The sequence below is a fragment of the Candidatus Villigracilis proximus genome, assembly GCF_016717045.1.
Classification (GTDB): domain Bacteria; phylum Chloroflexota; class Anaerolineae; order Anaerolineales; family Villigracilaceae; genus Villigracilis; species Villigracilis proximus.
In genome coordinates this window covers 228,037-283,570 of sequence record NZ_JADJUO010000005.1, presented here as the reverse complement: position 1 = coordinate 283,570, position 55,534 = coordinate 228,037, and the positions used below count along the sequence as shown (strand labels likewise).

General features: G+C 48.4%; 68 protein-coding genes and 1 pseudogene (2 of these 69 running past the window's edge). 25 read left to right on the top strand and 44 right to left on the bottom strand.

Features of this window, described 5'->3' with window-relative positions:
- Both IPL71_RS07975 and IPL71_RS07970 read left to right on the top strand, forming a co-directional pair.
- On the top strand, positions 1-349 hold the 3' portion of the coding sequence (locus IPL71_RS07975) for a CoA-transferase subunit beta (RefSeq protein WP_345320496.1). 233 nt of this gene lie to the left of the window's left edge; the window shows 349 of its 582 coding nt (coding positions 234-582); its start codon lies beyond the left edge, outside the window; its stop codon occupies positions 347-349.
- Complete coding sequence (locus tag IPL71_RS07970) at positions 333-536, top strand: hypothetical protein (protein WP_345320494.1); 204 nt, start codon at positions 333-335, stop codon at positions 534-536. The genes IPL71_RS07975 and IPL71_RS07970 overlap by 17 nt, the downstream gene beginning before the upstream one ends.
- A gap of 37 nt (positions 537-573) precedes the next feature.
- Here IPL71_RS07970 and IPL71_RS07965 read toward each other — a convergent pair whose 3' ends face one another.
- From IPL71_RS07965 to IPL71_RS07945, 6 genes are all read right to left on the bottom strand, one after another.
- Positions 574-1,623 (bottom strand): formylglycine-generating enzyme family protein, encoded by a 1,050-nt coding sequence (locus tag IPL71_RS07965; RefSeq protein ID WP_345320492.1) that lies wholly within the window; start codon positions 1,621-1,623, stop codon positions 574-576.
- A complete protein-coding gene (locus tag IPL71_RS07960) occupies positions 1,581-1,850 on the bottom strand; it encodes a hypothetical protein (RefSeq protein WP_345320490.1) in 270 nt (89 codons plus the stop codon). The genes IPL71_RS07965 and IPL71_RS07960 overlap by 43 nt, the downstream gene beginning before the upstream one ends.
- Positions 1,789-1,920 (bottom strand): protein kinase, encoded by a 132-nt coding sequence (locus IPL71_RS25840; protein WP_514130751.1) that lies wholly within the window; start codon positions 1,918-1,920, stop codon positions 1,789-1,791. Before IPL71_RS25840 ends, IPL71_RS07960 begins: the two co-directional genes overlap by 62 nt.
- A 4-nt stretch (positions 1,921-1,924) precedes the next feature.
- The gene (locus IPL71_RS07955) at positions 1,925-2,467 is read right to left on the bottom strand and encodes a serine/threonine-protein kinase (protein ID WP_345320488.1); all 543 of its coding nucleotides are present in this window, start codon (positions 2,465-2,467) and stop codon (positions 1,925-1,927) included.
- A 123-nt stretch (positions 2,468-2,590) separates the two neighbouring features.
- Positions 2,591-3,268 carry a formylglycine-generating enzyme family protein gene (locus tag IPL71_RS07950; protein WP_345320487.1) on the bottom strand — a complete coding sequence of 226 codons (678 nt, stop codon included), beginning with the start codon at positions 3,266-3,268 and terminating at the stop codon, positions 2,591-2,593.
- Complete coding sequence (locus tag IPL71_RS07945; RefSeq protein WP_345320486.1) at positions 3,268-4,494, bottom strand: serine/threonine protein kinase; 1,227 nt, start codon at positions 4,492-4,494, stop codon at positions 3,268-3,270. The genes IPL71_RS07950 and IPL71_RS07945 overlap by 1 nt, the downstream gene beginning before the upstream one ends.
- Positions 4,495-4,658: 164 nt before the next feature.
- Here IPL71_RS07945 and IPL71_RS07940 point away from each other — a divergent pair, with 164 nt between their 5' ends.
- From IPL71_RS07940 to IPL71_RS07910, 7 genes are all read left to right on the top strand, one after another.
- Positions 4,659-5,402 carry an HAD family hydrolase gene (locus IPL71_RS07940; protein ID WP_345320485.1) on the top strand — a complete coding sequence of 248 codons (744 nt, stop codon included), beginning with the start codon at positions 4,659-4,661 and terminating at the stop codon, positions 5,400-5,402.
- A 38-nt stretch (positions 5,403-5,440) separates the two neighbouring features.
- Positions 5,441-6,334 carry a DMT family transporter gene (locus IPL71_RS07935; protein ID WP_345320483.1) on the top strand — a complete coding sequence of 298 codons (894 nt, stop codon included), beginning with the start codon at positions 5,441-5,443 and terminating at the stop codon, positions 6,332-6,334.
- 70 nt (positions 6,335-6,404) lie between these two features.
- Entirely contained in the window at positions 6,405-7,406 is a 1,002-nt protein-coding gene (locus tag IPL71_RS07930) for a hypothetical protein (protein ID WP_345320481.1), read from the top strand.
- 23 nt (positions 7,407-7,429) lie between these two features.
- Positions 7,430-7,828, top strand: a complete 399-nt coding sequence (locus IPL71_RS07925; protein ID WP_345320479.1) for an STAS domain-containing protein — start codon at positions 7,430-7,432, stop codon at positions 7,826-7,828.
- Between the two features lie 72 nt (positions 7,829-7,900).
- On the top strand, positions 7,901-9,310 hold the full coding sequence (locus IPL71_RS07920) for an AAA family ATPase (RefSeq protein WP_345320477.1): 1,410 nt from the start codon (positions 7,901-7,903) through the stop codon (positions 9,308-9,310).
- A gap of 1 nt (position 9,311) precedes the next feature.
- Positions 9,312-9,761, top strand: a complete 450-nt coding sequence (locus IPL71_RS07915; RefSeq protein ID WP_345320476.1) for a dual specificity protein phosphatase family protein — start codon at positions 9,312-9,314, stop codon at positions 9,759-9,761.
- Between the two features lie 14 nt (positions 9,762-9,775).
- Positions 9,776-10,411, top strand: coding sequence for a histidine phosphatase family protein (locus IPL71_RS07910; protein ID WP_345320475.1), 636 nt, complete (start codon positions 9,776-9,778; stop codon positions 10,409-10,411).
- Between the two features lie 33 nt (positions 10,412-10,444).
- Here the strand turns inward: IPL71_RS07910 and IPL71_RS07905 are convergent, their stop codons facing one another.
- The 16 genes from IPL71_RS07905 to IPL71_RS07830 form a co-directional block, all read right to left on the bottom strand.
- Positions 10,445-13,267 carry a M20 family metallopeptidase gene (locus IPL71_RS07905; RefSeq protein WP_345320473.1) on the bottom strand — a complete coding sequence of 941 codons (2,823 nt, stop codon included), beginning with the start codon at positions 13,265-13,267 and terminating at the stop codon, positions 10,445-10,447.
- 98 nt (positions 13,268-13,365) lie between these two features.
- Positions 13,366-14,670, bottom strand: coding sequence for an aminotransferase class I/II-fold pyridoxal phosphate-dependent enzyme (locus IPL71_RS07900; RefSeq protein ID WP_345320471.1), 1,305 nt, complete (start codon positions 14,668-14,670; stop codon positions 13,366-13,368).
- 301 nt (positions 14,671-14,971) lie between these two features.
- Positions 14,972-15,850 (bottom strand): 5'-3' exonuclease, encoded by an 879-nt coding sequence (locus IPL71_RS07895; RefSeq protein WP_345320469.1) that lies wholly within the window; start codon positions 15,848-15,850, stop codon positions 14,972-14,974.
- Positions 15,851-15,978: 128 nt separating this feature from the next.
- The gene (locus tag IPL71_RS07890; RefSeq protein WP_345320467.1) at positions 15,979-16,533 is read right to left on the bottom strand and encodes a dihydrofolate reductase family protein; all 555 of its coding nucleotides are present in this window, start codon (positions 16,531-16,533) and stop codon (positions 15,979-15,981) included.
- 44 nt (positions 16,534-16,577) lie between these two features.
- The gene (locus tag IPL71_RS07885) at positions 16,578-17,129 is read right to left on the bottom strand and encodes a hypothetical protein (protein ID WP_345320465.1); all 552 of its coding nucleotides are present in this window, start codon (positions 17,127-17,129) and stop codon (positions 16,578-16,580) included.
- Positions 17,130-17,139: 10 nt separating this feature from the next.
- Positions 17,140-17,778 carry a DUF1801 domain-containing protein gene (locus IPL71_RS07880; protein WP_345320463.1) on the bottom strand — a complete coding sequence of 213 codons (639 nt, stop codon included), beginning with the start codon at positions 17,776-17,778 and terminating at the stop codon, positions 17,140-17,142.
- Positions 17,768-18,067 (bottom strand): putative quinol monooxygenase, encoded by a 300-nt coding sequence (locus IPL71_RS07875; RefSeq protein ID WP_345320462.1) that lies wholly within the window; start codon positions 18,065-18,067, stop codon positions 17,768-17,770. The genes IPL71_RS07880 and IPL71_RS07875 overlap by 11 nt, the downstream gene beginning before the upstream one ends.
- Positions 18,068-18,141: 74 nt before the next feature.
- Entirely contained in the window at positions 18,142-18,510 is a 369-nt protein-coding gene (locus IPL71_RS07870; protein WP_345320460.1) for a VOC family protein, read from the bottom strand.
- A 106-nt stretch (positions 18,511-18,616) separates the two neighbouring features.
- The gene (locus IPL71_RS07865) at positions 18,617-19,030 is read right to left on the bottom strand and encodes a VOC family protein (RefSeq protein WP_345320459.1); all 414 of its coding nucleotides are present in this window, start codon (positions 19,028-19,030) and stop codon (positions 18,617-18,619) included.
- Between the two features lie 165 nt (positions 19,031-19,195).
- Positions 19,196-19,537, bottom strand: a complete 342-nt coding sequence (locus tag IPL71_RS07860) for a PilZ domain-containing protein (RefSeq protein ID WP_345320457.1) — start codon at positions 19,535-19,537, stop codon at positions 19,196-19,198.
- Between the two features lie 273 nt (positions 19,538-19,810).
- Positions 19,811-20,956 (bottom strand): ABC transporter permease, encoded by a 1,146-nt coding sequence (locus IPL71_RS07855; RefSeq protein WP_345320455.1) that lies wholly within the window; start codon positions 20,954-20,956, stop codon positions 19,811-19,813.
- Positions 20,957-20,960: 4 nt separating this feature from the next.
- Entirely contained in the window at positions 20,961-21,149 is a 189-nt protein-coding gene (locus tag IPL71_RS07850; RefSeq protein ID WP_345320453.1) for an ABC transporter permease, read from the bottom strand.
- A 16-nt stretch (positions 21,150-21,165) separates the two neighbouring features.
- Positions 21,166-22,893 carry a COG1361 S-layer family protein gene (locus tag IPL71_RS07845; RefSeq protein WP_345320450.1) on the bottom strand — a complete coding sequence of 576 codons (1,728 nt, stop codon included), beginning with the start codon at positions 22,891-22,893 and terminating at the stop codon, positions 21,166-21,168.
- Positions 22,890-23,630: an ABC transporter ATP-binding protein gene (locus tag IPL71_RS07840; protein WP_345320448.1), complete on the bottom strand. Its 741-nt coding sequence runs from the start codon at positions 23,628-23,630 to the stop codon at positions 22,890-22,892. Before IPL71_RS07840 ends, IPL71_RS07845 begins: the two co-directional genes overlap by 4 nt.
- Positions 23,631-23,633: 3 nt before the next feature.
- Positions 23,634-24,380, bottom strand: a complete 747-nt coding sequence (locus tag IPL71_RS07835) for a YIP1 family protein (protein ID WP_345320446.1) — start codon at positions 24,378-24,380, stop codon at positions 23,634-23,636.
- A gap of 40 nt (positions 24,381-24,420) precedes the next feature.
- Positions 24,421-25,269: a PIG-L deacetylase family protein gene (locus tag IPL71_RS07830; protein WP_345320445.1), complete on the bottom strand. Its 849-nt coding sequence runs from the start codon at positions 25,267-25,269 to the stop codon at positions 24,421-24,423.
- Positions 25,270-25,466: 197 nt separating this feature from the next.
- Here IPL71_RS07830 and IPL71_RS07825 point away from each other — a divergent pair, with 197 nt between their 5' ends.
- The 4 genes from IPL71_RS07825 to IPL71_RS07810 are packed head-to-tail and all read left to right on the top strand — an operon-like array spanning position 25,467 to position 29,233.
- A complete protein-coding gene (locus tag IPL71_RS07825; RefSeq protein ID WP_345320444.1) occupies positions 25,467-26,252 on the top strand; it encodes an ATP-binding cassette domain-containing protein in 786 nt (261 codons plus the stop codon).
- Positions 26,137-27,255 (top strand): ATP-binding cassette domain-containing protein, encoded by a 1,119-nt coding sequence (locus tag IPL71_RS07820; RefSeq protein ID WP_345320443.1) that lies wholly within the window; start codon positions 26,137-26,139, stop codon positions 27,253-27,255. Before IPL71_RS07825 ends, IPL71_RS07820 begins: the two co-directional genes overlap by 116 nt.
- A 15-nt stretch (positions 27,256-27,270) precedes the next feature.
- Positions 27,271-28,068 (top strand): aminoglycoside adenylyltransferase domain-containing protein, encoded by a 798-nt coding sequence (locus IPL71_RS07815; RefSeq protein WP_345320442.1) that lies wholly within the window; start codon positions 27,271-27,273, stop codon positions 28,066-28,068.
- 1 nt (position 28,069) lies between these two features.
- Positions 28,070-29,233: a cystathionine gamma-synthase gene (locus IPL71_RS07810; RefSeq protein WP_514130756.1), complete on the top strand. Its 1,164-nt coding sequence runs from the start codon at positions 28,070-28,072 to the stop codon at positions 29,231-29,233.
- Between the two features lie 121 nt (positions 29,234-29,354).
- Here the strand turns inward: IPL71_RS07810 and IPL71_RS25835 are convergent, their stop codons facing one another.
- The 4 genes from IPL71_RS25835 to IPL71_RS25830 are packed head-to-tail and all read right to left on the bottom strand — an operon-like array spanning position 29,355 to position 30,892.
- Positions 29,355-29,465, bottom strand: coding sequence for a hypothetical protein (locus IPL71_RS25835; RefSeq protein WP_514130750.1), 111 nt, complete (start codon positions 29,463-29,465; stop codon positions 29,355-29,357).
- Complete coding sequence (locus IPL71_RS07805; RefSeq protein WP_345320564.1) at positions 29,422-30,201, bottom strand: PP2C family protein-serine/threonine phosphatase; 780 nt, start codon at positions 30,199-30,201, stop codon at positions 29,422-29,424. Before IPL71_RS07805 ends, IPL71_RS25835 begins: the two co-directional genes overlap by 44 nt.
- 46 nt (positions 30,202-30,247) lie before the next feature.
- Positions 30,248-30,748 (bottom strand): deoxynucleoside kinase, encoded by a 501-nt coding sequence (locus tag IPL71_RS07800; RefSeq protein ID WP_514130749.1) that lies wholly within the window; start codon positions 30,746-30,748, stop codon positions 30,248-30,250.
- 3 nt (positions 30,749-30,751) lie between these two features.
- Positions 30,752-30,892, bottom strand: coding sequence for a deoxynucleoside kinase (locus IPL71_RS25830; RefSeq protein WP_514130748.1), 141 nt, complete (start codon positions 30,890-30,892; stop codon positions 30,752-30,754).
- A gap of 67 nt (positions 30,893-30,959) precedes the next feature.
- On the opposite strand from IPL71_RS25830, the gene IPL71_RS07795 reads away from it, so the two are divergent.
- The 5 genes from IPL71_RS07795 to IPL71_RS07775 all read left to right on the top strand — a co-directional run bounded on the left by IPL71_RS07795 (position 30,960) and on the right by IPL71_RS07775 (position 32,749).
- Positions 30,960-31,085, top strand: coding sequence for a hypothetical protein (locus IPL71_RS07795; protein WP_345320441.1), 126 nt, complete (start codon positions 30,960-30,962; stop codon positions 31,083-31,085).
- Positions 31,086-31,447: 362 nt separating this feature from the next.
- Positions 31,448-31,747, top strand: coding sequence for a hypothetical protein (locus tag IPL71_RS07790; protein WP_345320440.1), 300 nt, complete (start codon positions 31,448-31,450; stop codon positions 31,745-31,747).
- Positions 31,748-31,853: 106 nt separating this feature from the next.
- Positions 31,854-32,090, top strand: coding sequence for a hypothetical protein (locus tag IPL71_RS07785; RefSeq protein WP_345320439.1), 237 nt, complete (start codon positions 31,854-31,856; stop codon positions 32,088-32,090).
- A gap of 31 nt (positions 32,091-32,121) precedes the next feature.
- Positions 32,122-32,478 (top strand): NBR1-Ig-like domain-containing protein, encoded by a 357-nt coding sequence (locus tag IPL71_RS07780; protein WP_345320562.1) that lies wholly within the window; start codon positions 32,122-32,124, stop codon positions 32,476-32,478.
- Between the two features lie 49 nt (positions 32,479-32,527).
- The gene (locus IPL71_RS07775; protein ID WP_345320438.1) at positions 32,528-32,749 is read left to right on the top strand and encodes a hypothetical protein; all 222 of its coding nucleotides are present in this window, start codon (positions 32,528-32,530) and stop codon (positions 32,747-32,749) included.
- Positions 32,750-32,824: 75 nt separating this feature from the next.
- On the opposite strand, the gene IPL71_RS07770 is transcribed toward IPL71_RS07775, so the two are convergent.
- From IPL71_RS07770 to IPL71_RS07755, 4 genes are all read right to left on the bottom strand, one after another.
- On the bottom strand, positions 32,825-33,163 hold the full coding sequence (locus IPL71_RS07770; RefSeq protein ID WP_345320437.1) for a hypothetical protein: 339 nt from the start codon (positions 33,161-33,163) through the stop codon (positions 32,825-32,827).
- A gap of 49 nt (positions 33,164-33,212) precedes the next feature.
- Complete coding sequence (locus IPL71_RS07765; RefSeq protein ID WP_345320436.1) at positions 33,213-34,514, bottom strand: ABC1 kinase family protein; 1,302 nt, start codon at positions 34,512-34,514, stop codon at positions 33,213-33,215.
- 99 nt (positions 34,515-34,613) lie between these two features.
- Positions 34,614-34,880 carry a DUF4404 family protein gene (locus IPL71_RS07760; protein ID WP_345320435.1) on the bottom strand — a complete coding sequence of 89 codons (267 nt, stop codon included), beginning with the start codon at positions 34,878-34,880 and terminating at the stop codon, positions 34,614-34,616.
- Positions 34,881-34,960: 80 nt separating this feature from the next.
- The gene (locus IPL71_RS07755; protein ID WP_345320434.1) at positions 34,961-35,218 is read right to left on the bottom strand and encodes a hypothetical protein; all 258 of its coding nucleotides are present in this window, start codon (positions 35,216-35,218) and stop codon (positions 34,961-34,963) included.
- Between the two features lie 261 nt (positions 35,219-35,479).
- On the opposite strand from IPL71_RS07755, the gene IPL71_RS07750 reads away from it, so the two are divergent.
- Complete coding sequence (locus tag IPL71_RS07750; RefSeq protein WP_345320432.1) at positions 35,480-35,929, top strand: hypothetical protein; 450 nt, start codon at positions 35,480-35,482, stop codon at positions 35,927-35,929.
- A gap of 250 nt (positions 35,930-36,179) precedes the next feature.
- Here the strand turns inward: IPL71_RS07750 and IPL71_RS07745 are convergent, their stop codons facing one another.
- The gene (locus IPL71_RS07745; RefSeq protein WP_345320430.1) at positions 36,180-36,710 is read right to left on the bottom strand and encodes a C39 family peptidase; all 531 of its coding nucleotides are present in this window, start codon (positions 36,708-36,710) and stop codon (positions 36,180-36,182) included.
- Positions 36,711-36,866: 156 nt separating this feature from the next.
- Positions 36,867-37,235, bottom strand: a complete 369-nt coding sequence (locus tag IPL71_RS07740) for an iron chaperone (RefSeq protein WP_345320428.1) — start codon at positions 37,233-37,235, stop codon at positions 36,867-36,869.
- A 94-nt stretch (positions 37,236-37,329) separates the two neighbouring features.
- Between IPL71_RS07740 and IPL71_RS07735 the strand changes: the two genes are divergently transcribed.
- Positions 37,330-37,554: a hypothetical protein gene (locus IPL71_RS07735; protein WP_345320427.1), complete on the top strand. Its 225-nt coding sequence runs from the start codon at positions 37,330-37,332 to the stop codon at positions 37,552-37,554.
- 82 nt (positions 37,555-37,636) lie between these two features.
- Here the strand turns inward: IPL71_RS07735 and IPL71_RS07730 are convergent, their stop codons facing one another.
- Both IPL71_RS07730 and IPL71_RS07725 read right to left on the bottom strand, forming a co-directional pair.
- Positions 37,637-38,005 (bottom strand): hypothetical protein, encoded by a 369-nt coding sequence (locus IPL71_RS07730; protein WP_345320425.1) that lies wholly within the window; start codon positions 38,003-38,005, stop codon positions 37,637-37,639.
- A gap of 622 nt (positions 38,006-38,627) precedes the next feature.
- Positions 38,628-40,319: a glycosyltransferase family 39 protein gene (locus IPL71_RS07725; RefSeq protein ID WP_345320424.1), complete on the bottom strand. Its 1,692-nt coding sequence runs from the start codon at positions 40,317-40,319 to the stop codon at positions 38,628-38,630.
- Positions 40,320-40,660: 341 nt separating this feature from the next.
- On the opposite strand from IPL71_RS07725, the gene IPL71_RS07720 reads away from it, so the two are divergent.
- Entirely contained in the window at positions 40,661-41,275 is a 615-nt protein-coding gene (locus IPL71_RS07720) for a transposase (RefSeq protein ID WP_345320422.1), read from the top strand.
- Between the two features lie 574 nt (positions 41,276-41,849).
- Here the strand turns inward: IPL71_RS07720 and IPL71_RS07715 are convergent.
- The 5 genes from IPL71_RS07715 to IPL71_RS07695 form a co-directional block, all read right to left on the bottom strand.
- Complete coding sequence (locus IPL71_RS07715) at positions 41,850-42,200, bottom strand: hypothetical protein (RefSeq protein WP_345320420.1); 351 nt, start codon at positions 42,198-42,200, stop codon at positions 41,850-41,852.
- Positions 42,197-44,416 carry an adenosylcobalamin-dependent ribonucleoside-diphosphate reductase gene (locus IPL71_RS07710; RefSeq protein WP_345320418.1) on the bottom strand — a complete coding sequence of 740 codons (2,220 nt, stop codon included), beginning with the start codon at positions 44,414-44,416 and terminating at the stop codon, positions 42,197-42,199. The genes IPL71_RS07715 and IPL71_RS07710 overlap by 4 nt, the downstream gene beginning before the upstream one ends.
- 93 nt (positions 44,417-44,509) lie before the next feature.
- Positions 44,510-44,959, bottom strand: coding sequence for a transcriptional regulator NrdR (gene nrdR / locus IPL71_RS07705; protein ID WP_345320416.1), 450 nt, complete (start codon positions 44,957-44,959; stop codon positions 44,510-44,512).
- Positions 44,960-45,533: 574 nt separating this feature from the next.
- Positions 45,534-46,166, bottom strand: a complete 633-nt coding sequence (locus IPL71_RS07700) for an alpha/beta fold hydrolase (protein WP_345320414.1) — start codon at positions 46,164-46,166, stop codon at positions 45,534-45,536.
- Positions 46,167-46,186: 20 nt separating this feature from the next.
- Entirely contained in the window at positions 46,187-48,400 is a 2,214-nt protein-coding gene (locus IPL71_RS07695; RefSeq protein ID WP_345320413.1) for an alpha/beta fold hydrolase, read from the bottom strand.
- Positions 48,401-48,529: 129 nt separating this feature from the next.
- Between IPL71_RS07695 and IPL71_RS07690 the strand changes: the two genes are divergently transcribed.
- From IPL71_RS07690 to IPL71_RS07680, 3 genes are all read left to right on the top strand, one after another.
- Positions 48,530-48,859, top strand: coding sequence for a DnaJ family domain-containing protein (locus tag IPL71_RS07690; RefSeq protein WP_345320411.1), 330 nt, complete (start codon positions 48,530-48,532; stop codon positions 48,857-48,859).
- 293 nt (positions 48,860-49,152) lie between these two features.
- A complete protein-coding gene (locus IPL71_RS07685) occupies positions 49,153-49,938 on the top strand; it encodes a ribonuclease J (RefSeq protein WP_345320409.1) in 786 nt (261 codons plus the stop codon).
- Positions 49,902-50,795, top strand: a complete 894-nt coding sequence (locus IPL71_RS07680) for a ribonuclease J (RefSeq protein ID WP_345320407.1) — start codon at positions 49,902-49,904, stop codon at positions 50,793-50,795. The genes IPL71_RS07685 and IPL71_RS07680 overlap by 37 nt, the downstream gene beginning before the upstream one ends.
- Before the next feature lie 30 nt (positions 50,796-50,825).
- Here the strand turns inward: IPL71_RS07680 and IPL71_RS25825 are convergent, their stop codons facing one another.
- The 5 genes and pseudogenes from IPL71_RS25825 to IPL71_RS07660 all read right to left on the bottom strand — a co-directional run bounded on the left by IPL71_RS25825 (position 50,826) and on the right by IPL71_RS07660 (position 55,322).
- Complete coding sequence (locus tag IPL71_RS25825) at positions 50,826-50,987, bottom strand: NUDIX domain-containing protein (RefSeq protein ID WP_514130755.1); 162 nt, start codon at positions 50,985-50,987, stop codon at positions 50,826-50,828.
- Positions 50,988-51,106: 119 nt separating this feature from the next.
- Positions 51,107-51,811, bottom strand: a pseudogene (mutY, locus tag IPL71_RS07675) (A/G-specific adenine glycosylase); the annotation flags it as partial.
- Between the two features lie 62 nt (positions 51,812-51,873).
- On the bottom strand, positions 51,874-54,339 hold the full coding sequence (locus tag IPL71_RS07670; protein WP_345320403.1) for a glycosyltransferase family 39 protein: 2,466 nt from the start codon (positions 54,337-54,339) through the stop codon (positions 51,874-51,876).
- 30 nt (positions 54,340-54,369) lie between these two features.
- Entirely contained in the window at positions 54,370-54,654 is a 285-nt protein-coding gene (locus IPL71_RS07665) for a hypothetical protein (protein ID WP_345320401.1), read from the bottom strand.
- A gap of 23 nt (positions 54,655-54,677) precedes the next feature.
- Positions 54,678-55,322, bottom strand: a complete 645-nt coding sequence (locus IPL71_RS07660) for an MBL fold metallo-hydrolase (protein WP_345320399.1) — start codon at positions 55,320-55,322, stop codon at positions 54,678-54,680.
- A 56-nt stretch (positions 55,323-55,378) separates the two neighbouring features.
- Between IPL71_RS07660 and IPL71_RS07655 the strand changes: the two genes are divergently transcribed.
- Positions 55,379-55,534: the 5' portion of a DMT family transporter gene (locus IPL71_RS07655; RefSeq protein ID WP_345320398.1), read on the top strand. 606 nt of this gene lie beyond the right edge of the window; only the first 156 of its 762 coding nucleotides appear in the window; the start codon lies at positions 55,379-55,381; the stop codon falls past the right edge of the window.

Here is a 55,534-nt window from a genome sequence, read left to right as displayed (position 1 = left end):
AAGCATGTATGATATTTTTGCAAACTATCTCCAACGCGGAAATGTGGACGTGGGCTTTATGGGCGGCGCACAAATTGACAAATACGGAAACATAAATGCGACGGTGATCGGCGGATACGAACATCCCAAAGTACGCCTGCCTGGATCTGGCGGCTCACAAGAGATCGCCGCTTGGGCAAACCGTTGTTACATCATGACTCCACATCAGAAACGCCGCTTCCCGGAAAAAGTGGAATTTATGACGTCCGCTGGATTCATTGGAGGCAAAGGTGACCGTGAAAATGCCGGTTTGCGCGGTAAAAGGCATGGCCGGCGTGGTGACCGATATTGGCATGTTGGAACCAGATGAAACCGGCGAAATGATATTGACTGCTTTACATCCCGGCAAGACTGTGGAAGAAGCCAAAACCAACACCGGTTGGAATTTAAAAATTGCCGCACAAGTGAGAGTGACAGAACTTGTAACGGAGAAAGAATTGCAAATTCTACGAGACGAACTTGACCCAACTGGAATTTATCTAAAGAGTGCTGCATAAATAAAAAAGCGGAGTTTTGAAAACTCCGCTTTTTATTTTACTTTGTCACTGCGCAGCGAATGCCAACGTAGGCCCCTGCATATGCCGGGTCCAGTTTCAGACGCGTATCTGTGCGGACATTGCCGCCGTTGCCGCCAAATGTATTCCATGAACCGCCGCGCGCAATACGCTCACCCGCAGTCTTTAGATCCTCGCGCCCATCTATGGCGCTGTATGGATAAAGATCATATAAAGTACTCGTCCACTCCCATACATTACCAGACATGCCAAATACGCCGTAAATACTTTGCCCCTTCTCGTGCTGATCCACCGGGGATGTATCACCGACACAGCCGGGAATATTGGCATAGCTGCAATCAAGTGTATTTCCGACCCAGGGATAAAGCCGTTTATCGGTGCCGCGTGCGGCTTTTTCCCACTCCGCTTCGGTAGGAAGGCGCGCACCTCTCCATTCACAATATGTTTTTGCCATCTTCCAGTCTACATATAGTACGGGATAATTTGCAAATACTGGGTTGCCATAGTAAGTAGACCTCGTGGAGGAATTAGTTCGCTGCGGCTTTCTGCACTCTACGGCATAAACACAGGCATCATACATTTCATTTGTAACTTCATATTTATCAATATAGAAGGCGCCCAGATCAACCACATTCGCAGGCCGTGACCCAACGTCACCACTATCATCGCTGCCCATTGAAAATTCTCCAGCGGGGATCAGCCGCATGAGTACATTTTTATTATCTTTTATCTCAAGCGGGATCTGTGTTTCAGTCGGCAGGACAGGTATTTCTGTGACGAGGCTTGTTGGTTCAGGTGTTTCTGTGGGGAGAGTCTCCAAAGGTGCTGGGGAAGAAGTCTCCTGCTGGGTAGCTGTTGGTTCTGCAGAAAATAGCCCGGAATTGGATTTCAGGAAAAATATCCACCAAAGATTACCAAAAGGCCAAGCACGCCGAACGCTCCCAAAACGACAGGTAATGTCTTTTCTGGCGAGCAGGTTGAAGGTCAGCAGGTGAAGCGTTATCTCGATTCGGTCTACTTTGCCGGTCATTTGTTCACGCAGACGTTCTGTCTTGACAGACGAGGCCAAACATCCTTGCCCGCCTGTAAATTTTCCAACTCAGCAATGAAGGCGCGCATATCTGCATAGCGATTGGCTGGCTCTTTAGCGAGGACTTTAAGCAAAACCGATTCTACATTTTGCGGCAAATTTGGAATATAGAATTTGGGAAGCGGCAAGGCTTCGGTGGCTTGCTTAAGCAAAACACCTGCCGGGGTATCTGGCCGTATATGGCCTGTGACCCGTGACCATTTCATACAGAACAACGCCGAGGGAGTACAGATCAGATTGTGCTGTGGCTTCGCCTGTCCATTGTTCGGGAGCCATATAATCAGGCGTACCCAACCCTGTGCCGGAGCTGGTTAAGTGTGGAGTCTTTTTCCTTATCTCCAAACAGTTTCACCAGCCCAAAATCTGTTAACATGGGCTGGCCTTTTTCTGTCATTAACACATTGGAGGGTTTTACATCCCGATTAATAATATTTCGATCATGCACATATTCCAAAGCATGTGCGATGGGAAGGATTAATTGTATTGCATCGCGCCAGGGGATTGGAGATCCAAGGCGTTCCTTAAGTGTGCCCCCCGGTAAATAGACCATCACCAAATACGGCGAGCCTTCAAACTCTCCATAGTCAATCACGCCAACGATATTGGGATGTGACAGCCTGCCGAGTGATTTGGCTTCCCGCTCAAATCGTTTGAGCAGCATTTCCATATCGTCCTGCGGAAAAGCATCACGGCGGATCACCTTTATCGCCACCTCGCGCTCAAGGCGTGTATCATACGCTTTATACACGGTGGCCATACCGCCCTCACCGAGTAATTCCAGAATTTCATATCTTCCAAAACTTTGACCGATCAGCCCTGCCATAATACATTCCTTGTGAATAAAGTAACTTTTTAGCGTGACATAAGTATATTGAACTCGCCAATTATAAGCGACATAACAAAAACCCGGAGCAAAAAATTTTCCGAGTTTTTTTATGATTAGAAATTATTTTGCGAGCGCGCACCGAAAACCAACATATAAGCCCGAATAACTTGCATCTACCTTAAATCGGGTATATGCATAAATGCTTCCATTGCCGCCAAAGAAATGCCATGAGCCGCCGCGTATTACCCGATTGCCTGCCGTATCCGGGTCTTCACGGCCGTCTGTGGCACTATATGGATACAACCTGTATAAAGTGCTCGTCCACTCCCAGACATTCCCCGACATACCATAAACACCGTATATGCTTTGTCCTTTATCATATTGATTGACTGCGGCTGTGTCACCGATACAACCGGAATGATTTGCCAGACTGCAATCAAACTCACTTCCCCATGGATAGGCGCGCCCATCTGTACCGCGTGCAGCTTTTTCCCATTCCGCTTCGGTGGGTAGACGGGCATCTCTCCACTCGCAATAGGAGTTTGCCATCTTCCAATCCACAAAAAGAACGGGGTAGTTCGCAAATTCCGGTTCACTGTAATATGATCCACGGGTATTGGACCCTTCCTGCAAGGGTCTTCTGCATTTTCCTGCAAACACGCAAGCTGCGTACAATTCATTTGTAACTTCATATTTATCAATATAGAACGTATTCACACTGACTAAATTTTCAGGGCGTGATTCGGAATTACCATCATCGCTGCCCATCGTAAACTCTCCATCTGGGATAATCCGCATTAAAACATTTTTACTGTCTCGTATCTCCACTGGGATCGAAGAGTCGCAGTGGAAAGTACCTGCACCTCAGTTGGCGTAACAGGCGTGACCGGGCTTGTTTCAGTGGAAGAAGCTATCGGCGAAGGCTGCTCCAGATCATTTGGACTTTTCACCCCCAATGATCCAAGATTGGAATATATCAGCCAGCACCCGCCGCAAAGCAAAAGAAATACAAAAGCACTTATGACACCCATCCAAACAGGAATTTTTGTTTTCTTTTTTACAGGCGGCGGCCCGGCCTGTTCCTTTTTAATTTGCTCAACCCGTCTCCGGACTTCTTCAGTTTCGTGCTTTTTTACCTTCCCGGTCATTTGCTCGCGCAATTTTTCAGTTCGAATGGTGGATGCAATCGGATCCCTGCCTTCAACCAGAGATTGCAATTCATACGCAAAGGTACGCATATCAGGGTAGCGGTCTTTTGGTTCACGCGCCAGCACTTTAAGTAAAACCGACTCGATATTCTTGGGCAGATTGGGAATATATTCATTTGGAAGCGGCAAAGGCTCATTGATTTGTTTGAGCAAAACACCAGCAGGAGTATCTGCGATATACGGCCTGTGACCTGTGATCATCTCATATAAGACAACACCCAGCGAATACATATCCGAGAGGACAGTGGTCTCACCGATCCACTGTTCTGGAGCCATGTAATCCGGCGTGCCGATCCCATCGCCGGAAGCCGTTAGGTTTTGTTCTCTTCCTTCAAACAATTTCACCAGCCCGAAATCGGTCAACATGGGCTGACCTTTTTCTGTCATTAAAATATTTGAAGGTTTTACATCTCGATTAATAATATTATGTTCATGCACATATTCCAGCGCATACGCAATGGGAAGAATCAACTGAACTGCACTGCGCCAGGGAATGGGTTTTCCAAGCCGGTCTTTGAGTGTGCCGCCCGGTAAATAAACCATCACCAAAAATGGAGAACCTTCATGCTCGCCATAATCGATCACCCCAACAATATTAGGATGCGAAAGCCTGCCCAGTGATTTTGCTTCACGCTCAAATCGCTTAAGAATTAAATCCAGTTGATTGGGCGGAAACGCATCGCGGCGGATTACTTTTATCGCCACATCACGTTCAAGATGCGTATCATACGCCTTGTAGACAGTTGCCATACCGCCTTCACCAAGCAGTTCCAGTATCTGATATCTCCCAAAATTTTTGCCGATCATCCCGGTCATAGGTATTTTCCTTTTTCAATAAAAAGATCAATTTTTATCACCTTATTATCAATCAGTCTAATTATAAGTGACATTGAAAACCCGTATCAAAACAAGCCAAAAGCCATACTCCCCGCCAACCTCCCCCTTTACGCAAAACAATTGTCGGGGTATACCAATACCCAATGGACACCTCTCCTATTCGCCACATTCTTTTTGACCTTGGCGGCACACTCATGCACGCACGCGGAGATTGGGATTCTCCCCTGAAACGCGCAGATCAGGCGCTCACAGACAAACTGCTTGAGCATGATATTAAGCTGGATAGCAGCACCTTCCGCGCAAACCTGCGGCAATATTACGCACAACGTGATCAGGATTTTCGTGAAACCACCTATCACTTTGTTTTGCGTGAACTACTCAAAGGGCAGGGATATGCCGAGGTTGACGAATCAGTTCTCAGGTCCGCGTTGGATGCGATGTATTCCATCACCCAAAGCAACTGGACCCTCGAAGAGGATGCCCTCACCGCCATCCAAAAACTAAAATCCAATAACTATCATCTTGGAATTTTTTCGAACGCAGGCGATGATAAAGATGTGCAGGAATTGATCGAAGGGTTTGGCATTCGTTCCTACTTTGATTTTGTCCTCACCTCTGCCACATGTTATTACCGCAAACCTCATGCGCGAGCATTTGAGATCGCCCTTGCCCAATGGAGTATTTCTCCCGAAGATGCAATCATGGTCGGCGACAGCCTGCAAGCGGATATTTTCGGCGCAAAAAAATTAAATATGCAAACGATCTGGATCACACGCCGCGCGCAATTTACGGCGGATGAAGAGCAGCGCATCCAACCAGACTTTAGCCTGAGCGGCCTCGATCAGCTTTATCCTACCGTTGAGAGAATCGCCCTCACCCGCCGCTGAGATATTCGCCTTCATCAAGTCGGGGTACAATTTCAGATATGAATCAAAATAGATTTTTTCCTTACATTGCGCTTGCGATAGGCATCACTGCACTCAGCCTGTCTGCCATGTTTGTACGCTGGTCAGATGCCCCCGGCCCCATGACCGGATTTTATCGTGTGTTGATCTCCACTTTTTTTCTCACCCCTTTTTTTCTTAGGCAGCAAAAAATACTTGAACCAATAGATAAAAAATATCTGGCCATTCCTTTGATCGCAGGAATTTTTACCGCCTTCGATTTTGCATTTTGGAACTCTTCTTTAAAATACACAACCGCCGCCAACGCCACCCTGCTCGGCAACACCTCACCGCTCTGGGTTGCATTATTTGCGCTTTTCTTCTTTCGAGAAAAACTACGCGGAATTTTTTGGGTAGGGCTCACCCTCGCGCTGGCTGGCGCGGCGCTCGTAATGGGCAGTGACTTCCTCACCCATCCCACGCTTGGCGTCGGCGACCTCATGGCAAGTACCGCCGCCATTTTTTATGCATCCTATCAACTCACCACCCAGCGCGGACGCAGGCACATTGACCCGTTTCGCTACATGTGGCTGGTGGGAGTCAGCGCCACACTTGGCATGTTCATCATCAATATTGTGCTGGGATATTCCTTTACAGGCTATTCCACACAAACATGGATCATTTTTTTTGTAACAGCCATCATCTCACAAATGATCGGGTATCTCGCCATCACCTATGCCCTCGGGCATTTACCCGCATCCATCGTTTCTCCCACACTGATCGGCCAACCCATTCTGACCACCATCCTGGCAATTCCTCTGCTGGGTGAAATTCCCAATGCCATTCAATGGATCGGCGGCGCAATTGCACTGGCTGGAATTTACATCGTGAATCAATCTCATTTACAAACTCCAGAAGAAACTCCCAACGCTTAATATCTTCCGGGCTTGAAATTCGCCCGATGCACTACTATACTATTATCATCACATAAAAAAAGAGGAAACCATGCAATTAGATGCCATTCTCGAAGTCGCAATAGGGCTGGTGTTCGTCTGGCTCGTCATCAGCGTTGCCACCATGGAAGTTCAAAACCGGATCAGCATTTTATTAGGCTGGCGCGCGGAACAATTGGAAAAATCCATTCTCAGCATGCTCAAGGATGAAACGCTTGTAAGGAAATTCTATGAGCATCCACTGGTAATCGAACTGGCCCAGAAAGATAAAAACGGAAACCTGATCAAAGACAAGAAAGGCGCCATTAGACGTCCCACCTATATACCAAACGCCACATTTGCGACAGTGGCCTGCGAAGTCATCATCAATGCGGGCAAAGAGGGACAAACTGTTCCGCTGGATACAATGTCAATCAGCGAAATGAAAGCGAGCATCAAATCACTGGCAGAGAAAAACCCAAATCTTGAACGGGTTAATCATTACCTTATGCCAAAAATGGAAAAAGCAGCTGACGATCTGGATGTCAAACTGGCTGAATACCGCAAAAATACAGAAGCCTGGTTCGGCGATGTCATGTCGCAAGCCAGTAACTGGTACAAAATCCGCGCACAATGGATGGCCTTCTGGATCGGGCTTGCCATCGCCGTCTCCATTAACATAGACACAATTAATATTGCTCAAAAGTTGTGGCAGGAACCTACAGCACGCGCCATAATCGCAGCACAAGCGCAGGCCGAAGCGCAAAACGAAGATGCCACATCTATTTCATTCGCCACAGCCAAAAGCCTAAACTTCCCCGCCGGCTGGACGACCACCGCCCTCGATACCAAAGCCTGCCGCCTGATCGACATCATCGATTATCAGATTGTCATCCGCTCGGCAGGCGACTGCCTTGCAGTGACCAGTCTGCCTTCTTTAAATAATGGCTGGGGTATGTTTGTCAAACTCTTTGGCTATCTATTGAGTGCCGCTGCGGCCGCGCAAGGCGCGCCATTTTGGTTTGATATTTTACGCAAACTGGTTGGCGTGAAACCGCAGCCGGAAGCAAAATAAATTCGATCTACGCCGAGGAGAACATGGAAATAAAAGTTGTGACAGAAAACGCGCGCGTCCCTGTAACCGTGATGAACATTCACGGAGATATTGATTCAATCACCTATCAGGCATTTCAAGCCAAGGCTGATGAATTGATCTCAGACGGAGCACGTTATATTTTAGTGAATATGGCCGAAGCCCCGTATATCAGCAGCGCCGGGCTGCGCAGCCTGCATAACATCTTCAACAAACTTCGTTCCCTGCACAAGGATGTGAACGATGATGAACTCCGCAAAAAAATGAGCGCTGGAAATTACAAATCTCCCTATATAAAAATTGCCAACCTCTCCAGTCATATCAAGGAAGTTTTTGAACTAAGCGGCTTTGAAACTTACATGGAAGTCCATGATGATATAGGTCAAGCTGTCGCATCGTTTTAGAGAAATGAAAAAGGCCATGCTTAAACTGCATGGTCTTTTTTTTTCGCCCCCCTTCCTGCTATAATCCCTATCATGTCCAACGATCTCTTCGACCATGCCATGCATGAACGCCTAAAAAGTGAAGCGCCGCTTGCCGCGCGGATGCGTCCGCGCACATTGGATGAATACATTGGGCAGGAACATATTGTGGGTGAAGGCAAACTCCTGCGCCGCGCCATCGAAGCCGATAAACTTTTCTCATCCATCATTTTATGGGGGCCGCCCGGCACAGGCAAGACCACGCTGGCACAAGTCATTGCGAATACGACCAAGAGTCATTTCACCACCATTTCCGCTATCCTGGCTGGCAAGGCGGACCTGCGTGTGGTGATCGATGAATCACTCGAGCGCAGACGCTTGCACAATCTCCGCACCATTCTTTTTGTAGATGAAGTCCATCGCTGGAACAAAGCACAGCAAGATGCACTTCTGCCCCATGTAGAAAACGGCACATTTACATTGATCGGTGCTACAACCGAGAATCCATATTTTGAAGTTATCAAAGCATTGATCTCCCGCTCGCGTGTTTTTCAACTGCGGAATTTAAACCAGACGGAGACGGGTGTATTAATTGACCGCGCTCTAAGCGACAAGGAACGCGGCTACGGAAACAAACGCATCTCTCTGGACCTCGATGCCCGGTCCCATTTAATTGAGATTTCCTCAGGCGACGCACGGAACGCCCTAAATGCAATTGAACTTGCAGTTGAATCTACAGCACCAGACAAGGACGGCGCGATCCATGTGACACTTGATGTGGCACAGGAATCCATTCAACGCCGCGCTGTGTTATACGACAAGGATGGCGACGCGCATTACGATACGATCAGCGCCTTCATTAAATCCGTGCGCGGAAGTGACCCTGATGCCGCGTTGTACTGGCTTGCAAAAATGATCTACGCCGGTGAAGATCCAAAATTCATCATACGCAGATTAATTATTCTGGCTGGCGAAGATATCGGACTCGCAGACCCGATGGGACTTGTTGTAGCCAATTCAGCCGCGCAGGCATTTGATTACATCGGCTTACCTGAAGGCATCTATCCCATTGCAGAAGCCACACTTTACCTTGCCACGGCTCCCAAATCGAACAGCGCTGGCGCGTATTTCAAAGCGATGAAAAAGATCGAAGAAGAGGGGCAGGTATCCGTTCCGCGCCATCTCGCCGATGGGAATCGTGATGCCGTTGCAACCGGTCAGGGCAAGGATTACGTTTATCCGCACGATGCAGAAGGTCACTTCACGCCGCAGCAATATCTTCCAAAGCGCTTGCTGGGCACCTATTTTTATGCGCCCTCAGAACAAGGCTACGAAGCACAAGTCACCGCAAGGCTTGAGATGTGGCGCGAAGCACAACGCAAGGCACTGAATATTGAGCGCAGAGAACATGTGCCCGATATGAGCGAAGAAGAAATAAAAGAAATGAAGCGGAAGATCAAATAAGATGGATGAAATCCGCCCGTGGCTTTACATCGGTAAATACCGAGATACATTAGACAAGAACTACCTCAACTTCAAAACCATTAAAGCGATGCTCCAACTCGCCGAGCCCATAGAGCAGGATGGAATCAACTCTCTTTATCTCGCAGTTGATGATATGAGACCCACCCCGCATCACTTGATAAAGCAGGGCATCGATTTTATTTTGGCAGAAAAAGAGAAAGAGCATAAGATCCTGGTATCTTGCGGAGCAGGGATTAACCGTTCAGCCGCTTTTTGCGTGGCGGCGCTCAAGGAAGTGGAAGGATTAAGTTTAGTTGATGCCTATAAGGAGATCAAAAGAAAACACCCCGAATCCCTGCCGCACGAACCTGTATGGAATTCATTTTGCAGTTACTATAATGAAACAACGCCCTATCTCGATATTATGAGATTATCAACTCAAACCTTTTAATTGGAAAAAATAAAATGCCACTCTTATTACTCATCCGGCACGGCGAAAACGATTATGTCAAAACAGGGAAAATGGCAGGACGACTGCCCGGGGTTCACTTAAATGAACGGGGACAAAAACAGGCTCAGGCGTTGGGCGAAGCGCTGACCGGCGTCCCGATCAAGGCCATTTATTCAAGTCCGCTTGATAGGGCGCAGGAAACTGCCCGGCCCATCGCAGATTCACATAAATTAAAGATCATGACCGATATTAATTTGCTGGATACCGATGTGGGTGACTGGCAGGGAAAATCTTTGAAGTCGCTGCAACAATTGAAGGCCTGGCAGATCGTGCAAAAAGCGCCTTCGCGTTTTACCTTCCCCGGCGGTGAATCATTTTTGTTTTTGCAGCAGCGCATTGTGAATATGCTTGAGGGCGTTGTGAAAAAACATAACAAGCCGCAGGATATTGTGGCGGTTGTGTTTCATGCGGACCCGATCAAGCTGGCGGTTTCACATTTTCTTGGTTTGCCGCTCGATCATTTTCAAAGACTGAGTTGTGACACAGGCTCATTGACCGCGATCCATGCCAGTGAATCAGGCGCGAATCTGGTGAAGTTAAATCAACGCCCGCCGTTTGAATTTTTATCACAGGAAAAGAAACACAAATAAAAAATGGGTCACGGAAATTCCGTGACCCATTTTTTATTTCCATAATTTTGCAAGTTCATTCAACGATCTGTAATACGGTTCAATGCTCGGAATATAATGCCGCTCATCTTTTGCATGTGGACCCACGCCGGATTGTCCCCAGACAACGGCTTGACCGCCCGGGGCGAATCTTGCACTGGTGCCGGGGAGTTTCCTGCCGATGCGCGCATCTTCCCCACCCGATGCCTGTTTGACTGCTTCGATCAGCGCTTTCAACGCTGGATTATTCGGGTCGCAAGCCACGCCGTTTTCCATGACAGAGAATTTCGCTTCGAGATCATTTTCAGCGCAATAGGCTTCCACTTCCGCCCGCAGCGCGGATGTATCATCCTGCGGAATGGGACGAATTTCCACACCGAGAATCCCCTCTGCCGCGGTGACATTATAGGCACCCACAGTTCCAACATTGATAAACGGAAATTTCGCCTGCGATTGCCAGCCATCGGCTGCTTTGAGTGTGAGATGTTTCGCAAAAATTTCATTCAACGCCGCGCGGGCATTGACCAATCTCTCGCTCAAGTCACCTGTGCCAGCCACACCTGAATGTCCTTTTGCGCCGCGTGCGATCACGTCAAAACGCATCACACCACGATTCTCAATGCAGATCTCGCCGAAGAGTTCATTGCCTTTTTCACCAGTCCGCTCGCCAGCGATGAATAGAGACGGTTCGTAAGGGCGACCTTCATAGTCGCCAATTGCTTTCAAAACAAAAGGCGTGCCCCAGGCTTCAGCTTCGCCATTTTCTTCATTGCCGATCAACATCAATGAAATGTTCGGATAGGGTGCGCCGGCTTTTATGATGTCTTTCATCCAGACCATGTAGGTTGCTACAACGGTCTTCATATCTGCCGCACCGCGGCCCCAAAGATAATCACCTTCAATGCGCGGAACGAACTGCGAGTCATCAGGCTCGGGCTCAACCACATCAAAATGTCCCGTCAAGAGAATTGGCGACTTTTGACCTTCGACCTTCGACTGAGGGAATGTTGCGTAGATCGCGGGATATTTCCCGTCAAAGAATTTCACATCCAGACCGGCATTGCGCAGATAATCATCGATCAAAGAACCTGCACGATGTACTTCGTCATAACGTTCATCCGGGCAGGCCGTGACCGATGGAATGCGGATCAACTGCTGGGCAAGATCAAGAATTTCACTGGTCTTATCAGGATAAGACACTTCCACCACGGCCTGTAATCTTGAGCGGAATTGTATGGGCGCATTTTGAATCTGACGCGCTGTATCACGTCCGCGCTGCAGGAATTCGGCAACCTTGAAAGCATCACCGCCCAGAGATTTGTAATCAGAAGCAATATGCTCCACATCACCTTTGACCTGTGCTTCGCGCTCAAAGTGGATTTCCTTCAACACATCGAACGGCACTTCATTGCCATTGCTAATTTCACTTTGCAAACGGGCGCGCATTTTCTCGGCTGTGTTTCGCGCACCTTCAGAGATCTCAACCAACGGCCTTAAGTCATCCCACATGTTTAACGCTTCAGCCAGCGGACGTACTTCACCAAGAGTCCACTTGAGGAAATCGCGCATGCCGATCGGTTTGCCGGTCAACGGATTTTCGATCTCGGCCCGCATACTGAATTTCGCGGCAAGATTTTCATTGACGCGGGCGCGGGCGATATCTTCACGGTCATAGCGGAAACCGCGCGCAAATTTCGAGTCGGAGTAAATATGCAAAAGCAAGAGATGCTTGAGCGTGAGATTTGCAACATCAACTTCGAGACTGTGCGCACCTTCATCGGTGCGGACTTCGACACGTCCCATGGGCAGGTTGATACGCGCCATCAGATTCTGCTTTTCGATCTGCACGGCCATCTCCTCGGGAGGAGTCGCCTCACCCGCAGCGAACAGGCCGCGGGTATAGAGATGCGTAAGTTCGTCGCTGGTGGTCGAGATCAAACGTTCAACCGGTTCAGAGAATGAACGCGCACGCACGGGCGTGTAATTGTTATTTCCAAAACGCACACCGCGCCGCACAAGGTCATATGAAATTTGCAAATAATCATCATAGGAGCGATACAGATCAGGAAGATCGATCTCACGCGGATTCGGGAAGGTGAGATTGCGGATCGAATCATACTCAGTGATGACAACAACCGCGCGTCCATCCTGGACCTGAGCCTGCATCGGCGTGGACGCACTGGTGGCGATAAAGAGTGACGCGAACGCGCGCAAAAGCCGCGTGGCTGTAATATAGAATTCAGACTTGAATTCATCAAGATGCTGATCGCCGCGTTCGGATGCAGAGAGATGCATAAAGTCCCAGGCGAAGAGCGGATCGGGCAGCGATAGATTGCTATGAATGCCGGCAACCGCCAGACCGCCGCCGTATAGGTCCACGCATTTTTCGAGGTAACGGCGTTTTGCGATGCTCCAATTACCGGGGATGGAATGATGCCCGATGTCGGTCAGATACAAAAGATTGCCGTGCCAATAATGCAGGCGTTCTCCAAATTTAAGACCAGCCTGATGCAGGGCATTGATCAGTGAGGCTTCCATGAGACGGGCTTCGTAGATCGCACCGCGTGGACTGTAATATGGGCGTGTGGCCCATTCAGTCATCCAGTGGAAGACTTCGAGTTGACTGAATTGCGCCTGCCAGGGCGGCACACATTCGGCGAGCAGATAATCTACAAAGGAATGCTGGCTGGGACCTGCGCCAACAGTAAGCAGCGGACGCAGTTGTTCATCAAGCAGATTCCATTCCTGTTCGAAGCCGTTAAGTCCGCCTTGCGGTCTTTCTTTTGCAGCCTGTTCAAGAGCGAGGTGATATTTTTCGGGAAATTTTTGTGAGGGCATGGGGTAATCCTAAGGCATTTTTTCATAAGCTGATATTAATAAAGAAGGAAAGAAGAAAATGGGTTGCATAAACTTTCTTCTTTCCTCTTTCTTGATCTTTATTTCTTCAAACTTTCCAAACCTTCCACCAATCGTTTGAATGCGCCTTCGGTGCGCTCGGCGGGTGTGGCGTAGGAGAAGCGGATCCAGTCGTTGCCGAAGGGCGAGAAGAATGCACCGGGGACAATGGCGATGCCGTGATTTTCGGCGAGGTATTGTCCGAGGGGTTCGCTATCAGCCCAGCCTTTGGCTTTAATGTATTCACCAACATTCATAAAGGCATAATAGCCTTTGCCGATGATGTGCTGCATTCCGCTTTCGGCAAGCAATTTCTTTAAGACCACACGGCTGGCGTTGGTCGGCTCGATGATGGTTTGAGCGGCTTTGTCGAATCCCATTTCATAAGCGGCCATGGCAACTGCCAAAGAGAAGAATGAAGGAATGACTCCGTGTGATGCGCGGGCCGTGATGAATTTAATAACAGCTTCATCTGCGATCAAATGACAATTGCGGATATTGGAGCCGCCCAGTGATTTGGTAATGCCATCCAGGAACATGATGCGCTTGCGTTCGTCGGGCGTGAAGTTCTTGAGGAAGGAGTTCAAATCCATGGGGGATTCGTCGGTGACGTAGTGATACATCCAATCGAAGAAGACAAAGGCTACACCGGCTTCGAGAGCAGCTTTGGCGAGTGAGACTTGTTTCTCAACGGCGATGGTCATGCCGGTGGGATTATCAGGATTGGTAATGAGAATGCCTGCGATCTTTCGGCCTTTGGATTCGGCAAACTTCACGCTTTCACGAATCGCATCTTCGGAATATGCCCAGCCTTGAGCAGGGTCACCGGGCGCCCATAATACATTTGCGCCCACGCCATATGGACCCCAGTTGTAGGAAATCCACGGGACGCGTGAGACCATGATCAAGTCACCCTGACGGCCGTGACCGAGAGCGAGCATGGCTTGATAGGCTTTGTTCAAGGCGTCACGTCCGCCGGCGGTGCCGAGTACGTTGGCGGGGCCCCAGCCAGAGGATGAGTCAAGCTTCCAGTATTGCTCAATGACGGCTTTGCGGTATGCGTCGGTGCCGAATGGCATATCGTAGGCCGTACCATGTTCCAGTTGAAGTTGAAGCGCGCGTTCCAAAATCGGCTTGGGGGTTCCAGGCAGAGATGCGCCGCCGTCGCCCTGTGAAGCGTCAAATATTTTTGCGCCGGCATTTTTCTCAACATACACTTTCAAAGACTTGTTGATGAGGAACATGCGTGAGGGCGGAATATCCGCCATTTGCTTGAGATGATCGCTGACGGGAATGAGATTCTTTTCGTCAACGGCGAAGACAGGCGTGGCATTTGAAATGGACATGATGATTTCTCCTTTATGTATTTTCCTCCCCAAAATCCGATAAATTTCCATCGGATTTTGGGGAGGTGTCCGAAGGACGGAGGGGTTAAGAAAAACGCCCCGAGGCTCGGGGCGTTTGGTTTTCCTATCTAGGATGAATGGACTTGCTGTTCGTGTTCACCTGATAAATACCAACGCCCCGTCACTGCATGAGTGCGAGTAGTACGATTGGTATTATTGGTGTCTACAACGAGTTGTCTGAACATTGCGCGCAAGGATACCACTGTGAGGTTTATGCGTCAAGAAAAAGATGCGCGCAAAATTAACGCCACCTTGTAACACGCTCCGGAATTTTTTCGTCGCCCAATTTATGACAAACTGTTTTCAAACGCTCCCACGCGCCCTGCCATTTTAGATCGCTGAGTGTTTCCTTGAGCGGCACATCTGTCCGCAGGGTGGATAACTGCCGATAGAGCATGGCCTCTTCCTTTCGCTGTGACAGGCTTTCGGTCAGGCTGGATGCGCGGCCCGGGCTGATGGATTTCAAGCGCCACTTCGCAGTGTCATCTGGAATCGATTCGATGTGTTTAAATTTTGAAAGCACAATCGAAGTGGATTTTGCTCCCCAGCCTGGAATGCCGGGGTATCCATCGGCGGCATCGCCAACCAACCCGAGATAATCAGGGATGGACTCGGGGCTCACGCCAAATTTTTCGATCACGCCTTTTTCATCGAGCACGATCTCGCGGCGGCGGTCCCAGCACACGATCTGTTTGCCGGTGACCAATTGCGCGAGATCTTTATCGGGGGAACAGATGACAATTTGATCAACCGATTTATTCTTTTTAAATTTTGTCGCTGCCGTTGCCAGCGCATCATCTGCTTCAAACTCGACCATCGGCCAAACCACCAGCCCCAGCGCAGACACGGCTTCTTCAGCCAGCGGAAATTGAGCCAGCAGATTCGGATCGACTCCTTCGCCGGTTTTGTATCCTGCATAAAGATCATTACGGAAGGAAGTGATGACGTGATCAAACACCACCGCTACATGCGTGACCTCGGAACTGGTCAGCATCATCAGCAGACTCTTAATCAGGCCGAGGGTGGCCCCAACCTCCTGCCCGTTGGGCGCTTTCTTCGGAGGAGCGCCAAAGTGACTTCTGAACAATTCGTATGTGCCGTCTACTAGATGAATTTTCATGTTTACCTGCTCTGCGGGTGCTGTCTATTTGATGTGACTAAGTTTTATACTTTAGTCACATCAGCAAGCTGATGGACTCCAGAATGGACTCCAGAATGGACTCCAGAATGGGATCTAGATTTTACACACTAATCGCGTTTTGGTTCGTACTTAAGGACAACGATTCCGCAATCAAACGATGTGGATTTTATCAATTTTAGATTTTGTCTGCCATCGGATTCTTTGAAGATCGTCATTCCGCTGCCAATTGCGGTTGGATTAATAAATAAATGCAGCTCGTCGATCAGTCCATGCTTGATCAGCGCGGATACAAATGCAGCGCCGCCGTATGCGATCATATCCTGACCGTCCTGTTTCTTTAGTTGTGTGATTTCCTCAACGAGATCGCCTTTTGCCAGCACGGTATCAGTCCACTCGGATGTATCAAGTGTTTTGGTGAAAACAATTTTTTTTGTACCATTAAATATATCTGCGCCTTCCTGCTCCGGGTGTAACGCCCAATAAGGAATAAAGCCTTGTGCAAGTTTTCGCCCGAGGATGATACAGTCTACAGATTCTGTGAGTCCGCCTACATATTTCTTAAGCTCATTATCCCATTCAGCAGATGTCCAATCCATCTCACCGTTTGGTCCGGCAATAAAGCCGTCAACGGTCATTTGTACTTGAAGTTTTAATTTTCTCATTTCACTCTCCGGTTTACGCTTGAATGCATTGCTATTGTCAACATCTAATACTTCTTCCAGACGCCTGCACATTTCTTTTGATTCTTCGTATCTGTTTCCGAAGCGATCAACGCGAGCGCCTTCTCTTTGACAGATTCATCCCTGACAGCGTCATAAAGATTTCGCAGCACCAAAACAATGTCATAGCGGATCAACATTCCATTCTTCTCGGTGACACATTCCTTGAAGCGCAATTCCAGTCCATTCAACACCAATTCAATTTGCTTCTTTCCAGCCAGACCCCCTCTCCACAGTGATTGCATACAATGCCGGGCTGTGACAAATCTTTCGTCTCTGGTTACATTTAATAACGCATCAAAATCCTTGAACATCCTGCCTTTGGGATCGCTGATCGCGAGATGCGAGAATATTTGTGAAGTGATCGCGCGGACGTGGTTATCCTTATGCGTCAGCCCTGCCACGATTTCGTCCCAGGCTTCATAGGCCCAGTCCACGGATTGTTCGGTCTCTTTCATTAAGTAGTCATACGCCTTGAATTGCACCTCGCCATCTCCAGTGCGTATATTATCCAGATGAGTACGGATGATCTTATCCATTAAAAAATCCTTACGCTTCCTGTAACTTAATGAGATCTTTCAATATCTTTTCAAAAGCAGACTTTTTCGCCTGTATATCTTTTCTGTCTGTAAAATACGCCATCCGCCTATCCTTGTAATCGCCTTCGAGCAATTTGCTTTTAACACTGGCGATCATCGGGTTATGAAACACAAGATGAATACGTTTTGTTTCCCAGAGATTAAAGGTTACTAAATATTCTCCGCGATAACTAAAAGACGGCGCTTTCCACTTTACTTCTTCAACAATGTTTTTGTTGACACCCAGGATGATCTGCCGCAGAGTTTGCACTTCCGCCTTGAATGGATGCACCAGCGTTTCCATAAACTCATCCACTTTATCGGTTCGACTTACAGGGGAGGCTGATTTCTTTTTCGTTGGTTTTTCTGCGCCGTTAGATCCGGCAAAAGAAAGTCCCTTCAAGGCCAACGCCTCTCGCAGCCGCCCCAATGCGTTGGGACCCATGCCGTGCAGCCGGCTCAAGTCCGCTTCGGTGATTTTTGTTAATTGTATAAGTTTCACATAACCGGCATGAGCAAGAGCCCGTTCGGCTGGCGCTCCCAGTTTTGGGAAATCACTTTCCTGCTTTGAGGTTTCTTTTTCATATTCACTCCTCGTTTTATATCCCATACCCGCCAACGACTCTTAATTCCGCGCCGCTGGGGGCTCCGCTTATTATAGGCATTGCCTCTGCGATCAAAGCCCTGACCTCCCCATTTTGCAGAGAGGCGTCGTGTGATTCTTTATCGTCCCAGATCTCAAAGACCCAGACACAGGCTTCATCCGCCACCTCTTCGTTGACAATATAGGCGCGGCATCCGGGCAGTTGCGCCACCACCGCGGAGGCCCGCACCAGAATAGCGGATAATTTGTCACGCATACCGGGCTGGGCTGCGAGTTTTCCCGTCATTGCATACATTTTATTTTTAGCCTTTCGTTTGGTTAAATACAACATCCCGCAAGCGCGTGCGTTACGGGATGTTGTGTATGATTCTAATTTGCAGAGTTCTGGCCTGTATACAAAGCGAGAACATTTCCCGTGGGGTCTTTGAAAATTCCACACCAGCCCATGCCCGGGATTTCCGTCTTTGACTTGACGATCTGTCCGCCGAGTTTCTCCACCATCTTCAAATCGGCGTCGATATCATCACTGTCAATATACACCAGCACTTGCCCAGCCGGGTATTCGGCTGAGGCCTCAGGAAAACCGCCGCCCGTCCCATCGCCGGCTTCCCACATGGTGTAATTCATTTCGGGCATATGTTGGAGCTTCCAGCCAAACAGACTCTCGTAAAATTTTCCAGCACCTTCAACATTCACAGCAGGGATCTCAACATGGACTATATTTCGCTTGGACATCATATTCTCCTTTTGATAAAGTGGATAAGGGTGACAGACTGTGGTTCTAAGCGGACTCAATAATTTTATTTATAAAGAATATACGGAGTATTACCTGCATTCCAATCTACTACTTTGCGATCTCCCAGATATGACCGCCCGGATCCATGAAGCTCGCTGTTCGTATACCCCAGGGACGATCCATTGGACCGTTTAACAGTGTCACTCCGCGTGCGGTTAACTCCGCACACATTGCATCTACGTCATCGACCGCAATGGTGAAGACAAAACGCGATCCGGTTTCACGGTTTGCCACTTTTGCAGGTGTAACGAGCTCTCCGGCGGATGTGATTTTAAGCAGGTTAATAAGTGTTTTATCGAATTTAAACACTGCAGAGTTTTTGTCTTCAAAGATCACTGGCAGACCAAAGACCTCTTGATAGAATTGCTTTGTAATTTGCAAATCTTCAACGAATAGTGTGATAGCCGCGATCCCTTTCGGCCAGGCGCTTAACTCTGTATTTTTTCCTGTACTTTGATCCATGAGTAGCTTCCTTCTGGTTTAATGTGTATTTGCTGTAGTTTTACGGGGAAGTACAAACACTATTGGGTTACAAATAATACAGACATTTTAGAACTTGTGTTCTAAAATGTCAAGCGCCAGATATGGGAGTTTCCTGTTCATATCCCCCATATATTGTTGAAGTATTTATGTTCCGTATTTCGCAAGAATGCGCAGGAAGATTTCCCTGTCATCAGGCATGATCTCGGCGATCTCAAAACCAACATGATATAAGTTTGGCTGGATCACATCTATCTTGCACCATTTTGTGCGGCCAATAAAGACAATATATGGCCTGTCGCCCAGGTCGGATGTAAGCTCCACACGCAGATAATAATCTTTGTTAATGGGGAAAGGATTAGTTGTTTCCAGCTGCAGACCAATTGCGCTAACTTCCACCATGTGCCCAAGGATTTCCTGTGTGTCATCATCGATCACGCGCATGTAGAAAAAGAATTTTTTTCTTGGAGTTGTTCGTCGTTCTGGCATGAAAATTCTCCTTTTGCAAGATGAACTTAAGTCCATTAATCGTACCACCATACGCCGTATTGAAAATATAAAGTTTATATTAATTTTTTCTCTACCGTACATTTAAAAATTCGGGCGTTGACCGCGAATCGCACAGAAAAGGTGTTGCACGGTAGAGAATATGAATTTCATTCTCTCAAAGGGAGAAAAATATAAATCGAAAGCCGGACCAAACTTTCCGTTAAGAATGAAGCGGACTGTGTCGGTTTGAGTTGTTAAGAAATAAAGTCCAACTTATTCGTATTTGAGCGCCTGGACTGGAATCATCGTTGCAGCGCGCAAGGCGGGATATAAACCTGAGAGCATTCCGATAAAAGTTGAAAAGATCAAGGCAAAGATCGGGAGCCAGATGGGTGTGTACACGGCGACACTGGGCGGAGCGCCGCCCTGTTGACTGGCCTGCCCCGCAAGATAGATGATCGCAATTACATTGATGGCCTGCGCCGCCAGCCAGCCGACAATAATACCGCCCAACCCGCCGATGAATCCGATGCCGGCCGCTTCGCCGAGAAAGATGGACAGTACATCGCGATTGGTTGCGCCAACCGCTTTCATTAGTCCGATCTCGCGTGTGCGTTCAAGGATCGACATTGCCATGGTATTGGCGATGCCGATGGCCGCGACCAAAAGAGCAATGGCACCCACGCCGCCAAAGACAAGCTGCAAGATCAGAAAAGTATTGTTGATACCTTGTAAAAAGGATTGGGGAGAAATCGCTTGAAATCCCAAGGCGGTGATCTGGTCTGCGATGTCTAATGCTTGATTGGGATCTTCCACTTTTACAATGACCTGGTTGTAGCCGGTCTTGTTATAGTTGATGCGTGTTCCATAAGCCCACTCATTCATCGACTTGACCAGATCGAGCGGTAAATAGATCGAGTAATCTGCCTCGCCGCCTGTTTCGTTAAGGATGCCCGTCACGCGCAGGCTGAGGGTTTTGCGAATTTCATTGCCGTCCTGATCCCATTTAATAACGATCAGTTGGATTTGTTCGTTTAATAATTCAGGCGGAGGGGGCGTTTCCTGACCGGGACGCTGATATGGGTCATAAAAATTATATGGGGTCATCACACCGATCACAACTGTGCCTTTGGCAAGATCGGTCGTACCCTGACCGGCTTCCATGCCGAGCGTTGATAAATCATTGGTGCCGATGCCAATAATATTTACTCCGCCTTCCATGCGCTGATAGCGGATGACCGTTTGCGTGCCCAGGTAATCACGGGGTATGACGGCTTTCACGCCGGGAATTAAGCGAAGCTGCTCAAGGGCTGAATTTGTAAGCAAGGCGGGTTCCTGCAATTCGCTTGAGAGGGAGATCGCCGGCCCTCCCCCGCCGCTGCCAACGTAATATCCGCCTTCTCCGCCGTAGGTCGGCATAACATCAATTAAAGGTTAGGTCGCCGATGCCATACAATTGATCTGTGGCGCTCTTTTGCAATCCTATTCCCAGCGAGACGAGAATCACAACAGCAGCGGTGCCAATCACCACGCCAATGGCGGTCAAAGCGACGCGCGCTTTGCGCCGGCTAAGGTTGCCCAGAACGAGACGAAGCAGGTCAAAAAATTTCATGGCATATCAAAGCAGCCTAGCCGCCTTTACCGCCGCCTGCCGGAATCGGATTCGGTACTTCCTGAAAAGATGGATCAACAACCGGGGTCACATTTGCGGGTGGAGCAGAATCCAAACCGAACAATCCGAGGGCAAAGCGCCATACTTTACGCAGAAAACTCTCATTCTCTGTCACGGGTATTTCTGAACCTTCGAGTGCTGGATCGGGCATTGACTCAATGAATGCTTCTTCCACGGTTACGGTTAAGATGCGCGTGATTGTGCGCGGCTGGTTAAAGTCATCTGTGTATTCTATAGTGACATTCAACTCAAGCGAGCCGGCCGTATCTGGAAATAAAATCGAATCAAAGGTGAAGTATCCGCCCGGGTCGAGCGATCCAACCAAAGTCGAGGAAGGATCGAGGGTTCCATCCGCTGTTTCAATTTTCATATTCCCCAATACCGCCGAACGCTTGCCCAAATTCACAACCTGAATTGGCAAGGCTCCGGGTTGTCCTGTAAAAAATGTTTCAGGCGGACTGTAAAAACTAACATCCAAATTCGGCAGGCTGTAAACCAGAAGCGTGATCACTTGATCGTCATTGACCACTTCTCCATTTTTATTAACATACGAAAAAGTGATCTTCATCGGATACGCGCCCGGATTTGTAGAAACATTAACAACCAGATTCTGCAAAACCTGCAACGCACCGCCGGCCGGGATATCGCCGAGAGATTGAATATTTGAGGAACCCACAGGCGCAAAATTTGTAAACTCGCCGCTGCTGCCAGAGACGCCGCCCGGCTGCGGAGTGCCGCCGCTCGTGCCAGATGAACCGCCGCCCACGATCATGGTGACATTCTTGGCCGCAGTGTTTCCCATATTTTGGACAGTGACACCCAATTGAAATTGTTCTCCCGGTTGAAGCGGATCCACCGTGGACGCATAACTGGTAATGACCAATTGGGCATTATTCACCCCAGTGGGCGTGGACGTGGGGTATGCAGAACTGCCGGTTTCATAATTCGTGGGGACATTTAACGTGAATTTATCAGAATATGCAGTACCTTTATCATCGTAATAAGTCAACGTAGCATCAATAACCAGCACGCTCTTCCCATAAATGGAATTTACGGCAATAAATGTCTGCCGAGCCTCCACAACAGACCCGCTTGTAATGACGGGGTTGAGAACCACTACACCTCCATTATTTGTAGGAAGCACGTCAGCCGATGTAAATACAGCCTGCGCGTTGACCGCATTGGCTGTCCCTTTATTTTTAAAATCAATATCAAGTCTAAACTCTTTCCCCAACTGCACAACCGAAACGTTGGGCTTGTAGGAATCAATAACAAGTTGCGGACGGCCGAAAACCTGCGGAACAGCGGTTGCCGTAGGCGAAGGAATGATGGCAGTCGGTGTGGGCGTAAGTGGCGCAAGTACAGTCAAAATATCCGACCCGGTAACAACGGCGCTCGTCATAGTAACCGTCACTGTATATATATTGGGAGCAAATCCAACCGGCACCACTGCCGTAAGAGTCTGGTCATTAAGAAAAGTCGTTGTAAGAGCATATCCATTTAACAATACAACCGCCGTATCATCAAAACCGCTTCCCGAAACAGTGATTGCATTTGCGACATCATTAATGATATTGTCGGGTGTAACCGAAACAATATTTGCCGCTTGAGCAGGTGTAGCCCACCCAGCGAGTAAAGTGAATGCAAGAAACATTGAAAAAAAATATCTATTCTGAAACTTCATTTGATCTCCAACGACTCATTTGAACCTTGTGACATTTCCAATGCAGCAGACTGATATTCATCTTCATCCACCACGTGCCCATCCAACAGATAAATTTTGTGGGTTGCAAAACGCGTCATGCGCGGATCGTGAGTCACGACCAGCACAGTCCGCCCGGAACGATGTAACTCTGAAAGTAATTGCATCACCGTCACCCCGCTGGCGGTATCCAGATTACCAGTCGGCTCATCGGCCAGGATCAAGCTGGGATTATTCACCAGCGCACGCGCCACTGCCACACGCTGCTGCTGTCCGCCAGAAAGTTCAGCCGGACGGTGATGCGCACGGTCTGCCAGACCGACCTGCTCCAATAACTGCAAAGCACGTTGATTCCGTTCAGCATTCGGGATGCCGGTAAACTGCATCGGGAATGAAACATTTTCAGCTGCATTCATACTTGTGATCAAATTATAAGATTGAAAAATAAACCCCAAAGTACGGCGGCGGAACAATGCCAGCGCATTCTCATCCATCTGATCGAGTCTTTCTCCGCCGATGGAAATCTGCCCTGAGGTGGAGCGATCTAATCCGCCAAGTAAATATAACAAACTGCTTTTGCCCGAGCCGGAGGGTCCCATCACAACCGTGAAGGTATGCGGCTCAATATCCAAACTAACACCATCCAGCGCGCGGACTGTCGTCCCGCCCATTTGATAGTGCTTTTTTAGATCGGTAATACGAATTAAAGGAGAGTCCATATTCTATGAAGTGAGTGTTCCACCAAGGCCGGAGATCATTGTCCCCAACCCTGCCTGCACAAAAAGCAGAAGCAGCAAAACAAACACCACCCCAATGATCGCCTTATTCTTTGGCAGTCCATCGGCGATGCTGAAACCGATGACCAGCAATATTGCATTCCAGATCACGAAAACATCCAGCCGCGAAAGGACTTTGGCGAGAAAGACAGCACCGCCCGCAAACCCTGAAAGCCCCGGGCTGACAATGGCATGGCCCGCCAAAAGCATAAAAACCACACGCAGTCCATCTCGTACCAGAAAAGGCAGGCTTGCCCAGCCGACAACACTTAACGCACTCTGCATCGAACCGCGTCCGCCGAGCAGCGTGGACCCAAGATGCAGTAAACCGCCCAGAATCAGCCAGCCCAGCCATAACCCGACCAAAGCCGAAACCAGCGGCATGACATATACAAAAACCGCGCCCTGCGTGGCTTGCTGTGCCTGCATGTAATTATTCTGCATGTCTGGCGTCCAATATTGCCAATCTGGCGGGAGATTAAATTCGCCCATCATGGCTGCACGCGCCTTCAAATATCCACTGACAAAGACGGTCAACGCGGCGGAAATGCTTAATGTCAGCATGGGAGTCAACCAGGAAGCAGCGGATTCACTTGTGATCTCAGTAAATGCTTTTTGTGGTTGAAGTAAAACCAACATGATCTTCGAAAAATCAAATCGACGTGCAGGAACAGAAGGGGTTGATTCGGTCATAGTCCTTATCCCGGTCAAAAAAAGTATAAAAAAAATTCTATCACGCTTTTAAAAAAGGGATTCTCATCTTTAAAACGCAAAAACGGCCGGAAAAGTTCCCAGCCGTTTTGTAATCTTCGCGTTCGCCAAAGACTTTCGTAATGAAACCCATAATGCCGCGCCGCATTTGCATTCCGCCTTGTGAAGCATGGCATTCACTCGCTCTGCGTTTCGCATCCACAGCCGAGCGGACGTTTAAGCGCACATGGATCGGGAACACCACTTCGGCAAGTTCTTTAATATTAATATCACCATTGCGTCCAAACTTTGTGGGGTCTTTACCAAACAACGGCATCAGGAAAACCGCCGCGCGCAAGAGTCCCTTCGGGAAAACCTGAAAGTACAACGCCTGCGGTTTGAAAGCCGCACCAGCTTCCGGGTGGAAAGATGCGTTGCCTGCATTCTCAAAGGCAAGCACAGTCGCCTTGTGAATGTGAATATGGTCGGGGTGTTTATATCCGCCAATCGGGTCGAAAGTGAGCACCACTTCAGGCTTCAACTCGCGGATATATTTCACAACACGGCCGGCAACTTCATCCAGCGGAGCGTTGATCTGCGCATCAGGATGTTGATTCGCATCCATGCCGGGCATGCCCGAATCACGATAGCCCAGAAAAAAAACTTCCTTCAAGCCAAGTTCCTTCGCGGCGCGCATCAATTCATCGGTGCGCATTTCAGCGGTATCTTTGAAACCCTTCATGTGAATATCATCCACAGTACCTGCTTCGCCGCGTGTGGCGCAAACATAATAAACATCGTAACCCTTGCTGGCATACAAAGCCAGCGTACCGCCCAAACCAAAAGACTCATCATCGGGGTGTGCCAGAACTGCTAATAAAGTTTTTGTCATAGTTTCCTCTTGTGTGTAGACGCAAATTCAACGCCCAAGTTTACCCCAACGTGATAAAATACCAACATCAAAACAGGAGTGAATGACATGGAGATAATTTCTTAAACCACCCACCTTCAAGGTATCCCCGCTGAAATCCCAGCCGAGGGCCTGCCTTCGGCTTTTTCTTTTTAAGTGGCAAGTTTACAGGAGTTACCATGCTCGGAATTCACAATCTCTCAAAAAGTTTTGGCATACAGCCCATACTAAAAAATATAAACTTCAATATCAACACCGGCGAACGCATTGGTCTGATCGGCGCAAACGGCACAGGCAAAACCACACTCATGCGCATCCTCGCCGGATACGAACAACCCGACTCAGGGGATGTCTCTTCGACACGCCTCAATCTCAGAACCGGATATCTCGCCCAGGGCATGGACTTCACCCCCGAGCAGACGATTCAATCCGCGCTCGGGCTTGATACAACAACCCAAACAGATCCCGCCGCTGAAGTGGAGTCACTCGCGATCGCATTCTCCCAAAATCCAAACGACCTTTCGCTTCAACAAAAATACGATCACGCCCTCACAAGACTTTCGACCTTAGACCTTCGACCCGAATCCATTCTCTCCAATCTCGGACTCGCTTCCATTCCCCACGACACTCCCATCTCCCATCTCAGCGGCGGACAAAAGACTCGCTTAATGCTGGCGCGTGTTTTGCTTGAAGATCCGCAACTGTTGCTGCTCGATGAACCTACCAATCACCTTGATATTGAAATGCTCGAATGGCTTGAAGACTGGCTCAATCATTTTCAAGGCGCAGTGTTGATCGTTTCACACGACCGCGTATTTTTAGATAACACAGTCAATTCCATTCTTGGAGTTGGATTCAACAACCACACGATCAAAAAATATACCGGGCAACTATACAGATTATCTCGAAGCAAAACAAAGAGAACAGGAAAGACAGTGGAACACCTACCGCGATCAGGAAGTTGAAATTCAGCGCATGAAAACCGACATCAACCGCACAAAACAACAGTCCTTGTATGTTGAAATGACAACGAAACCAAACCAACCGGGTGTGCGGAGAATTGCCAAAAAAGTTGCTGTGAAAGCCAAATCACGGGAAAAGAAATTAAATCGTTATCTTAAGTCTGATGAACGTGTAGATAAACCCACGCAAGGCTGGCAGATGAAACTAGACCTTGGCGCACCGGAACATGAATCCAAAGATGTGCTGGTGACCGAGTCGCTATCTATTGGCTACGCGCTAGAGAGTCCACTGCTTGTAAATCTGAATGTCTTTATCCGCGCGGGACAACGGGTTGTGTTGACGGGTCCCAACGGAGCGGGAAAAACGTCTTTCATCCGCACGGTCATTGGAAAGATTCCCCCGCTGACGGGTTCGTTCCGTCTCGGCGGCGCGACCAAACTTGGCTACATGGCACAGGAGCAGGAGTTACTTAATCCAAACTTTAGCGCGCTGCAAATGATTCAATCCATTTCATCTTTCAACGAAACCGACGCGCGTAACTTTCTGCATTACTTTCTCTTCAAAGGAGATATAGCCCTGCGCCCATCACACGAACTTTCCTTTGGCGAGCGCGCACGATTACAACTCGCAACGCTGGTCGCGCAGGGCTGCACATTTCTGATATTAGATGAACCGATCAATCATCTTGATATCCCTTCGCGCGAACGATTTGAAGAAGCGCTTGAAAATTTCAACGGCACGATTCTGGCGGTTGTGCATGACCGCAGTTTTATGAAGGTTCCCTCGGCAGAAGCCAAACTACCGCAAACCGTTTCGGAGTTTTGGCTCTGCAAGAGGATTGGAAAGATGGAAAGATATGAAAATTTTTTATCTAGAATCATTGCACTCCTTCGGAGTTCTCAGGGATTCAACAACATAAATTACAAACTCAGCGGAACTTTTTCTGTGCGTCTCTGCGGTTCAAAATGGATTTCAAAGGCTCTGGTGTATCAGTCATCAACTTAAGTAAATAGGTGAAACATGTCCACAAAACAATATACGCCGTATGCAGATGTAAATGAAACGCTGACATCCCTGCTTGATAGTGCGAAAGAGATATTAGGCGATCAATGTATCGGCATGTATCTCTACGGCTCACTCTCCAGCGGTGACTTTAACCCCGAGACCAGCGACATTGATTTTCTGGTCGTGGTGACACAACCGCTCGCGCAGAAAACAATTTCCGCGCTGGAGGATATGCATAAACAAACATGGGCATCCAGCTTGAAACGGGCCGGCAAATTGGAAGGCGCGTATGTTCACAGGGAGCTCATCCGCAAACATGATCTAAACGGACAAGCCTGCACAACAATCAACGAAGGAAAATTTTATGTAGCAGAGCTTGGAAGTGACTGGATCATTCAGCGTCATGTTGTTCGTGAGTATGGTGTTATTTTGGAAGGGCCAGACCCGAAAACGTTAATTGATTTCGTCACCTCCACCGATATCCGCACTGCTGTAATGGGCACACTGCATGAATGGTGGTTCCCCATGCTGAATGATCCGGCATGGCTGCGAGACAACGAAAATGGAGACCGCGCCTTTGCAGTCATCACCATGTGCCGCGTTCTGCACGCATTGGAACACGGCACGATCACATCCAAACCAAAAGCTGTTGCATGGGCACGCACCAAATTAGACGATCACTGGAATCAACTGATCGATAAAGCCGTTGCCGTTTCAAATCACCAGGAACAAAATATATTTTTAGATGAAACGCTTGAGTTCATCAAACATATAAAGCAACCGATCGAAGAAGAGAGTCAAAGGGTAAAATAAGATTCATCATATTAGCCACAGGAGCACAATGAAATTTGAAACTCTCGCAATTCACGCAGGGCAGGAACCCGACCCCAACAACGGCGCGGTGATGACGCCCGTTTATCTCACCTCCACATACAAACAGGATGGGATCGGCAAGCCGCGTCAGGGATATGAATATTCGCGCACGCTGAATCCCACGCGCAAGGCTTTGCAGGATTGTCTCGCAGAACTTGAAAATGGACAATGGGGTCTGGCCTTTGCCTCCGGCATGGCCGCAACCGATACTGTGTTGCGAATGCTCGGAAGCGGTGACCATGTGGTGGCTGGCAACGATGTGTACGGCGGGACCTTTCGCCTGTTTGACAAAATTCTGCGGCGCTTCGGTCTGGACTTTACATTTGCTGACACAACCGATCCAGAGAATCTCGCCGAAGCATTAACCCCGTCCACGCGAATTGTGTGGCTGGAGACTCCCACAAATCCGCTGTTGGCTGTGACAGATATCCGCGCCGTTGCAGAGATCGTGAAGGATCATCCCAATAAGCCTTTGCTGGTGGTGGACAATACTTTTGCAACCCCTTACCTGCAGCGTCCCCTGGAGTTGGGCGCTGATCTGGTCGTCCACTCGATGACGAAATATCTTGGCGGACATTCAGATGTGGTCGGCGGCGCGATCATCGGCAAGGACAAGGAACTGGGCGAGAGACTGGCGTATTTGCAAAATGCCATCGGTGGGATTCAAGGCCCGATGGATTCGTTCCTGGTGCTGCGCGGAATTAAGACTCTGCCGATCCGCATGGATCGTCACGCACAGAACGCGGAAAAGATCGTGGCGTTTCTGGAGAAGCAGAAAAATGTCAAACGGCTGATCTACCCATTTCACGAGAGCCATCCGCAGGTCCAGATCGCGAAGCGGCAAATGCTGAATGGCGGGGGAATGATCTCGTTTGTGATGAAGGATGGGAAGGAAGCAGCTGTCAAAGTGGCGGAATCCACAAAAATATTTACACTGGCAGAATCACTCGGCGGCGTGGAATCGTTGATCGAAGTGCCGGCGGCGATGACGCATTTATCGACGGTGGGCTCGGCGCTGGAAGTTGACCCCGGGCTGGTGAGGTTATCCGTTGGGATCGAAAATGTTGAAGATCTGCTCGCCGATCTTGAACAGGCGCTAAGATAAAAACTGCCGCCATCTCTGGCGGCGAATTACCAGTTTTTACATTATCCACCTGTGGCACGGATGGCGACGAGGGTTACGTCATCATCCTGTTTTGAGCCATTCTGGAAATTTCACCAAGTGTCTAGCAGATGATCGCAAACCTGTTGCGCCGAGGAATTGGAAAGGATCTCAAAACTGATTTTATGCGGTCAAAGCCGAAGGGTTCCGATTTGGGATCGCGGCAATCGGTCATGCCGTCTGTAAACAAAAGCAGGGTCGAGCCAGGCGGAAAGGTTACTCGCATGCACATCGAGCAAGATATATTCCCATAAGCCAAGCGCCATGCCCGGGCGATGAGGAATGCGTTCCACGTTGCCATCGGGCTGAAGAACAAGCGGCGGTTCGTGACCAGCGCGCGCGTAATTAAATTCATTTGTTTTCACATTGAGAATGCCATACAACACGGTAACGAATTGCGTTGACTTTTGCAATCGTGTGATGTGGCGATTCACCAATTGCATCACCTCGCCTGCAGAAAGGCCGGTGTCGGCCTCCGCCATGACGAGCGCATGCGCGCGCGCCATGAATAGCGCAGACGGCACACCTTTGTCGGCTACATCACCGATCAATACGCCGATAAGGCCATCGCCAACATAAAAGACATCGTAAAAGTCGCCGCCTACCTGACGGGCAGGCAGGATGCGTGCGCCAAAATCGAATTTTTCCAGCACGGGCAGTTCATCGGGCAGGATGCTTAATTGAATATCAGCAGCAACTTGCAGTTCACGTTCGAGGCGTTCTTTTTCGATCAATTGCACTTGCGCGGCTTTAAGTTCATCATAAGCCGTTTGAAGCTCTTTATTTTTTTTAGTGAGTTCGTGGAAGGTTTGGGTATTGGTCGCATCCAGACGCTGACTTAATACGCGCACCATGGAACCGGAAAGCTCGGGATGTTTTTTAGTCAGGCCAAGAAATGTCTCGCGGCTCATCGAAAGCAAAGTGGATTCTCCGCGCCAGATTAATGGTCATATAAAGCTACTTATTACTTAGATTCATAAGTTCTTTTCCGGCCAGTTTATCCTGAATACGCTGCGTGACCAGATCCAAATGACCGGGCTGATTAACATAATCAAGATCATCTGTCTGAATGGCCAACACGGGGCAAAGATCAAAGGAACCAAGCCATTCATCATAAAACGAATCAAGCAAAGCAAGGTAATCGGGAGTAATGCCGGTTTCCATATTACGCGCGCGCCTGCGGATGCGGTCCATAAGAACAGGCACCGGCGCCTTGAGATAAATCAATAGATCAGGGCGGGGTAATCCATTAACGACGACTTCAAATAAACGGCGATACGCAAGATAATCACGCTCGCCCAAATTCCCCATGTGATGCAAAGCGCGGGCAAAGATATATGTGTCTTCATAAATACTGCGGTCAAGGATGGCGGAACGCGTATCACGCGCGGCTTCAAGATACTGATCTGGCACGATGACCGAGAAAAAAACCTGCAAATGAAAAGACCAGGCATGCATATCTCAATAAAAATCTGAAAGATATGGATTATCTGTTACAGACTCATATCCCGTCCACCAGCCGAGACGAGCGCCAATGCGCTCAGTCAACGTGGTTTTTCCAACGCCAATATTTCCAGCCACTAGAACCAAATGTTTTGCCATAGATGGCTGGTATTTTATCATGGGAAAGGTTTGCGGGTATAATTTAATAAAAAGGACAATCGAATTCATGAAAATACGCGACGCATCCGGCTGGACCATATTTATCTTTGGCATACTTGCATTTCTACTTGGATTGATGGGCTTGATCCGCCCGGAAATTCTTCTCTCCATTCTCGGCTTTGAAGTTGCATGACCGCGCCCAACGCGCCGCCAGCGATTACACCATTGTCTTTATGACGGCATCTTCAATGGCTTCATTCAATATGGGAGTTTATTACATGCTCGCATCCTTGAATGATGTGAAGATCTTCTATCGTTGGACCGTCCTTTTCGTGTGGTTACATTTACAGTGTTCACAGCCACCGTGATTGCGGGAATTGCCCCCGCTCCGTTTCTTGGGGTGGGAGTTTGGGAACTCACTGGCGCCATCGCCACCGGTATCGCACTTCTAAAGAGAAAAAAATCACAACCGCGAAGCAAAACAAGGGAGGTGTTCATGAAATCCAAATGGATCGAATATAACGGAAAAAAATTCTGTATCAGGATTTTTCCAACTTGTTCTTCAACACAAATGCTGTCAAGGAAGAGTTGGAACAAGTTGAGGCCGTCGTACTGGCTGAACCTGAAAACTCGGTTTTGGTAATTTCCAATTTTTCAAATACAGAAATCACCAACGAATTAATGCCGATCCTGAACGAGGCTTCAAAGATAACAAAAGAACACGTACTTAAAACAGCAACAGTTGGAGTGACAGGCATCAAGCGCACGCTGGGAGACCTGCTTTCACGCATTACCGGCCAGCCGATCATGTATTTTGCAAATGAAGCAGAAGCAAAAGAGTGGCTGATCAAATAATAAAATACGCTCACCTTTTTGGGGTGTCGTCCCAATCATGCCGCGCGCAAAATGAGTAACTTTAACTGTCTGAAATTTTAAATCTGATTGTTGTATACTTAACGTCATGAAAACAAGAATCCTTTCCATTACCATCCTTCTGATCCTGGGCGTTCTACTTTTTTCATGCGGAACAAATCAACCAGAGCAGACAACCCCGCTGGACGCGGATGTTCTTCGCACAGAAGCAGTTTCCACATACGCATCCTCCCTGACCGAGACACTGGTCGCTGTTCCTGCCGCATCTCCTACACTGACGATCGAACCCACAGCCACCGCGCCCCAAAGTTACCGCAACCCTTGAAACACCGCAAACCGCAAATGCCTGCTACAACCTGATCTGGATCAAAGACGTAACCATCCCAGACGGACAACAGATGAAAGCCAATGAATCACTCACAAAAACATGGCTCGTGCAAAATGTAGGCGGATGCACCTGGCCTGCCGGATTCACCTTCAGCAATGTCGGCGGTGACCCGATGCGCGGCGAAACCGTAACGCTCGAAGAGTCCATTCCTGTCGGCGCAAAACGGGAAATATCCGTTCAACTGGCAGTCCCCAGCGGAATCAACGGCCTGATCCAAAGCTCATGGCGCATGGCAGATGCAGAAGGATATTTCTTCGGCGATACACTTTCTGTTAATATTGTCGTTGGGAATATCACCACCCCTGCGGTAACCAGCACCCCGTAAACTATTTTTTTCAAAGTGCTATAATGATGGATATAACAAGGAGTTAATCATGGCCACCAAGAAAACTGAAACCGAAAAGAAATTCAAACGCGAGATTCCTACAGAAGCCCGAGAGCATTACAAAAAAGCCAGACATGAAATGCGCGAGGCCATTAAAGGCCTGCTGCCCGAAGGCTTTGTCGAACACCGCCGCACCGCCCGCAAAGAAATGATGCTGGCCATGCGCAGTATGCTCGATGCGGCCATCGAAAAGATGGAAGAAAAAGCATAACGAAAAACTTTAAACCAAAGGGCGCAAAGGGAACACGAAGTTTATAAGTGTTCTCCTTTGTGCCCTTATATAATTTTATTTTCTGCTTCTGCCTGCAAATAGTATCCAAAAGAAGGTCGCGCCCGCGGCCCCGAGCAAGCCTCCCCCAAACTGACCATTTCCATTATTTAGCACCATCACTCCGCTGACCAGAAACGCGGAGAATATAACGCCGCCTGTCAACCGGTCCACGGCGCGCCCGAGTGTGCGGACTTCGCGCGTCACCTGCGGCGACTGAACGACCAGCGCACCAGATTCCATTTGCGCGAGCAAACGACTGGCCTGCGATGGCAATGCAACAAAAGCCTGCACAACCTCCCCCACCTGCTTGAGAATATTATCCACACTAAACGCGGATGTGGCTTCCTCCTGCACAAGTTTGCCTGCATATGGAGAAAGTTGTTCCCATAAATTAAAGTGCGGATCAAGACCGGTACATGCCCGAAAGGATCGCCACCGTGCGCACCAGCATCAGCAGATCATTCGGTACTTGAAACGGTGTCTCGACCATCACATCACGCACCCGATGACCAATGTCACGTACATCATTCGGGCGGACATTTTTCAACTCGCTCATCGACATGCCCCAGAAGCGGTCAAACACAGCAGCAGAAGCCTGTTCCAAAGCCTGAGTATCTGCGCCCGGCAACAGGAATCCCAACTCTTTATAAGATTTGATCAAGCGCACTGCGTCACGTGTGCCGATGGCAACCACAGTTTCACGTAATCCTTTGCGAAGGTTATCGGGCACACGCCCGACCATGCCAAAATCCACAAAAGTCAATTGCCAGCGGACAGTTTTGCGTTTGCTGTTTTTCGCAGCCGGCAGCGGTGTGATAAATAAATTTCCGGGGTGCGGATCCGCGTGAAAGAATCCATCTTCAAAGATTTGTTCGAGATATACATCCAGCAATTTTCGCGCCACTTCACCGCGGTCAATGCCGGCAGCGGTGATCGCATCGTATTCAGTGATCTTGATCGCGAACACATCTTCAAGCGTCAACACCCGCAGCGTGGACAAACTCCGCACGACACGCGGCACGTTCACAAGTTTATCGTTGTTAAAATTTTCAAAAAATGTTTCGGCGTTTCCGGCTTCGTGTGTGTAGTCGATTTCTTCATGCACAGAAGCTGAGAACTCACGTAACAATGCGGGCACATCGGCATGTTCGCGCACGGGGCGGTAATACATCAGCCAACGGCCAACCCGCTGTAACGCTGACAGGTCAACGGTCACGATCGATGCGATGCTGGGACGTTGAACCTTCACGACGACGTTAACAAAGTCCGCATCTTCACTACTCTTCAATCTGGCTCTGTGTACCTGACCGAGCGACGCCGCTGCGAGCGGGTTCTCGTCAAACCATTCAAATTTTTCGGCCAACGATGCGCCCAGTTCATGCTCAGCCAGTTGACGAATATCTGCAAATTTTTCAGCAGGGACTTCATCCTGCAAGTCGGCAAGGGTGTCTGTAATTTCAGGCGGAAGAATATCGAGGCGCGAAGAAAGGAATTGCCCGACCTTGATCATCACACCGCCCATGCGCAGGGCCAGTGCGCGAAAGCGGACCGCTTCACGACGAAAGCGCTCGGAACGGGTGCTCTTCGCAAGTTGACGAAAACCGATCTTACGCAGGATCAATTCCCAATAGATAAAGCGGGCGATCATACCCGCGAAAAAAGTAAGAATGCGGAAATAACGTCCGCGCAAACGGGGTGTCTTCATTTATTTGGCTCCAATGAGTGTGATGAAGAGATTGTATCACCGGCGGGTAAACAAAAAGGCATCCGATTTTTCGGATGCCTTTTTTGTTGAGAAGTTATTTTAGATTCCGGCGTTGCTCAGGATCGAGGATAAGCTGGAAAGTGCGGCGGTGAGGTCGGGATATTTCACCTCAAAATGTTCGATGGAAGCTTCAAGGCGGTCCATCATGGAGGGCGCGGGTTGTTTGGATTCAGCGCGCTCCAGCAGTTCGCGAATATCTTCAGAAAGCTCGCGCAGAAGTTCCTGTCCCTTTTCGTCGTCCGGTTGAATTCCTTCGATCTCTTTATTTAATTGTTCGAGCAGTTTGTCAATTTCCTGGTTGGGCATGAAACACCTCTCTTTGATATGAAGGAATGAATACGTTAATCCATCTATATTTTACAACTTTTTCCCTGTTCCGGCGCACGTCATTGCAGGATCTCGCGGTCGGCCTGCTCAGCCTCCTGATAGACCCGTTTGACATCTTCCTTCATTTCGGCCGAGGCGCTGGGGGTCATGGAAATGAATTTGACCATGTCCCGCGCCTGTCGCAGCAGGTCTTTTACGCTGGCGATGTATGAAAAGTCGAAACGTCCGCCTTCGGGTGGGACGGGCACTTCGCGTGCCTTTTGGATCAACGCCCGCGCACGGATAATGCGCTCGGCGGCTGGGATTAATTTTGCCATAAAACACTCCTCCTAAAATTGATTTCAACAAGTATCTTACTATAAGTATGGCCGGAAAAGATATTACCCACTATTTTCAATCCGCCATTCGGGTCCATAAGGGGATTTACTCCATGTAGTACAATCATATTCACATGGCATATATCGCCTTTGTAAATTTCCGTCGCGGTAATTAATAGTATAAATAAACATAAAAAGGAAAATTCCTATGGGACTCTTTGGCTTTGGCAAGAAAGCAGATAAAATACACCAGTACTCACCGTGGACGAGGTCCGCCAGCGATTACTGACCTTGAACCGTGACACCGCCCCCTACCAGATCATTGACGGCGCTTCTCAAAACGTGGATTTGATCGCCGAGTGGAAGATCGTGGATGCAAAGTGGTACGAGCTCTTTGCAAAAGCGAATCTGACAAAAGTCTTCCGCATCTATATGAAGTTCGATGCGGCAAAACATCAAGTACGCGGCAAGGACGAGGAATTCACCGTGGAATGGCGCGCAGGCGTACCGTCACTTTCGATATCGGCTTCAAAATTTCAGGGGCAGATGACTTCGGTGGAGTTTGGCGCGGCGTATGCCTTCACGGAAGAACTAAAACCCGGCGTGGTCTACAACTACCGTTTCAGCACAAATGAGATCAAGAAACCGATCCAGGAAGCCATTACAGCCTGCGGTTGGGACTATAAAGGCGTAGCGTTTGGAAAGTTGTAAAAAATCAGATTACATAAAAAACAGTGGAAATTTAAATAAATTTCCACTGTTTTTTATAATCGTCATCTTCCAGCTCATTCAGATTGGTGTTGCAGCGCATACATTCAAATTCATTTTTACCGAATTTGGAAGTAATACTGATTACTCACTTTATGCGGTTTTCTTCGATAAACCTGACCTTCAATTTGGATCGCCGACTAAAGTCCGCAGTCTTATTTTTTGTGCAGGTTATGCCGGGTGCACTGAAACGTTATATGGAAGAAATCACCATCCACCATCCTGATCCGCCGGGATCATTGTTATTTCGCCAGGCATTCCAAACCCCTTCATTACCCAGCCAGTATCCCCAACGGTTCGTGCCTGTCAGCGGATCGTTAAAATAAATTTTGGTCTTATTGGGATTTTTGTTGTCAATCGTAACTCCGGTAACCACAACAAAGTGCGCGCCGGAATCAGAGTCATACAGACGTGCAAGGCTGTCAATGATGACGGGATCACCATTGGTCAATTTTTGGATGAGCAACGCGAGTCCTTCATCAGCAGTTGTGACTTTGCCTGTCGAAACATTATCAGCATAATGGCCGGCAATATTCGCCATATCCGCCGGACTGGTGAAGGGGGCTTTGTTGTGAGTGTAGTATTTCTCCTTTAGCGCAAAGTCGATCACTTCCTGCTCGTCGATCTTCGTTTCAGGATGGGCATAGTTATACGCCATGACGATCACCGCTTCACCACAGGAGGTGACTTTCAATTGCAGGAGTGTCTCCACGGGCAGATTCATCTTCCCATACAAACGCAGCTGCCGCTCCCAATAGCTTTCTCCTTCCCTCGCATTGGCGCAAGGCCAAGTGACAGAAATGCAGAAATGCAAAGCAGATTAATAATGAACGTTTGAGCGGTGGGAGATCTTTTCATTTCGTTATCCTCTAAAGTGGACTCAACAAACTTCTCCTTTGGATTCTACAGTAGCTTTCAGCATTTTCTTTACCACTTCAAAATCGATCTTCTCCGGTTTGGAATAACGAATACAACCTTTTCCCAAACTGACGCCTTTTATCTTCAACAGGTCTTGGTGTGTTTTCATTACGTCTGTTCTCAGGATGTAGAGACCGATAAAATGTTTCTGACTGGCGAAACCAATTTCCACCACATCATTGCGTGAATAGCATGGCATTCCGTATCGCATCGATTCTTCGAAACCTTTTAAGAGGCTGCGACAGTGCTCGCGCAATTGAACGAGAGCCGCCTGCCATTCGGCTGGGACTTCTTCCAGATAGGTAGTCACATCTTTGGCCTGACTTTGCACGGGAATTTACCTCCGGTTTTGGCTGTTTCGTTTAATGATACCCCATCCCTACTATGTTATATTGAGAAGAAAACAATACAAAGGATGATATTCAATGCGCTATAGATTTCGATTTATGATTGACGATGAAGAAATTGCAGAGTTTGAAACGGATGCCAATCCCCCGAGCATTGGCGATGAAGTGGTGATCGGTCCGAAGTTGATCGCCCCAGACAAAGCGGACTTAAGCCACAACACGTTTGTGGTCAACAATCTTTTGCATGTGTTCAACGAAGCAGATTCCACGCTGGTTGAAATTTCACTTGAAGTGTTGGATTAATCTCTCTGCGCTACAAGCAATTACAAAAGAGACGGGCACCTGCTTTACGAAGCGGGTGCCCGTCTCTTTGCTTTTCTTAAATTTATTTTAGAAGCCATTCCAGTGCTGATGATCTTTCACGAAAAATTGAGAAGCTAAACCCTTGATTAACACATACGGTCTCAAAAAATCTGAAATGCTTTACATGCTCTGGCTTAATGATCTCTGCTATTCTTACACCCAACATAACCCCCATTATTTTGAATAACTTTGGACGATCATAGATCTCTATTATTTCTCCGGAAACACTTTCAACACCACGGTGATCAATTAATGCCCTGGTGATTCTATGCCGCTGCATTGTTTCCTTTATTACTTTTGCCATATTTAATGAGCCTTCTTTATCTGCGGCTCCTGTTGTAATTACTTCAAGATACTTTTCTTCATTATGTATTCTAGTTTCCCATTCCATTTCTACTCCATCGTTAGGGTTTCTGTCTTTTCCATCAGCAGCGATCGCATCAAACAGTTGGGACACAGAAACTTTTTAAAAGCCGCATAGATTTCCACCCGCCAAAGCAAAGCCATACTTTAGGCATTCGTTATTTTATTAGAACCAGGTTTTTTACCGATCAGCCCGATGATGGACAGACAATGCTGACCCCCAAACTCCTAAAATTTGTCCATTAAGCCGTGTAAAGCACATAGGACGCGTTGCTTCTGGCGTTATCGTAAACATGAAGAAAAGAGCCCAATGACAAGTATACCCAAAAAATACGAACCCTGATTAACCAAGACCTGACAGGTTTCCGCACATTCACAGCGGACGTGGATCATCGTCCACGCCTGAATTCTGGATGACTCAGGTCACGATGAAACCTGTCAGATCTGGAATCAAATACTAACCTTAAGACAATAAAAAAAGACTTCCGAAGTTTTCTAGCAGCGGACCAGATTTTCAGCCAAGACCTGAAATCTGGTTGACATATGCCCAACCCATCACATCTACATTGGGTGAGTAATCGAAAGCCCTCCGCCAAAAGTTTCTAGCCTCTACAACACGTCATAAACGAGAGAATAAGTAGAAATCAGGCTTAGGGAGTTATATATAGTTGGACCTGCCCGTCATAAAAATCGCGCGTCCGAAGTAATTTCATTGTCGATGCAAGGGTTTGCGGGATGAGCCCCATGGGATCAGTATACGAGTCATGGCTGTAAACCAGCCAGACTCTGTTATGACCGTTCAACAATGAAATTAAGCCGGGGATATCCTTCGTTGTCATCTTGGGTTCGAGGATACCGCTATCGAACAGATCCAGAGGAAGCCCTTGTTTCTTTACCTGGATGGAATACAGGTCTTCATATTGTTTAAAATAATAGTTGAATGGGATTATCACAAAGTTGGAGTTGAAAAGGACCAAATCATCCTTTTCAGCGAATTTAGCGACATAACCCGCAGGGGTGCTCCAATCCTCTTTTTCCACAAACCGAAAATAATCGCCGGTGGAAGATATATAGTTTATGCCTAACATCAACAGCGCCACAACCATAAGAAAACGAAATCTTAATTGAGCGATACCAGCCGCCAGTACCAGGAACAATGGGATTGTTAGCCAGATCAGCGTATGACCGCTAAAAATGGGCCGCCAGATGCTCACGATCAACTCACCCAGGAAGGGGATGGCGAACAGGGCAGCCAGAAATAAGAATATCGAAAGTTTTTTCCGGTAATACACCAGCCCGAAGCAAAGCAACGCGCACATGATCCTCGTCATGACCAGGTGGATTTGACCTTGCGCCAATGGATTCAATAAGGCTCGAAGCGTCTCGGTAACAGTGTCCCAATCTGGTTTCGGAATCCAAAACTCCTGATAAACTCGGCTGGCTTGCCGGATAAAGCCAAATATCCATGGACTCCAGAGTAGGAAGATGCCAATCTGAGCCTTGACCCAGTTCGCAAAAGAGGGCGCCTGTAAAGCGGTCGGGGATCCTGATCTGTTTATTCTTTGAAAAAGCATGAGACCAAGAACGAAGATATTGGTTGCCAAAAGAAAAAGGACAGCCGTATTGTGGCTGAGCAGGGTCGCAGCCGAGAATACGATAAATACAATCCAGGCGAGGTCAGTTTCAATGGTCTGGATATGACTCCAACGATGACCGTAAATCCAGCCTCTCCATCCGGTGTAATCGCGAGTTTCATACTCATAACTGAAATTTATTCTGGTATTTGGTTCAGGCGGACCTAATGTACGCCAGGCATGCAGATATTCCCGAAACTGACTGCCGATGGGCATGACGGAACGCGAATCTGTCAACAGCCTGACCAGTGCATAGATCGCCACGGCTGCATTGAACGTCAGGAAGGTGTACATACGCGCTTCCTGGGCATAGTAGATGTGGAAAGGTGAAAGAGCCAGTAACACTGCTGCGGCCAATCCCACCACATCACCTGATATGCGTTTGCCGATCAGGTAAATAATCGGGATCGTGCCTGCACCGAATAGTACAGAAAACAGACGGACGTAAAAAGGCGAATCCCCGTTGTATGCCATCCAGTAATGGAGCAGGAGATAATAAAGGGGTGGATGTGGGTCAATCCTGACTGTCCATTGCAGCATATCTACAACACTGTGGCCGGCAAGCCATACGCTGAATGTTTCATCCAACCACATTCCTTTATTGGCGAGCAGTAAAACCCGCAGCCCTCCCCCAAACAGTGTGATGAAGATAATTATCAACCAGGATGCGAACTCATCAATTTCGATTTCTTCGTTCATCTTCAACATATATTCTCCAGATGATCAATAAACAATCAGCTGCGAAAAACGCATCGCCATATGTAACCCATCGTCTCCGCCTTAATTATAGTCCCGTAAAAGTGAACCCGTCAGGTCTGCATTGGGTGAGTAATCTAGTGTCTTTAAACTTTGAAAGTCTGCCGCGAAAAGTCATTGCCTTAAGACAATAAAAAAGGCTTCCAAAATTTATCTGGGGATTATCCAGACTTCGGAAGTCTTTCCGGCAGCTAATCGTTTTTTGCGTCAATCAATTTTAAGATAACTGCATCTTCACTTATAGCGCACCATAGTAAAATCAGTTTTAATCAGCCCAATAGAAGGAAGACGTCATGCCACGCAGACTTATCCCCTTTGTACCAAATGAGTATTATCATATTTACAATCGTGGTAACAATCGCGAGCGAATTTGCTTTGAAGAAACAAATTATCTATATTTTCTTCGCGGGCTAAAAAAATACGTCCAGCCTGTAACAACGATCATTGCATATTGCTTAATGCCGAATCACTATCATCTGGTGGTACGGATGAAAGATACAGAGCACACTTCTAAAGTCCCATCCCCGCTCACGCCCTTTTCGCGAGCAATGAAAAACTTTCTGATTTCCTACACCAAGGGAATTAACGAGCGTTATTCACGTGTGGGTACATTATTTCAAGGCATGTTCAAGGCGAAGCCGATTGAAACCTACAGTTACCTTATAAATCTTTGTGTGTATGTTCACGCCAATCCTGTTAAGGATGGATTGGTTCAAGACATCAAAGACTGGCCTTATTCGAATTATCTGGAATGGATTGGGGAACGCCCCGGCTCGCTGGCTGATAACGAGTTTATCAAAGACAATTTTGACAGCCCAGATGAATATAAGGCTCTCGTTATGGAATATCTCAAGACAAGAAACCTGCCTGATGATATTCGAAGTTACCTAAACACATTGGATGAGTAATTTAACATTACCCAAACTTCGGAAACTTTTCTAGCGATTAACCAGATTTCGGAAGTCTTTTTTGACGGTTTTATTTCATAAGCACCTTAATGCAGACTTCCGAAATCCAAGCCTGCACCCGAACTTCGGAAGTCTGCTATCAAGTGCCATTATCTTAAGGCAATAAAAAAGACTTCCGAAGTTTTCCAGCAGCGGACCAGATTTTCAGCCAAGACCTGACATCCCCACAGCGGGCTTAACCCATCGTACACGCCTGAATTCGGGTTGACATGTATCTCGACCCGTTAGGTATGCATTAGGTAAGGGATTGAAAGCTTGCCGCCAAGATTTTCTAGCCTCTAACCAGACTTCGGAAGTCTTTTCTGACGAACTCATTTCATAAGTGTCTTAATGCAGACTTCCGAAGTCTAACGCGCTACCTGAACTTCGGAAGTCTGCAATCGAAGGCTTTTATCTTAAGACAATAAAAAAGACTTCCGAAGTTTTTCTGGCGGCAAACCAGATTTCGGAAGTCTTTTTTGACGGTTTCATTTCATGGATGTCTTAATGCAGACTTCCGAAATCCAACCTTCTTCTAGCACTCGCTAAACCCACAAGCATAGCACTTGCGGCAGCCTTCTTCATTCACTACGGCGGCTTCGCCGCACTCGGGGCAGATGTCGCCGATCTTCATTACGGGGGCATGTTGCTGGGGATCGTGTCCGTTGCCATTCCCGTTGGATTTGATTTCTTCAACGACATGGCCGTCTTTTTCGTGCAGATAGTTATCGAGCACCTGACCAATGCCGTCGGGCAGGGAGCGCACACGGTTGATACCGAAGCCGAGTGAACGTCCGCCGCCGATGCCGATCAGTTGACGCACCACCTCGCGCATACGGTCCACGGGGGCCACGGGCGAAGCAAGGCGCAAAATGTACGAGATCAAACGTCCGATGGCCTCGGAGACCGCATTTCAGAGCCGGCCTTGGCCGTATTGACAAAGGCCTCGAAGGGCTGGTCACCACCGTTTTCGTTAATGGTGATGAAGGCCTTCCCCACCGGAGTCTCAATGTTATAGGTTTTGCCGGTCAATGCTTTGGGTCGCGGCTTCTTGGTGTCATGCCACATGGCTGGAACTGTCTGTTGAGCAGGACCAGCTTCCAGTTGAGTCTGAGGCGCTTTCTTATCCGCAGTGGCTTTGGTTTCGAGAACCACCACATCGCGTGAACCGGTCACGTACACGGTAATCCCCTTGCAGCCGAGTTCCCAGGCCATCATATAGGCTTTGGCAACATCCTCTTCGGTGGCATTCTCATGGAAGTTGACGGTCTTCGAAAGCGAGTTATCCACAAAGGCTTGCAGCGCGCCCTGCATGAGCACGTGTTCCTCGGCGGTGATATCCGCAGAGACCACAAAGGTATCGCGCACGGCCTGCGGAATCTCGGTGATGTTCTGGCAGGTGCCTTCGTTCATCACCTGCTCCACAATTTCCTGACGCTTCTCTTCACCGAGGCCGAGTTTCTTCAAAGCCTCATCGAAGCGCGGGCTGGCGTAGGTCAGTTTCAGATCCTTGCCGTTATCGTTGACGTGGCGGATATAAGCCAGCGCGAAAACGGGTTCGCAGCCATAACCTTCACAACCGGCCACTGTGGCGATTGTGCCTGTTGGGGCCACTGTGGTTTGCGCGGCGTTACGAATGCCGTGACTCTTGATACCGCTCTCGATCGCATCCCACTTAACCTCGGGCCTGTTCCAGTTATTCTGATAGCTCATCAGCGATTTGGGCGCGTGCCATTTCATATCGTCCATATCGTAGATCGAACCTTCGATGGCGGGGAAAGGTCCGCGCTCTTCGGCCAGGTCCACGCTGGTCTTCATCGAATGGAAGCGCACGAACTCCATCACCTGCGCGCCAAACTCCTGACCTTCCTTCGAACCATAACGCACACCCGCGTGATACATCAGGTCGGCGAGTCCCATAATGCCGAGACCGATACGACGCGCGCGATGAGCGGCTTCCTTCAACTGTGCCACAGCCGGCACATACGCATTCGCTTCCACTACATCATCCAGGAAACGAGTGGCCGTCACAACCGACTGGCGCAAAGTTTCCCAATCGACAGAGTGATCGGGTCCGCAATGCTCGTTGAGATTCACAGAACCCAGGCAGCAATTCTCATACGGTCCAAGCCATTGTTCGCCGCACGGGTTTGTCGCCTCAAGCGGATACAAATGCGGCACCGGATTTCCACGATTGGCGGCATCAAGGAACAACATACCCGGTTCACCATTGTGATGCGCCTGCTTCACGATCTTATTAAACAACTCACGCGCATTGACGGTCTTGTATGTATGGATCTTAATCCCTGCAGCTTCGGCTTGTTCGATCGTTCCGCTGAAACCCTTATGCTTCATCTCATCCATATCGGGGAAGCGCAAAGGCCACTCTTCATCATTCTTGACCGCTTCCATGAACGCATCGGTGATACCCACCGAAATATTAAAGTTGGTAATTTGATTCTCATTGATCTTGCAGGTAATGAAATCTTCGATATCCGGGTGATCCACACGCAGCACAGCCATATTCGCGCCGCGGCGTGTTCCGCCCTGAGCGATCTCACCGAAAGCATGGTCATACACACGCAAGAATCCGACTGGTCCCGTGGCCTGCCCCGCGGAAGTTTGAACTAATGCACCCTTGGGGCGCAAACGTGAGAATGAAAAACCGTTACCGCCGCCCGTCTGCTGAATCAGTGCCGCATCGCGCAAAGTCTGGAAAATGCCCGCGCTGTGACGTCCCATATCATCGGAGATCGGGAGCACAAAACACGCGGCGAGCTGACCTAAAGGAGTTCCCGCACCGGTAAAAGTAGGAGAGTTCGGGAAAAATTTCTTGCTAGACAATAAATGGTAATACTCAACGGTACGCTTCTGAATATCCGCGCCCCACTGTTCTTCAACCTTCGCCACGTGATACGCCACGCGCCAGAACATTTCTTCCACATTCTCTGCGGGCTTGCCATCGTCACCACGGCGCACATAACGCTTCATCAACACCTGACGCGCGTTATCGGTCAACTGGCCTTTCGGCAGTCCCTTCGCCATGGGCGGTGTGGGCAGCAAACCGTTCTTTACTTTGGGTTCAGAAAATTTTGTAACCATCTTTTACTCTCCTATAAATATGTTTGATGGACATGTTTGATATAAAAAGACAAAGACACCACCCCCCTTGAGGGTGTCTCTGTCTTTAATTTCCTAGTCTTCGAGTAACTGATCTATTTCTGTGCGGATGGACTGTAGATCGTCCAAACCGAGATACACAATGGCATAACGAATATACGCGATCTGATCTGTCTCTTTTAAAGTAGCCATCACCAGATCACCCACAATGCGTGAAGAAACCTCGGCTTTCCCGAGTTTTTGCAATTGAGTTTCCACCTGTCCGATCATGCGTTCAATATCCGCCGCGGAAACAGGCCTTTTGGCGCAGGAAATGCGGATTCCGCGTGCCAGTTTTTCACGGTCAAATTCCTCGCGCGCACCATCCTGCTTAATTAACAGCGGAGTTGCCAATATTGGCCGCTCATAGCTGCTAAAGCGCTGCCTGCACTTCAGGCACTCGCGGCGGCGGCGGATTCCCCCATGGCTATCGTGGGATGTATCCAGCACCTTGGAATCATGGTGTTTGCAATACGGACAACGCATTAAATTACTCCAGAGTTAGAACAAATGTAATAGCCAGATATGGGCGTCTCGGCACTGCATCCCCGTATATATGGCTAATGTGGACGGCATTTTAGCATATATGCTACTCCCCTACAAGTAGGACTTTAGTCATTGGATTCTTAAAATATCCCCATAATTATTTTTTAAGTTTGAGGTTAGATAAAAAAGTTTACAACTTAGATGTTGAAAAATGCCAAAAGCTTTAACGCGAGTTATTTTTTTAAATTCACGTTGAGGGTATGTACGGTAGAGCAATAAAAAATATCTCCGTTCATCTCCATGTATCTCGGATTAAAATCCACCCGCAAAAAAGAATTCGCGAATTCTCTTTGAGGGTGGCGATCTGTCAGATTACTAACTCACGTCACGCAGTTTTCTTCGATAAGGCTGATTTTTTATTAAGATTGCAGACTTTAGTCCGCGTTTTTGGTGTAAGGTGAGTCCTTAAGACTGTAAGTTGTTCAAAAACTTCATCACATGCGGATTAAATTTTTCAGGATGGCATTGATGCGGCACATGTCCGCAGATCGGAAATGTATGCGTACCAATCACATTAGGCAGAATATTTCCAATGCGCGGAAATGAAGCGGGGGCGAGGGTTTGGTCGCGCCCACCCCACAGGAGCAGAGTCCGGCAGAATATGAGTCTCGCGATTGCCGATATAAAAGTTGAAGCTGGTCATGTCCACAAAAAAACGGAAGAGGCGATAGGGCGTACGGTCGATCAAAGTTGTGTTAATTAGTTTGCACCGAAAGGCAAGCTGCAAAATAGGCGGAAGTTGCTGAATATCATAGAATGGATTAACCAATACCAGCGCGCGCACCCGCTCGGGATAACGCAATGTATATTGCAAAGACAATCCCCCACCCAGTGAATGACCGACAAGAATCATCGGCTCATTGATTTGCAGAGAATCGATCCACGCGACGAAATAATCAAAGACCGCATCGAATGTATATTCATGATGGTCAGCAGGTTTATAGCTTTCACCATGACCGAACAGATCCAGCGCGTACCCTGCATAGCCTGAAGCGGCTAATTCCGGAAGAAGATCATCCCAATCGTGCAGGGAAGCGGCCAGTCCATGTGTAAGAATGACCGGCGCGCCTTCGCCCTGTTTTACAAAATTTACATGCTGCGAATTTTCAAGAACCCCGCTCATTGTTAAGACTTCATCCTTCATCATTTATCCTTCATCCTTGCTTGTTATTCTCCAGCGATTTGTTTTCCGTAGCGTTTTGCCAGCTCGCGCCTTAAGACCTTGCCGATAAAGGATCGCGGGAAATCATCCATAAAGATCACAAAGCGTGGAACAAGTTCCGGGGGCAGGCGGCGTTTGCAATAGGCGAGAACCGCATCCGGTGTGGGGCGTTCGCGGCCGGCGATGACAAAGGCAAAGGGATGGCCCGCCACAGCCACAACGGCTACTTCCTTGATCTGTGGAATTTCATAGATCACTTCTTCCACATCACGCGGGAAGGCGGGTTTGCCGGGTTTATTGGGATACCACATGTCGGCTTTGCGCGCGATGATGCGGAAATATCCGTCTTCATCCATTTGCGCCACATCACCGGTTAAGAGCCATCCATCATCCATGAGGACTTCCCGTGTGGCTTCTTCGTTCTTCCAATAGCCCATCATTACCTGCGGACCACGGATCGCCAGTTCGCCGATCTGACCAGGTTCCACTTCCTTACGTCCGCGGGCGAGATCGACCACTGCAGCTTGCGTGGATGGAAGCGGAATGCCGATCGTGCCCACCTTGCGGCTGCCGCTTAGCGGATTGGCATGAGTGACTGGTGAGGCTTCGGTTAATCCATAGCCTTCCACGAGTTTGCCTTTGGTGAGCTTCTCAAATGATTCCTGCACTTCTACATGCAAAGGTGCAGAACCGCTGATACAAGCCTTGATCGAGTTGATTCCATATTTACGCACACCGCGAAAATTACTGATGGCGTTATACATATTGGGCACGCCGGTGAAAATAGTTGGCTTATATTTTTTGATCGTCTTAAGAATATCCTTGATCTGAAATTGCGGTTTTAAGATCAAGGATGCGCCAAGCGAAACGGGCACATTCAAAGAGGTTGTGAGTCCATAACTATGCGAGAAGGGAATCGCGCACAGGAAACGTTCACGGCCTTCTTCGGCTTTCGGCAGCCAGTGACGGGTCTGTAAGGCATTGGCAACCAGATTGCGATGTGAGAGCATCACACCTTTTGCATCGCCGGTTGTGCCGCCTGTAAATTGGATTACAGCCATATCTTCAGGGATAACATCTACAGTTGGCGATTGAGCACTCTGACCGGAGATCCAGCGGCGGAAGTGCATCGCGCCTGCTACGTTCAGTCCGCGGTTGCGCCAGCGTGAGATCAGGCGCTTGAAGGGAGAGAGATATTCGCCGGCATCGGTTAATACCAGCAGGGGAAGTCCGCTAGAGCCTTTGCCAATTCCCATGGCGGTTAGTGCATTGGCAAAACGATTGGCTTCATGGTTTAGTTTTCGATAGGAAAGACTTGCGCCTTCAAAATAGATCGCGGCGCGGTTCGGGTAGCGGCGCACTGCCGAACGCAAAAGATGATGCAATGGAATGCGCGGAATGCCGATCGTGTAGGGCACGCCTTCTTCATAATGTTTCAACCACGGACGTTCCACCGAAAGTTCATCACGCTCTGGTTTGACTTTGATAAACGAATCATCACGCCATGATTTTTTGGATTCACCGCCGAGGAAACGTGTGATCGCCCGGTTGACCGCATCGCGGCGCTCCAACATGACCATGTGGCCTGATACGCCGATATCTTCTTCGTCAGCGCCGACGATGGATCCGGCCACCTTCTCGAAGAGTGGTTTTTCGAAAACCGCATCACGATGTCCACGGATGACGAGGGTGGGGACATTCAATTTCGCAAATTTTTCCCAGCCCACCCACTGCGACAGATTATCAAGATAAAAAGGTTTCAAAGCATGCGGCGGACCGGAAAGCCATTGGCTGGTAAGCGGTTCGATCACACGCAGCGACCAGGTTGGAAGGTGTAATCCAAGTTTAAAAAGTGGATTTAATTTAAACTCACCCGCAGTTGCAATCATGATCAAGCGTTCGACACGTTTGGGATGATTGACAGCAAATTCAGTGGCGATAGCGCCGCCGAAGGAGTGTCCCACCAAAACTATAGGCGTGGAAACTTTCAATAGATCGAGAGCAGTTTCCAGGTCCAGTTGGATGCGGGGCATGTCGTAGCCGGTGGATGGCTTGTCGGAGAGTCCATGTCCGCGCATATCCAGTGCGATAACGCGATTCTTCAAGGCAAATTTATGCAGTTGATATTGCCACTGCATTGCCTGTCCGCCAAAGCCGTGGATAAAAACAAAAGTCCGCTCGGGGCGCTCGGGGGAAATATCAACAGCCGAGAGGCGCACAAGCGGATCGGAGGAGACTCTGTATTTCGTGTCGGTAAAGGTCGAGGTCTATGTCCATTGAAGAAGTTTACAAGAGTTAACGCGGATTGTCAATTTTTATAATAGAATTAAAGATAATGGAGAAAAGCTATGAGTCTTGAAAAAGCAGTCGAGGCCATTATCCGCGAGGCACAGGAACGCGGAGATTTTGATAATTTGAAAGGCAAAGGCAAGCCGATCGATCTGAGCGCGTATTTTGAAACGCCCGAAGAATTACGCATGGCACATTCGATGTTAAAAAATGCAGGAATGGTCTCGGCGGAAGTTGATCTATTAAATGAGATCGCCGCGCTCAAGGAAAGGCTGACGACGACCTATGAAGAAAAGGACCGCAGCCGCATTCAAAAGATGATCCGCGAGAAGCAGATGCACTTCAATATTATGCTCGAACGGCAGAAACGTCAGAGCCGGAGAAAGTAAACGAAGACAGAAGCAGGGTACAGGGCGGCATGAGGCGTCATATCCGCTTTGACAAATCACCTCCGCCCTGCTATACTCATACTAATTAAGTTGACTTTCACTGTCGCAATTATGACAGTTTGTTTTGAGAACAATCGCAACGTGGCACGAATACCCCCCTCGCGAACAAGTCGGCAGGGGTCTTTTTTTATGTCGAGTTCGTTACTAACAATCTTCGCCCTACAAAATTGACCTTACCCGCCCATGGCGGTGAAATTATTATTTAATTTAAATTAAAAAGGAAACCAAAAAAAATGAGTAAGAAAAACAAGTTAAGAATTATCCCGCTCGGGGGCCTGGGCGAAGTGGGAAAGAATATGATGGCCTACGAGTACGCGGGCGAAATCATCGTTGTCGATGCCGGGATTATGTTCCCGCAGAATGACATGCTCGGGGTGGATTACATCATCCCCGATTTTGATTATTTGATCAAAAAAGCAGATCGTGTACGCGGGCTGATCATTACCCACGGACATGAGGATCATATCGGTGCAATTCAGCATTTTATTGAACAGATCAATGTGCCGATCTATGCCACCCCGCTCACCCGTGGATTGATCGAAGGCAAATTGTCTCGAAATAATTCACAACATAAGGCACATTTTAAAACCATTCAAGCCGGCGAATCTTCCAACATTGGACAATTCAAAGTGGAATATTTTCACGTAAGCCACTCTATTCCTGATTGTGTTGCCCTTGGCATCACCACGGGCGCAGGGCTGGTGGTTCATATGAGCGACTTTAAATTTGACCATACCCCGGTGGATGGCTGGCCGACAGATTTTGCAAAACTTGCAGAGTTTGCCGCACGCGGTGTAGACCTGCTGCTCTCTGATTCAACCAATTCTGAACGCCCGGGCTGGACTCCTTCTGAAAAAATCATCGGACCAGCGTTCGATAAAGTATTTGCAGAAGCAAAGGGCCGCATCATTGTTGCCACATTTGCCTCGCTGATCTCACGCGTACAACAAGTTGCCGACGCCGCGATAAAAGCGGGCGTAAAATGGCAATTGCCGGCCCCAGTATGGTGGATAATGTAAAGATCGCCCGCAAGATGAAATATCTGGAAATTCCAGATGAACTGATCGTGCCGATCGAGCAAGCCTTAAATTTACAGGATCATAAAGTGGTCATCATGTGTACCGGTTCGCAAGGTGAGCCGTCTTCCATTGTTGGCAGGCTTTCAGCAGGAACCAATCGTCAATTTGATCTCAAGCCCAATGATACAGTTGTACTTTCCTCACATCCGATTCCAGGAAATGAAGAAGGTATCAGCAAGACGGTCAACCGCATTTTACGACGCGGTGCCAATGTCATTGACGACCATATTGCCCCGATCCATGTCTCTGGTCATGCGGCGCAGGAAGAACAAAAACTGCTTATCAACCTTGTGCGCCCGAAACACTTTATGCCGATTCATGGCGAGTTGCGTATGTTAAAACGCCATGCTCAATTGGCAGTTGAAGTAGGCGTTGAAGAAGAAAACACAATTGTCGTTGAGAATGGTCAGGTTGTTGAATTGATCGGCAACAAAATCCAACTTGGCGAGCGCATCCCCGGCGGCTATGTATTTGTGGATGGTGAATCGATCGGCGATATTGATCACGACATTATGAAGGAACGTGGTCAACTGGCCCGCAACGGCATTCTGTCGATCGACATCAGTCTCGATAAACGCTCAGGCAAATTACTCCACGACCCTGAGATCCTCACCCGTGGATTTGTCTCTCCTGAAGAAGCAGAAACGCTTCTGCCCGAAGTCCGCAAACGTGTGATGCAAGCAGTCAACGGTGGCGGGATGAGCAGCGAAAAAGACATCATCAATACCATCAAGAGTTATCTGCATCAGGAAACGAAACGCAGGCCAATGGTATTTGTCACATTGAGCAAGGCATAATATAAAAATGACCGTCTCGTAACGAGGCGGTCATTTTATTTTAAGTGCGATCTGCCGATCTACCTTCCCCATTGGGTAATCGTTCAGGTCGGTTATTTTTACCCATTTCAAATCTTTACTTTTTGGGATTGAAACAGCCTCGCAACGATAAGCATGGACAGTGACCTTGAAATGAGTATACGCGTGTTGGATGATACCCAGCGCATCTTTTTCTTTCGTGGGACCTTGAGCCTGTATGCGGCGTTAAGGACTTTCGTCAGCTCTTTGGCAGGGTCGGCGTTGACTCTGGCATTCGGGAATTCCCACATACCACCGAGTAAACCATCAAGCGGACGCTGCGCCAGCAGTACTCGTCCGCGCTGAACAATGACCGCCGCCGCGTGGACATATTGCGGAACAACTTTTTTCGGTTTCAAAACAGGGAGCAATTCCTGAGTCCCATGTTGACGTGCTTCACAGATTTTCATCAGTGGGCAAAGCAAACAGCGTGGATTCTTTGGGGTGCAAATCATTGAACCCAGATCCATCAGCGCCTGGTTGTAATCGCCGGCCTGTCCTTTGGGTAAATTTTGCGCGGCCAGATCCCATAATATTTTTTCGCCGGCGGGCGAATCTGCGAAGATGTCCACGTCAAATAAACGGTAAAAGACACGGCGCAGATTGCCGTCTAAAGTGGGCTCGTCCATACCGAAAGCCATGGATGCAATGGCGCCCACGGTGTAGCGGCCGATCCCCGGCAGACTGCGTAACTCTGTCAGATCGCGAGGCAGCTCCCCGTTAAATTTTGATGCGACTATCTTTGCAGCTTTATGCAAATTGCGGGCGCGGCTGTAATAGCCAAGTCCCTCCCAGGCGTTTAAGATATCCTGCTCTGATGAATTTGCCAATGCATTCACGCTTGGAAATAAGTTCATCCATTTTTCAAAGTATGGAATCACGGTTTCCACGCGTGTTTGTTGGAGCATGATCTCAGAAACCCAAACCGCGTAGGGATCGGGGTGATTGCGCCAAGGCATGGAGGTCCGCCCGTGTTGGTGATACCAGTCAAGGAGGAGGCGGGAAAGTGTAGTCATTAGGTTTAAGTTATAGAAGAGGGGTCGGCGAGAGGCGTGCTCTGATATGAGTGTGAGCCAAAATCGATAAGACGGACTTCGAGATAGCTATCGTTTTGACAGGCGAGGATAATTGCATCGGCGCCTTGCGGGAAGTTTAGCGCTTCTTTTGTAAGAAAAATTAAATCGCTGCGTTTGTTGTTGAGCAAAATGGAACCGATGCGTGAAAAATCTCTGATCTGATATGCGGGCCACGGGTTGGCCGAAGCCATGCCTTCATCACGATGATATAGGCGTGGATATAACAAACGGCCTTCGAGCAGAACTGCTTCTGGTTGTGCAAGGAAAGTTTGTATTTCTTTATTATCGTAACCGTTTGATTCAAGTTTTGCGATCAACTCAACTTGTGAAGCAGTGTAACGAGGCTGCACCAATCCTTTTGCAAACCACGGAAGCGCGCCTGTCAACATAAAAGCCATGATGATGAAAATATAACGCGGGCGGAAATCTTGAAACGTAACGGGTTTTGTTTCTGGTTGAATAGCGGCTGGGAAAATTTTCTCAACTTTCGCGCCAAATAAAAGAGTGACCCCGCCGAGAATTTCGATTATGCCGATGGCAAAGTAGAAATAAATGACCCAATCCACGGGCAGGTTGTAGCGCCAACTGGAGAAACGTGAAATGCCGTTCGCAAGGGTATACCCCAAATTAACTGCGAGAGGCAGTAAACCGATCCAGGTTGCGCGGCGCCATGCGGAACCAAATCCAACGGCGATGATGACGAGATAGATGATGAGCAATGCAAGGTTGTACCAGGCGAGAGTTCCGTCCCATGTGACCCAGTATAGATTTACCGGTGCAGATAATCCTTCAAAATCTTCGATGAGCGGCAGCGCGAGCAAGCCGCCGATCTCGGTATTTAGAATGTGTGTGGTAATAAATCCAGCCACATAGGCGGGGTTTTCAAGTGTGAATGAAATAATGCGATCCCCCACACTTTGTTTGGCGGGGTCAAATTGACTAATATCTAAATTTCCGGTAAAGGAATATTGACTGTAAATGATGGCCGTTTGGCGGGGATCGTCAAATGAAAATTGTCCCACCACGGTGTAGTTATGCGTCAGCCACGGGAGGACGGTTAATATCATTGCGGCGGCAAAGATCACGCCGGCCATGATCCAATCTTTTGTTTTGCGTTGATAGGCAAACCATGCCAAAATAAATACCACGGGTAAGACAAGCAGAGATTGTGTGCGGAACAAAAGCACCAGACCAAAGAATCCGCCGGCCGTCAGCGTGGACTTTAAGTCACGCCGCTCAAGCCACCAGATGAAGACCAGACAAAGAATGACCAACGCCATGGCAGTGGGGAAATCTGTAGTAAATATTTTGGAATTTGCCACACGGGTATTGGATGAAATCCATAAGCTGACCAGTTCACGGAAAATGGCGAATAGGGCAACGGTCACGCCGGCGGCCGGAGTATGTAACTTCTTTGCAAGGAAATATAAAGTCACTGGAAAAAGCGCGAGGACTAAAGTCTGCGCGGTGATGATGGCGGGGTAATTTTGTCCGAAGAGAAAATGCAGGATGGCAAGAAATAGCACATACAGCGGACGGGGTGGAATGCCGCCAAGATAGTCTGTGCCGATGGTTAAACTTTGTGAGAGGTAATCGTAAAAGCCCGCGTCTGAGTAGGGAAGCGCCATATTCACTGGCTGAGTGATTGGCGCGTAAAAGCTATTCTTCAACACATCCACGGGGACACTGAGCCAAAGGATGCAGGCGGTGAGGTAGATGGCGAGAGGGATGAAGATACGAAAGGCGGAAGATGGGGAATCGAAAGCAGAAGGCAGGAGGCGGAGGGCGGACAGAAGAAGGATGAGAAAGCCGATGAAAATGGAGAGGATAAATTGCCAGCCAATAATGGCTACGCCGGGTTCTCCCCAATAGGCAGTGTCGGGTGTGATGCCGAGTTTGGTAATTGTAATGAAGATGAAGACGGAAAACAAAAGGCAGAAGGCGGCAAGGGCGGAAAGATAAATTGGTTTGCGCTTTGAAACTTCCTGCGGGTGAAGTCCGTTTTTTATAAGGGTGAGAAAAATGACCGATTGAAACCCGATGATAAAGAGAATCCAAAGCAATGGACTGAGACGTTCGTAATATGGCAGGAATCTCTCAGGGTTGAGATAACGCAGCAGAAACAGAGTCAGGCTTGAGATTAAGAAAAGAAACGTTGAGGAAAGTATGAAAGGCGTGCGGGCAAGTGAGTCAAATCGGGCAGAGTCGCGGCGGGCGAGGAATCCCAGATAAATTCCTGCAATAAAGAAGAAAGCAGGAATTGCAAGCAAGCCAAGGCGGGCAGGGGAAAGTCCGCTCTCAGATGGGACAAGGGCAAGCAGAAGGGTTGCAAGTAGAGACTCAAAGGCCGTGGTAAGGAAAAACCACGGCCAGAGATATGAATAGGAATTTTTAAGAGTCTTTGAATTCATCTGTGAGCTAAAGAACGTTTGGAAGATACCTTAAAATTGAAATCCGCCGCGAACAGGAACGATCTTATATGAATAGTTTTTTACATAGCCAAAGAGACGTTCCTGCAAAAGCGCCCAATCTGCCGAGGCAAGGATGCGGCGCGCCTGGGGCAGGTCTGAGGCGAGCAAGCCGACTTGAATCTGCGGATAGGAACCATAAATGGTAGCCCATGCTTCGGCGGGCTGCAAGCCAAGCCTTTGCACTCCGGGCACAAATTCACCGATAACGAATTCGAAATATTCCTGATCGCGCTCGGGAGCGATATCCCAGGTCATGAGTACTTTGACCGACATTTTATTTAACCCTTTTGATAGTCCAAAACAATCACGTGTGTTTCTGCGGGCAGACTGGAACGTGTGACCTTAAGAGAAGGCTGTGCATCCTGCTTGCTTAAACCCATTTCCTTAATGAACTTATTGATCTCGTCCAGTTTGATCTTTGAATCTGGCGTTGAATAGTGCATTGGGATGACCAGGTTGGGTTCCAACATGCTGACAACTTCCGCGGCTTTCGCAGCGTTGAGGCTGGAGCCGCCGCCGACGGGCACAAGCGCCACGTTGACAGTGCCGAGCAGTTCGATCTCGCTTTGGGTGGGGATCTGTTGTAAATCGCCAAGATGAGCAACGGTGATGCCGTCATAATCAAAGACATAAACCGTATTGCGGACTCTGTCTTTCGATTTTTTGCCGCTGTCTGTTTGAACTGCCGTGATAAATACGCCGCCAATTTCAAATTCACCAGCGCCGGTGAGCACGTGTGTGCTGCCTTTGACCGCATCGCTGTTGTTGTGGCCGGGCGCATCGTGGCTGATGGTAACGATCTCAGCCTTTAGTTTTAACGCATCATAGCCGACAACTTTGTTGTCAAATGGATCGGTAACCACGGTTACATAATTTCTCTCCGTGAGCCGAAAACAGGAATGTCCGTACCAAGTAATTTCCATGAAGTGTTGCCTCCGAAGGTCAATTATAATGGATAAACATCCTCCAAGGAAAAAACATGACAACAAAATTTCTCCCCTTTCTTGAAGCCCTGTTCGCGGTCATCATCGTGTGGGGCGCGTCTTTATTGCTACAAAGATCGCCGTGGGACAAATCTCCCCATTGCGGTGGTCTGGGCTGCGATTTGCGATGGCATTCCAATTCTTCTCTTCGC

Bases quoted from the DNA above. Each gene is read 5' to 3' on its own strand.
- IPL71_RS07955 (WP_345320488.1), bottom strand. From the start codon at position 2,467: ATGGCAGGGCTGATCGGTCAAAGTTTTGGAAGATATGAAATTCTGGAA.
- IPL71_RS07915 (WP_345320476.1), top strand. From the start codon at position 9,312: ATGGATGAAATCCGCCCGTGGCTTTACATCGGTAAATACCGAGATACA.
- IPL71_RS07930 (WP_345320481.1), top strand. From the start codon at position 6,405: ATGCAATTAGATGCCATTCTCGAAGTCGCAATAGGGCTGGTGTTCGTC.
- IPL71_RS07920 (WP_345320477.1), top strand. From the start codon at position 7,901: ATGTCCAACGATCTCTTCGACCATGCCATGCATGAACGCCTAAAAAGT.
- IPL71_RS07885 (WP_345320465.1), bottom strand. From the start codon at position 17,129: ATGGATAAGATCATCCGTACTCATCTGGATAATATACGCACTGGAGAT.
- IPL71_RS07895 (WP_345320469.1), bottom strand. From the start codon at position 15,850: ATGAAAATTCATCTAGTAGACGGCACATACGAATTGTTCAGAAGTCAC.
- IPL71_RS07865 (WP_345320459.1), bottom strand. From the start codon at position 19,030: ATGGATCAAAGTACAGGAAAAAATACAGAGTTAAGCGCCTGGCCGAAA.
- IPL71_RS07905 (WP_345320473.1), bottom strand. From the start codon at position 13,267: ATGCCCTCACAAAAATTTCCCGAAAAATATCACCTCGCTCTTGAACAG.
- IPL71_RS07825 (WP_345320444.1), top strand. From the start codon at position 25,467: ATGCTCGGAATTCACAATCTCTCAAAAAGTTTTGGCATACAGCCCATA.
- IPL71_RS07880 (WP_345320463.1), bottom strand. From the start codon at position 17,778: ATGGGATATAAAACGAGGAGTGAATATGAAAAAGAAACCTCAAAGCAG.
- IPL71_RS07940 (WP_345320485.1), top strand. From the start codon at position 4,659: ATGGACACCTCTCCTATTCGCCACATTCTTTTTGACCTTGGCGGCACA.
- IPL71_RS07860 (WP_345320457.1), bottom strand. From the start codon at position 19,537: ATGCCAGAACGACGAACAACTCCAAGAAAAAAATTCTTTTTCTACATG.
- IPL71_RS07700 (WP_345320414.1), bottom strand. From the start codon at position 46,166: ATGATGAAGGATGAAGTCTTAACAATGAGCGGGGTTCTTGAAAATTCG.
- nrdR (WP_345320416.1), bottom strand. From the start codon at position 44,959: ATGCGTTGTCCGTATTGCAAACACCATGATTCCAAGGTGCTGGATACA.
- IPL71_RS07805 (WP_345320564.1), bottom strand. From the start codon at position 30,201: ATGAGCCGCGAGACATTTCTTGGCCTGACTAAAAAACATCCCGAGCTT.
- IPL71_RS07725 (WP_345320424.1), bottom strand. From the start codon at position 40,319: ATGTTGAAGATGAACGAAGAAATCGAAATTGATGAGTTCGCATCCTGG.
- IPL71_RS25840 (WP_514130751.1), bottom strand. From the start codon at position 1,920: ATGGCTCCCGAACAATGGACAGGCGAAGCCACAGCACAATCTGATCTG.
- IPL71_RS25830 (WP_514130748.1), bottom strand. From the start codon at position 30,892: ATGGCAAAACATTTGGTTCTAGTGGCTGGAAATATTGGCGTTGGAAAA.
- IPL71_RS07795 (WP_345320441.1), top strand. From the start codon at position 30,960: ATGAAAATACGCGACGCATCCGGCTGGACCATATTTATCTTTGGCATA.
- IPL71_RS07720 (WP_345320422.1), top strand. From the start codon at position 40,661: ATGCCACGCAGACTTATCCCCTTTGTACCAAATGAGTATTATCATATT.
- IPL71_RS07960 (WP_345320490.1), bottom strand. From the start codon at position 1,850: ATGAAATGGTCACGGGTCACAGGCCATATACGGCCAGATACCCCGGCA.
- IPL71_RS07925 (WP_345320479.1), top strand. From the start codon at position 7,430: ATGGAAATAAAAGTTGTGACAGAAAACGCGCGCGTCCCTGTAACCGTG.
- IPL71_RS07875 (WP_345320462.1), bottom strand. From the start codon at position 18,067: ATGTATGCAATGACGGGAAAACTCGCAGCCCAGCCCGGTATGCGTGAC.
- IPL71_RS07745 (WP_345320430.1), bottom strand. From the start codon at position 36,710: ATGAATCTGCCCGTGGAGACACTCCTGCAATTGAAAGTCACCTCCTGT.
- IPL71_RS07760 (WP_345320435.1), bottom strand. From the start codon at position 34,880: ATGCCCAACCAGGAAATTGACAAACTGCTCGAACAATTAAATAAAGAG.
- IPL71_RS07950 (WP_345320487.1), bottom strand. From the start codon at position 3,268: ATGCGGATTATCCCAGATGGAGAGTTTACGATGGGCAGCGATGATGGT.
- IPL71_RS07845 (WP_345320450.1), bottom strand. From the start codon at position 22,893: ATGAAGTTTCAGAATAGATATTTTTTTTCAATGTTTCTTGCATTCACT.
- IPL71_RS07775 (WP_345320438.1), top strand. From the start codon at position 32,528: ATGGCCACCAAGAAAACTGAAACCGAAAAGAAATTCAAACGCGAGATT.
- IPL71_RS07735 (WP_345320427.1), top strand. From the start codon at position 37,330: ATGCGCTATAGATTTCGATTTATGATTGACGATGAAGAAATTGCAGAG.
- IPL71_RS07730 (WP_345320425.1), bottom strand. From the start codon at position 38,005: ATGGAATGGGAAACTAGAATACATAATGAAGAAAAGTATCTTGAAGTA.
- IPL71_RS07680 (WP_345320407.1), top strand. From the start codon at position 49,902: ATGGCAATTGCCGGCCCCAGTATGGTGGATAATGTAAAGATCGCCCGC.
- IPL71_RS07910 (WP_345320475.1), top strand. From the start codon at position 9,776: ATGCCACTCTTATTACTCATCCGGCACGGCGAAAACGATTATGTCAAA.
- IPL71_RS07935 (WP_345320483.1), top strand. From the start codon at position 5,441: ATGAATCAAAATAGATTTTTTCCTTACATTGCGCTTGCGATAGGCATC.
- IPL71_RS07665 (WP_345320401.1), bottom strand. From the start codon at position 54,654: ATGACCTGGGATATCGCTCCCGAGCGCGATCAGGAATATTTCGAATTC.
- IPL71_RS25835 (WP_514130750.1), bottom strand. From the start codon at position 29,465: ATGACCGATTGCCGCGATCCCAAATCGGAACCCTTCGGCTTTGACCGC.
- IPL71_RS07890 (WP_345320467.1), bottom strand. From the start codon at position 16,533: ATGAGAAAATTAAAACTTCAAGTACAAATGACCGTTGACGGCTTTATT.
- IPL71_RS07690 (WP_345320411.1), top strand. From the start codon at position 48,530: ATGAGTCTTGAAAAAGCAGTCGAGGCCATTATCCGCGAGGCACAGGAA.
- IPL71_RS07835 (WP_345320446.1), bottom strand. From the start codon at position 24,380: ATGACCGAATCAACCCCTTCTGTTCCTGCACGTCGATTTGATTTTTCG.
- IPL71_RS07855 (WP_345320455.1), bottom strand. From the start codon at position 20,956: ATGCCGACCTACGGCGGAGAAGGCGGATATTACGTTGGCAGCGGCGGG.
- IPL71_RS07830 (WP_345320445.1), bottom strand. From the start codon at position 25,269: ATGACAAAAACTTTATTAGCAGTTCTGGCACACCCCGATGATGAGTCT.
- IPL71_RS07660 (WP_345320399.1), bottom strand. From the start codon at position 55,322: ATGGAAATTACTTGGTACGGACATTCCTGTTTTCGGCTCACGGAGAGA.
- IPL71_RS07815 (WP_345320442.1), top strand. From the start codon at position 27,271: ATGTCCACAAAACAATATACGCCGTATGCAGATGTAAATGAAACGCTG.
- IPL71_RS07945 (WP_345320486.1), bottom strand. From the start codon at position 4,494: ATGACCGGGATGATCGGCAAAAATTTTGGGAGATATCAGATACTGGAA.
- IPL71_RS07685 (WP_345320409.1), top strand. From the start codon at position 49,153: ATGAGTAAGAAAAACAAGTTAAGAATTATCCCGCTCGGGGGCCTGGGC.
- IPL71_RS07800 (WP_514130749.1), bottom strand. From the start codon at position 30,748: ATGCATGCCTGGTCTTTTCATTTGCAGGTTTTTTTCTCGGTCATCGTG.
- IPL71_RS07870 (WP_345320460.1), bottom strand. From the start codon at position 18,510: ATGATGTCCAAGCGAAATATAGTCCATGTTGAGATCCCTGCTGTGAAT.
- IPL71_RS07755 (WP_345320434.1), bottom strand. From the start codon at position 35,218: ATGGCAAAATTAATCCCAGCCGCCGAGCGCATTATCCGTGCGCGGGCG.
- IPL71_RS07900 (WP_345320471.1), bottom strand. From the start codon at position 14,670: ATGTCCATTTCAAATGCCACGCCTGTCTTCGCCGTTGACGAAAAGAAT.
- IPL71_RS07765 (WP_345320436.1), bottom strand. From the start codon at position 34,514: ATGAAGACACCCCGTTTGCGCGGACGTTATTTCCGCATTCTTACTTTT.
- IPL71_RS07710 (WP_345320418.1), bottom strand. From the start codon at position 44,416: ATGGTTACAAAATTTTCTGAACCCAAAGTAAAGAACGGTTTGCTGCCC.
- IPL71_RS07840 (WP_345320448.1), bottom strand. From the start codon at position 23,630: ATGGACTCTCCTTTAATTCGTATTACCGATCTAAAAAAGCACTATCAA.
- IPL71_RS07785 (WP_345320439.1), top strand. From the start codon at position 31,854: ATGAAAACAAGAATCCTTTCCATTACCATCCTTCTGATCCTGGGCGTT.
- IPL71_RS07670 (WP_345320403.1), bottom strand. From the start codon at position 54,339: ATGAATTCAAAGACTCTTAAAAATTCCTATTCATATCTCTGGCCGTGG.
- IPL71_RS07850 (WP_345320453.1), bottom strand. From the start codon at position 21,149: ATGAAATTTTTTGACCTGCTTCGTCTCGTTCTGGGCAACCTTAGCCGG.
- IPL71_RS07970 (WP_345320494.1), top strand. From the start codon at position 333: ATGTTGGAACCAGATGAAACCGGCGAAATGATATTGACTGCTTTACAT.